53 protein-coding genes, 1 tRNA gene and 1 riboswitch (2 of these 55 only partly in view) are annotated in these 57,515 nt (G+C 70.1%); of the genes, 36 read left to right on the top strand and 18 right to left on the bottom strand.

Going from position 1 to position 57,515, the window contains the following annotated elements:
* Nucleotides 1–1,701 carry the 3' portion of a thiamine pyrophosphate-binding protein gene (locus tag RUR_RS12840; protein ID WP_283135231.1) on the top strand. The gene continues 18 nt to the left of window position 1, outside the view, so only the last 1,701 of its 1,719 coding nucleotides appear in the window; its start codon lies off the left edge, out of view; it ends in the stop codon at nt 1,699–1,701.
* Entirely contained in the window at nt 1,701–3,203 is a 1,503-nt protein-coding gene (locus RUR_RS12835) for a xylulokinase (RefSeq protein WP_283135230.1), read from the top strand. The genes RUR_RS12840 and RUR_RS12835 overlap by 1 nt, the downstream gene beginning before the upstream one ends.
* Nucleotides 3,204–3,435: 232 nt before the next feature.
* On the opposite strand, the gene RUR_RS12830 is transcribed toward RUR_RS12835, so the two are convergent.
* Nucleotides 3,436–4,713 carry a serine hydrolase domain-containing protein gene (locus RUR_RS12830; protein ID WP_283135229.1) on the bottom strand — a complete coding sequence of 426 codons (1,278 nt, stop codon included), beginning with the start codon at nt 4,711–4,713 and terminating at the stop codon, nt 3,436–3,438.
* Between the two features lie 306 nt (nt 4,714–5,019).
* On the opposite strand from RUR_RS12830, the gene RUR_RS12825 reads away from it, so the two are divergent.
* Nucleotides 5,020–5,094 (top strand) — tRNA-Asp (locus RUR_RS12825).
* Between the two features lie 129 nt (nt 5,095–5,223).
* Here the strand turns inward: RUR_RS12825 and RUR_RS12820 are convergent.
* Entirely contained in the window at nt 5,224–6,183 is a 960-nt protein-coding gene (locus tag RUR_RS12820) for an acyl-CoA desaturase (RefSeq protein ID WP_428846991.1), read from the bottom strand.
* Between the two features lie 170 nt (nt 6,184–6,353).
* Between RUR_RS12820 and RUR_RS12815 the strand changes: the two genes are divergently transcribed.
* Genes RUR_RS12815 through RUR_RS12800 form a run of 4 tightly spaced genes read left to right on the top strand, consistent with a single transcriptional unit; the run spans nt 6,354 to nt 11,655 of the window.
* Entirely contained in the window at nt 6,354–7,661 is a 1,308-nt protein-coding gene (locus RUR_RS12815) for a cytochrome P450 (RefSeq protein ID WP_283135227.1), read from the top strand.
* On the top strand, nt 7,658–9,241 hold the full coding sequence (locus tag RUR_RS12810) for a peroxidase family protein (protein WP_283135226.1): 1,584 nt from the start codon (nt 7,658–7,660) through the stop codon (nt 9,239–9,241). Before RUR_RS12815 ends, RUR_RS12810 begins: the two co-directional genes overlap by 4 nt.
* Nucleotides 9,238–11,382, top strand: a complete 2,145-nt coding sequence (locus RUR_RS12805; protein WP_283135225.1) for a hypothetical protein — start codon at nt 9,238–9,240, stop codon at nt 11,380–11,382. Before RUR_RS12810 ends, RUR_RS12805 begins: the two co-directional genes overlap by 4 nt.
* An 18-nt stretch (nt 11,383–11,400) precedes the next feature.
* Nucleotides 11,401–11,655, top strand: coding sequence for a hypothetical protein (locus RUR_RS12800; protein ID WP_283135224.1), 255 nt, complete (start codon nt 11,401–11,403; stop codon nt 11,653–11,655).
* Between the two features lie 9 nt (nt 11,656–11,664).
* Here RUR_RS12800 and RUR_RS12795 read toward each other — a convergent pair whose 3' ends face one another.
* From RUR_RS12795 to RUR_RS12775, 5 genes are all read right to left on the bottom strand, one after another.
* On the bottom strand, nt 11,665–13,173 hold the full coding sequence (locus tag RUR_RS12795) for a flavin monoamine oxidase family protein (protein WP_283135223.1): 1,509 nt from the start codon (nt 13,171–13,173) through the stop codon (nt 11,665–11,667).
* 386 nt (nt 13,174–13,559) lie between these two features.
* Nucleotides 13,560–14,510, bottom strand: coding sequence for a hypothetical protein (locus RUR_RS12790; protein ID WP_283135222.1), 951 nt, complete (start codon nt 14,508–14,510; stop codon nt 13,560–13,562).
* Nucleotides 14,507–14,959, bottom strand: coding sequence for an RNA polymerase sigma factor (locus tag RUR_RS12785; RefSeq protein WP_283135698.1), 453 nt, complete (start codon nt 14,957–14,959; stop codon nt 14,507–14,509). The genes RUR_RS12790 and RUR_RS12785 overlap by 4 nt, the downstream gene beginning before the upstream one ends.
* A 193-nt stretch (nt 14,960–15,152) precedes the next feature.
* Entirely contained in the window at nt 15,153–15,641 is a 489-nt protein-coding gene (locus tag RUR_RS12780; protein ID WP_283135221.1) for an NUDIX domain-containing protein, read from the bottom strand.
* A 328-nt stretch (nt 15,642–15,969) separates the two neighbouring features.
* On the bottom strand, nt 15,970–16,332 hold the full coding sequence (locus tag RUR_RS12775) for a gamma-glutamylcyclotransferase family protein (protein ID WP_283135220.1): 363 nt from the start codon (nt 16,330–16,332) through the stop codon (nt 15,970–15,972).
* A 114-nt stretch (nt 16,333–16,446) separates the two neighbouring features.
* Between RUR_RS12775 and RUR_RS12770 the strand changes: the two genes are divergently transcribed.
* The 6 genes from RUR_RS12770 (at nt 16,447) to RUR_RS12745 (ending at nt 22,174) form a co-directional block, all read left to right on the top strand.
* Entirely contained in the window at nt 16,447–16,656 is a 210-nt protein-coding gene (locus RUR_RS12770; RefSeq protein ID WP_283135219.1) for a TOBE domain-containing protein, read from the top strand.
* 267 nt (nt 16,657–16,923) lie between these two features.
* A riboswitch (cobalamin riboswitch) is annotated at nt 16,924–17,107 on the top strand.
* Nucleotides 17,108–17,265: 158 nt separating this feature from the next.
* On the top strand, nt 17,266–18,321 hold the full coding sequence (locus RUR_RS12765) for an ABC transporter substrate-binding protein (RefSeq protein ID WP_283135218.1): 1,056 nt from the start codon (nt 17,266–17,268) through the stop codon (nt 18,319–18,321).
* The gene (locus RUR_RS12760; RefSeq protein WP_283135217.1) at nt 18,318–19,388 is read left to right on the top strand and encodes a FecCD family ABC transporter permease; all 1,071 of its coding nucleotides are present in this window, start codon (nt 18,318–18,320) and stop codon (nt 19,386–19,388) included. The genes RUR_RS12765 and RUR_RS12760 overlap by 4 nt, the downstream gene beginning before the upstream one ends.
* Before the next feature lie 35 nt (nt 19,389–19,423).
* Nucleotides 19,424–20,191 carry an ABC transporter ATP-binding protein gene (locus tag RUR_RS12755; RefSeq protein ID WP_283135216.1) on the top strand — a complete coding sequence of 256 codons (768 nt, stop codon included), beginning with the start codon at nt 19,424–19,426 and terminating at the stop codon, nt 20,189–20,191.
* Nucleotides 20,185–20,904, top strand: coding sequence for a (2Fe-2S)-binding protein (locus RUR_RS12750; RefSeq protein WP_283135215.1), 720 nt, complete (start codon nt 20,185–20,187; stop codon nt 20,902–20,904). Before RUR_RS12755 ends, RUR_RS12750 begins: the two co-directional genes overlap by 7 nt.
* A gap of 118 nt (nt 20,905–21,022) precedes the next feature.
* The gene (locus RUR_RS12745; RefSeq protein ID WP_283135214.1) at nt 21,023–22,174 is read left to right on the top strand and encodes a helix-turn-helix domain-containing protein; all 1,152 of its coding nucleotides are present in this window, start codon (nt 21,023–21,025) and stop codon (nt 22,172–22,174) included.
* 205 nt (nt 22,175–22,379) lie between these two features.
* Here RUR_RS12745 and moaA read toward each other — a convergent pair whose 3' ends face one another.
* From moaA to RUR_RS12730, 3 genes are read right to left on the bottom strand one after another with little or no spacing between them, the layout of a single operon-like run.
* Nucleotides 22,380–23,375 (bottom strand): GTP 3',8-cyclase MoaA, encoded by a 996-nt coding sequence (gene moaA, locus RUR_RS12740; RefSeq protein ID WP_283135213.1) that lies wholly within the window; start codon nt 23,373–23,375, stop codon nt 22,380–22,382.
* Nucleotides 23,372–24,466, bottom strand: a complete 1,095-nt coding sequence (locus tag RUR_RS12735; RefSeq protein ID WP_283135212.1) for an XdhC family protein — start codon at nt 24,464–24,466, stop codon at nt 23,372–23,374. Before RUR_RS12735 ends, moaA begins: the two co-directional genes overlap by 4 nt.
* A gap of 9 nt (nt 24,467–24,475) precedes the next feature.
* A complete protein-coding gene (locus RUR_RS12730) occupies nt 24,476–25,132 on the bottom strand; it encodes an SRPBCC family protein (RefSeq protein WP_283135211.1) in 657 nt (218 codons plus the stop codon).
* A gap of 190 nt (nt 25,133–25,322) precedes the next feature.
* Here RUR_RS12730 and RUR_RS12725 point away from each other — a divergent pair, with 190 nt between their 5' ends.
* From RUR_RS12725 to RUR_RS12665, 13 genes are all read left to right on the top strand, one after another.
* Complete coding sequence (locus RUR_RS12725) at nt 25,323–27,380, top strand: hydantoinase/oxoprolinase family protein (RefSeq protein WP_283135210.1); 2,058 nt, start codon at nt 25,323–25,325, stop codon at nt 27,378–27,380.
* Nucleotides 27,377–29,239 (top strand): hydantoinase B/oxoprolinase family protein, encoded by a 1,863-nt coding sequence (locus RUR_RS12720; protein WP_283135209.1) that lies wholly within the window; start codon nt 27,377–27,379, stop codon nt 29,237–29,239. The genes RUR_RS12725 and RUR_RS12720 overlap by 4 nt, the downstream gene beginning before the upstream one ends.
* A gap of 122 nt (nt 29,240–29,361) precedes the next feature.
* The gene (locus RUR_RS12715) at nt 29,362–30,186 is read left to right on the top strand and encodes an IclR family transcriptional regulator (RefSeq protein ID WP_283135208.1); all 825 of its coding nucleotides are present in this window, start codon (nt 29,362–29,364) and stop codon (nt 30,184–30,186) included.
* A 237-nt stretch (nt 30,187–30,423) separates the two neighbouring features.
* A complete protein-coding gene (locus RUR_RS12710) occupies nt 30,424–31,914 on the top strand; it encodes a sugar ABC transporter ATP-binding protein (RefSeq protein ID WP_283135207.1) in 1,491 nt (496 codons plus the stop codon).
* 1 nt (nt 31,915) lies between these two features.
* Nucleotides 31,916–32,932 (top strand): ABC transporter permease, encoded by a 1,017-nt coding sequence (locus RUR_RS12705; RefSeq protein WP_283135206.1) that lies wholly within the window; start codon nt 31,916–31,918, stop codon nt 32,930–32,932.
* Nucleotides 32,933–32,973: 41 nt separating this feature from the next.
* Nucleotides 32,974–34,017 carry a sugar ABC transporter substrate-binding protein gene (locus tag RUR_RS12700; RefSeq protein ID WP_283135205.1) on the top strand — a complete coding sequence of 348 codons (1,044 nt, stop codon included), beginning with the start codon at nt 32,974–32,976 and terminating at the stop codon, nt 34,015–34,017.
* Nucleotides 34,018–34,054: 37 nt separating this feature from the next.
* Nucleotides 34,055–34,927: an FAD binding domain-containing protein gene (locus RUR_RS12695; protein WP_283135204.1), complete on the top strand. Its 873-nt coding sequence runs from the start codon at nt 34,055–34,057 to the stop codon at nt 34,925–34,927.
* Nucleotides 34,924–35,442: a (2Fe-2S)-binding protein gene (locus RUR_RS12690; RefSeq protein ID WP_283135203.1), complete on the top strand. Its 519-nt coding sequence runs from the start codon at nt 34,924–34,926 to the stop codon at nt 35,440–35,442. Before RUR_RS12695 ends, RUR_RS12690 begins: the two co-directional genes overlap by 4 nt.
* A 7-nt stretch (nt 35,443–35,449) precedes the next feature.
* Nucleotides 35,450–37,852, top strand: a complete 2,403-nt coding sequence (gene cutA / locus RUR_RS12685; RefSeq protein ID WP_283135202.1) for an aerobic carbon-monoxide dehydrogenase large subunit — start codon at nt 35,450–35,452, stop codon at nt 37,850–37,852.
* Nucleotides 37,849–39,294, top strand: coding sequence for an amidase (locus RUR_RS12680; RefSeq protein ID WP_283135201.1), 1,446 nt, complete (start codon nt 37,849–37,851; stop codon nt 39,292–39,294). Before cutA ends, RUR_RS12680 begins: the two co-directional genes overlap by 4 nt.
* The gene (locus tag RUR_RS12675) at nt 39,291–40,460 is read left to right on the top strand and encodes a CaiB/BaiF CoA transferase family protein (protein ID WP_283135200.1); all 1,170 of its coding nucleotides are present in this window, start codon (nt 39,291–39,293) and stop codon (nt 40,458–40,460) included. The genes RUR_RS12680 and RUR_RS12675 overlap by 4 nt, the downstream gene beginning before the upstream one ends.
* Nucleotides 40,457–41,962 carry a carboxyl transferase domain-containing protein gene (locus RUR_RS12670; protein WP_283135199.1) on the top strand — a complete coding sequence of 502 codons (1,506 nt, stop codon included), beginning with the start codon at nt 40,457–40,459 and terminating at the stop codon, nt 41,960–41,962. The genes RUR_RS12675 and RUR_RS12670 overlap by 4 nt, the downstream gene beginning before the upstream one ends.
* A gap of 178 nt (nt 41,963–42,140) precedes the next feature.
* Nucleotides 42,141–42,989, top strand: a complete 849-nt coding sequence (locus RUR_RS12665; RefSeq protein ID WP_283135198.1) for an SDR family oxidoreductase — start codon at nt 42,141–42,143, stop codon at nt 42,987–42,989.
* A 96-nt stretch (nt 42,990–43,085) separates the two neighbouring features.
* On the opposite strand, the gene RUR_RS12660 is transcribed toward RUR_RS12665, so the two are convergent.
* Nucleotides 43,086–43,925: a hypothetical protein gene (locus RUR_RS12660; protein ID WP_283135197.1), complete on the bottom strand. Its 840-nt coding sequence runs from the start codon at nt 43,923–43,925 to the stop codon at nt 43,086–43,088.
* Nucleotides 43,926–44,224: 299 nt separating this feature from the next.
* Here RUR_RS12660 and RUR_RS12655 point away from each other — a divergent pair, with 299 nt between their 5' ends.
* A complete protein-coding gene (locus tag RUR_RS12655) occupies nt 44,225–44,704 on the top strand; it encodes a hypothetical protein (protein WP_283135196.1) in 480 nt (159 codons plus the stop codon).
* A gap of 215 nt (nt 44,705–44,919) precedes the next feature.
* Here the strand turns inward: RUR_RS12655 and RUR_RS12650 are convergent, their stop codons facing one another.
* The 3 genes from RUR_RS12650 to RUR_RS12640 form a co-directional block, all read right to left on the bottom strand.
* The gene (locus RUR_RS12650) at nt 44,920–45,363 is read right to left on the bottom strand and encodes a nitroreductase family deazaflavin-dependent oxidoreductase (protein WP_283135195.1); all 444 of its coding nucleotides are present in this window, start codon (nt 45,361–45,363) and stop codon (nt 44,920–44,922) included.
* A 284-nt stretch (nt 45,364–45,647) separates the two neighbouring features.
* Nucleotides 45,648–46,775: a YeiH family protein gene (locus RUR_RS12645; protein WP_283135194.1), complete on the bottom strand. Its 1,128-nt coding sequence runs from the start codon at nt 46,773–46,775 to the stop codon at nt 45,648–45,650.
* On the bottom strand, nt 46,775–46,900 hold the full coding sequence (locus RUR_RS12640) for a hypothetical protein (RefSeq protein ID WP_283135193.1): 126 nt from the start codon (nt 46,898–46,900) through the stop codon (nt 46,775–46,777). Before RUR_RS12640 ends, RUR_RS12645 begins: the two co-directional genes overlap by 1 nt.
* A 185-nt stretch (nt 46,901–47,085) precedes the next feature.
* On the opposite strand from RUR_RS12640, the gene RUR_RS12635 reads away from it, so the two are divergent.
* Entirely contained in the window at nt 47,086–47,823 is a 738-nt protein-coding gene (locus RUR_RS12635) for a poly-gamma-glutamate hydrolase family protein (RefSeq protein ID WP_283135192.1), read from the top strand.
* A 214-nt stretch (nt 47,824–48,037) separates the two neighbouring features.
* Here RUR_RS12635 and RUR_RS12630 read toward each other — a convergent pair whose 3' ends face one another.
* Nucleotides 48,038–48,526, bottom strand: coding sequence for a DUF6326 family protein (locus tag RUR_RS12630; RefSeq protein WP_283135191.1), 489 nt, complete (start codon nt 48,524–48,526; stop codon nt 48,038–48,040).
* A gap of 97 nt (nt 48,527–48,623) precedes the next feature.
* A complete protein-coding gene (locus RUR_RS12625) occupies nt 48,624–48,770 on the bottom strand; it encodes a hypothetical protein (RefSeq protein ID WP_283135190.1) in 147 nt (48 codons plus the stop codon).
* Between the two features lie 305 nt (nt 48,771–49,075).
* Between RUR_RS12625 and RUR_RS12620 the strand changes: the two genes are divergently transcribed.
* Complete coding sequence (locus RUR_RS12620; RefSeq protein WP_283135189.1) at nt 49,076–49,690, top strand: TetR/AcrR family transcriptional regulator; 615 nt, start codon at nt 49,076–49,078, stop codon at nt 49,688–49,690.
* Between the two features lie 86 nt (nt 49,691–49,776).
* Complete coding sequence (locus RUR_RS12615) at nt 49,777–50,004, top strand: transposase (protein ID WP_283135188.1); 228 nt, start codon at nt 49,777–49,779, stop codon at nt 50,002–50,004.
* Nucleotides 50,005–50,138: 134 nt separating this feature from the next.
* Here the strand turns inward: RUR_RS12615 and RUR_RS12610 are convergent, their stop codons facing one another.
* Complete coding sequence (locus RUR_RS12610) at nt 50,139–50,657, bottom strand: DUF1707 SHOCT-like domain-containing protein (RefSeq protein ID WP_283135187.1); 519 nt, start codon at nt 50,655–50,657, stop codon at nt 50,139–50,141.
* Nucleotides 50,658–51,018: 361 nt separating this feature from the next.
* Entirely contained in the window at nt 51,019–52,023 is a 1,005-nt protein-coding gene (locus RUR_RS12605) for a LacI family DNA-binding transcriptional regulator (protein ID WP_283135186.1), read from the bottom strand.
* A gap of 105 nt (nt 52,024–52,128) precedes the next feature.
* Here RUR_RS12605 and RUR_RS12600 point away from each other — a divergent pair, with 105 nt between their 5' ends.
* The 6 genes from RUR_RS12600 to RUR_RS12575 form a co-directional block, all read left to right on the top strand.
* Nucleotides 52,129–53,010 carry an ABC transporter substrate-binding protein gene (locus RUR_RS12600; RefSeq protein WP_283135185.1) on the top strand — a complete coding sequence of 294 codons (882 nt, stop codon included), beginning with the start codon at nt 52,129–52,131 and terminating at the stop codon, nt 53,008–53,010.
* A complete protein-coding gene (locus tag RUR_RS12595; protein ID WP_283135184.1) occupies nt 53,007–54,086 on the top strand; it encodes an amino acid ABC transporter permease in 1,080 nt (359 codons plus the stop codon). Before RUR_RS12600 ends, RUR_RS12595 begins: the two co-directional genes overlap by 4 nt.
* The gene (locus tag RUR_RS12590) at nt 54,086–54,829 is read left to right on the top strand and encodes an amino acid ABC transporter ATP-binding protein (RefSeq protein WP_283135183.1); all 744 of its coding nucleotides are present in this window, start codon (nt 54,086–54,088) and stop codon (nt 54,827–54,829) included. Before RUR_RS12595 ends, RUR_RS12590 begins: the two co-directional genes overlap by 1 nt.
* The gene (locus tag RUR_RS12585) at nt 54,826–55,536 is read left to right on the top strand and encodes a type 1 glutamine amidotransferase (protein ID WP_283135182.1); all 711 of its coding nucleotides are present in this window, start codon (nt 54,826–54,828) and stop codon (nt 55,534–55,536) included. Before RUR_RS12590 ends, RUR_RS12585 begins: the two co-directional genes overlap by 4 nt.
* Nucleotides 55,537–55,889: 353 nt before the next feature.
* Entirely contained in the window at nt 55,890–56,594 is a 705-nt protein-coding gene (locus RUR_RS12580) for a VIT1/CCC1 transporter family protein (RefSeq protein WP_283135181.1), read from the top strand.
* Nucleotides 56,595–56,795: 201 nt separating this feature from the next.
* On the top strand, nt 56,796–57,515 hold the 5' portion of the coding sequence (locus RUR_RS12575; protein WP_283135180.1) for a M14 family zinc carboxypeptidase. It continues 615 nt past the right edge of the window; 720 of the gene's 1,335 nt are visible here — the first part of the coding sequence; it begins with the start codon at nt 56,796–56,798; the stop codon falls past the right edge of the window.

Here is a 57,515-nt window from a genome sequence, read left to right as displayed (position 1 = left end):
GCGACGACGACCGGGGGCGCCTTGGTCGTACGCCTGCTGAAGGCGATGGGCGCCCGCGTGGTGTTCGGCGTCCCCGGCGGGCAGACGCTCGCGATCACCGACGCGATCCTGGGCGACGACCGGATCCGTTTCGTCACCGCCCGCCATGAGGGCGCGGCGGCCTGCATGGCCGACGCCTACGGGCGGCTGACCGGCGAGCCCGGCGTCTGCCTGGCCACCACCGGGCCCGGCGCCACCAACATGCTCACCGGCGTCGGCGGCGCCTTCCGCGACTCGAGCCCGGTCATCGCGATCACCTGCAACAACCGGCTTCCCGACCTCGATCGCGACGACGCCCAGGGCGCCGACCACGTGTCGATCTTCCGGCCGCTGGTCAAGTGGTCCAAACTCGTCTCCACGGCCGGGTCGATCCGCCAGGCGGTGGAGGAGGCGTACCTGCGTGCCCGTACCGGCTCCCCGGGCCCGGTGCTGCTGGACTTCGCGCGCGACGTGATCGAGGGGCCGGTGCCCCAGGAGGTGCTCGACCGGATCCCCGAGCGGTACGGCCCTGCGCCTGCGGCGCCCTCCGCCGCCGCGGAGGGCGTGGCCGACCTCGCCGCCCGGCTGCTGACCGCCCGCAGGCCGACGCTGTGGATCGGCAACGGCGTCAAGGTGGGCCGCGCGGGCGAGGCGGCGCTGGCTCTCGCGGAGACCCTGGACATGCCGGTCGTGACGACGTTCAACGGCATTGGAGCGGTCCCGACCGGACACGAGCTGGTGTTCGGCTCGCTCAACCGCATGGGCACCGGGCTGTCCACCCGCGTGCTGGCCGACACCGATCTGCTGCTGGTGGCCGGCAACAGCCTCAACGCCGTCTCCACCGGCCGCTGGTCGCTGCCGCTGCCCGACCGCATCGTCCAGATCGACGTCGACCCGACGATGATCGGCCGCTACTACGCCGAGCGCACCACCGGCCTGCTCGGCGACGCGGGGGCCACGCTCACCGCGCTGGCCCGGGCGGTCGCCGCCGGTGAGCCGGACGCCGCCGCGGCCCGGGACCGGGCCGCGCGACTGCGCGACCTGTCGGCGGCCCGGGCGGCGTGGTGGGAGACGATCGACCGGCACGACGCCGAGGCCCGGGACTCCGTCTCGCCGGCCACGCTCATGCGCGTGGTGCGCGGGATCGCCCCGGACGACACCGTCGCGATCGTGGACGCGGGCAACCCCGGCGTCTGGTCGTACCTGTGGGAGGTGCGCTCCCCCGGCGCCTACATCAAGCCCGTCGGCTTCGGGAACATGGGCTTCGCGGTGCCCGCCGCGATCGGCGCCCAGTTCGCCGCGCCCGGCGCACCGATCATCGTGTTCGTCGGCGACGGGTCGCTCGGGATGAGCCTGGGCGAACTGGAGACGCTGGCGCGCGAGGACACCCCGGCGGTCGTCGTGGTCCTCAACGACTCCGGCTACGGCAACATCCGGCAGGAGCAGATCGTGCACTACGGCGCCGACCGGACGATCGGCGTCGACTTCGGCGACGTCGACTTCGCCACGGTCGCCCGCGGGTGCGGCGTGGACGGCGAGCGGGTGCGCGACGTCGAGGGGCTGGCGGCGGCGGTCCGCAAGGGGCTGGCGACCGGGGGGCCGTACCTGGTCGACGTCGTGATCGACCCGGCCGTGAACGCCTGGACGTTCCCCGCGTTCCGGCCCTACACCCCGGAGAACTGATGGAGCGGCGAGCGTCCGGAGGTGGCGCGCTCCTGGCGGTCGACGCGGGAAGTTCGCGCACACGGGTCACACTCCTGTCCGTGAACGGCCGGACGCTCGCCTCGCGCTCGGCGCCGACGCCTTCGAGCAGGGACCTGGACGGCACGGCCGTGCTGTCCGGTGAGAGCCTCTGGAACCAGGTCGCGGAGCTGGTGCGCGGGCTGCGGCCGCGGGAGTTCGACGTCGTCGGCATCGGGGTCGCGGCCCAGCTCGGGGTCGTGCTCGCCGACGAGTCGGGGAACGCGGTGGAGGACGTCCTGCTGTGGCCCGACGGGCGCGCCGCCGGACACGTCCGGGAGCTTGAGCGCAGGCTCGGGCCGTACGGCGCCCTGCTGGGCCGTCCCGTCTCCGCGGAACTGCCCGCGTGCAAGCTGATGTGGTGGGCCGGGGAGCGTCCGGACGCCCTCGGCGCGGCGCGCTGGGTCCTGTCGCTCAAGGACTTCCTGGTGCTGCGACTGACCGGTGCCGCCGTGACCGACGAGACGCACGCGTCCTACACCGGCTGGTTCGACGTGGCCGCGCGGGCGTACTCCGCCGAACTCGTCCGCCGCGCCGGGGTCGCGCCGGCGCTGCTGCCACCCGTCCGGAGCGCCCACGAACCGGCGGGGACCCTGTCGGCCGCGGCGGCGGAGCGTCTCGGCCTGGCGGAGGGCACGTGCGTGGCGGTCGGCGGTCCGGACGGCAGCGTCGGCGCGCTCGGTGCCGGGGCGGTCCGCCCGGGGGTCACCGTCGACGTCGCCGGCACGACCGACGTCCTGCTGAGCGTCGTCGGCGAACCGCGTTGGACCCCTCCGGCACGCACGGTGCTCAACGCCTTCGTGCTGCCGGGCCATTGGGTGCTCGGCGGCCCGACCGGCATGACGGGAGGCGCCGTCGACTGGGTGTCCCGCCTCCTGGGCTTCGGCTCGGCGGCCGACGCGTTCGATCGGCTGGGCGGCGAGGCGATGGCGCTGCCGGTGGGATGCGACGGCGTGGGCTTCAACCCCGCGCTGTCGGGAAGCCGGCTGCCGACCTGGGACAGCGCGGAACGGGGCATGCTGTCCGGGCTGGGGCAGCACCATTCGGCCGCCCACGTGTTCCGCGCGGCGCACGAGGGAGCCGCCTTCACCGTGCTGGAGGGCATCGACGCCCTGCGCGCGGCCGGCGCGACGGTCGACGAGATCGTGATCGTCGGCGGCATCGCGAAACAACCCGAGCTCGTACGGCTCCGCAGCGAGCTGTGGGGTGTCCCGGTACGGGTGCTCGCCGGCGAGGAGGCCACAACGGTGGGGGCGGCGATGCTGGCGGGGATCGCATCCGGTCTCTTCAGGGACGCCGCGCACGCGGCCGACGCGCTCGTGTCGCCGGCGGTGACCACCCCCCGGGGTGACGCCCACCCGGCCGACGTCGCCCGAGCGCGCCTGCGCTGGCAGGCGACCGCCGACTCCGCCCGCGTCCTCGGCTCCCCACCGCCCGCACGATGAACCGGCCGTACCGCTCCCCGGACCGGCCCGAAAGCCGGGTCGGCGAAGGCGAACGAGCCGGTGGGCCGGGGTACGGGCCGTGTCCCGGCACGGCGATGCCGATTTCCCGGGCGGTGCGCACCCGCGGGATCCGGTCGACGCCGTCGGCGTGCGGGGGTCGTGCTCGCTCAAGGAGACCGGGACTGAGCAGCGGGATGCGTGAGACCCGTGACACGCATCCCGCCGGGTCCGATCAGAAGTACTGACCGTAGTAATCGACGTTGGGCCAGGCTTTGGTGGCGTCGGCGGCCCGGTACAGCTCGGGGTCGATGTTGTGGGCCTGACCGGCGGCGTTGTCCCGCTGGTTGAACAGCGCGGCGTAGCAGACCCCGTCGAAACGCCGGACAAGAACGGTGTAGGTGCCGGGGAGGCTGCCGCTGTGCCAGATGTTGCGTCCCCCCGCCGCGACGTTCCGGACCTGCCAGCCGCAGCCGTACCACCAGCCGTCGCCGTTGGTCCCCGTCTCGGGCTGGGCGAACGCGCGGGAGAGCGACGCCGCGGAGAGGACCGGGCTCGGGCCGTCGAAGATCCCGGCGAACCGCACCAGGTCCACCGCGGTCGCGAGCCAGCCGCCGTGCGCGTCCATGTTCTCCACGTTGAACGAACCGTACGGTGCCGGGACCGTGGCGCCGGAGCCGTCCAGCACGGTTCGCCCGCTGCGCTGTGAGACGTAGGGGACCTCACGCGGGGCGGCGTCGGCCTTGAGCGTCTGCGCGAGCCGCATCCGCGTGATGCCCCGAGGCCCGAGGATCTTTTGCTGGACATACCGGTCGTACGGCATGCCGCTCACCTTCTCGATGATCCGGCCCAGCAGCATGTAGTCGTAGTTGCCGTAGGCGTACCTACTGCCCGGATCGTGGTCCAGCGGCAGGCCGCTGGTGTGCCGGATGACATCGTCCCGGCCGACCGGGAGCGGCACCCCAAGCGCTTTGGAGATCGCGAAATCGTTGAACATCGGATCGGTCGTGACGCCGGAGTCCCATCCGCCCAGATGCTGCAGGAGCCTCAGCACGGTCACCTGGTTCAGGCGGGGGTCGAGCTTCTTGCCGGACGGAGGCGTCAGGGTGAGCAGGTCGGTCAGCCGGTCGGTGAGCTTGAGCTTTCCGTCCTGGACCAGTTTGAGGACCGCGGCGCCCGTGATCGGCTTGCTCACACTGGCGATCCGGAACAGGGAGAGCGGGTGGACGAACAGCTTGCTGTCCGCGCTCCAGGTGTAGCCGCGGGCGAGCAGGAGTTTGCCTTTGCGCGCGACGGCCAGCGATCCGCAGGAGATGTTCCGCTGCTGCATGAACGTCTTCATGGTCAGGTCGAACTCGGCCATGCCGCGGCCCCTGGAGCCGAAGACCCGCCAGGCCGGTGCCCCGGCGTGCGCGGGAGCCGGGAGTCCGCCGAGCAGTCCGCCTCCGGCCAGGCCGAGCCCGGCCAGCCCTATCCGCCGTCCGAAATCACGCCGTGTCAGTCCACCGGCCATCTGGTCTTGCCCCCAAGATCAATCAATCAAGCCAAAGGGACAAGCTACCCCAGATCACCCTGATCTCTTGGCGGAAACGATGCCATTTGCCCAGTTTCATCCTGTGTATATATGTGGGAGGAGAGCGCATGCCGCAGGTGAGCCGCCGTCCACGGACTTCCGCGCGATCGCCCGCCTGGCCGGCCCACCGGCCGCCCACGACCGGGTGCGATCGGTCTTGACCGGGAGCCCGCTGAAATCCCGCGCCGCAAGCGGTTCGAGTGCTCTCCGCGCCACGGTAGGATCCGTTCAGAAGTCGAAAGACATGGTCCTGTAGAGCAGTTTGGAGTGCTCGCCACCCTGTCAAGGTGGAGGTCGCGGGTTCAAGTCCCGTCAGGACCGCCCAAATCACGGAAATCCCATCCCTGCCGTGGCCACCCTGCCGGTTTGTCGGGATCCCGGTCCGCCGGCGGAAGTCAAGCACCTGGGGCGACATGATCGTTCATCCGCCGCCAAGCCTCGACGACCCCTTCAGGAGCGCGGATCGACGCGACGGGCGGCGACCCGCTCGGGGTCCGGCCAGTGCACACCGTCCGCCCAGTTCAGACGCTCGAACCAGCGGATGAGCCGGGCGCTCGGATCGAGCTGACCCCGGAGCACCCCGTGCCGGGCGCAGGTCGGCTCCACATGGTGCCAGTTGTGCCAGCCCTCGCCCAAGGTCAGCAGGGCCACCCAGCGCACGTTCGACGAGCGGTCCCGGGTGCGGAACGGGCGGTCGCCGAAGGTGTGCGCGACGGAGTTGACCGACCAGGTGACGTGGTGCACCACGGCGTACCGGACCAGGCCACCCCAGAAGAGGGCGGTCCACGCCCCGGCCCACGACATCGACCAGATTCCGCCCACCGCGGCGGGCAGGGCGAAGGAAAGCGCGGCGACGGCCGGATAGGCGGCGTCGAAGCGCCGGACGTCCGGGTCGGCGAGCAGGTCGGGCACCCAGTGCCGGATGTTGGACCGGCGGCGCGCGGTGTAGAACCAGCCGACGTGCGCGTGCGCCATGCCGCGCACCAGCGCCCAGCCGCCGTCGCCGTACCGCCACGGCGAGTGCGGGTCCCCCTGGCGGTCGGCGTACTTGTGGTGGCGGCGGTGCTCGGCCGTCCACAGCGTCACCGGCCCTTCCACGGCCATGCCCCCGGCGAGCATGAGGGCGATCCGCAGCGGTCTGCGGCATCTGAAGGATCGGTGGGTGAAGAGCCGGTGGTAGCCGATGGCGATGCCGAAGATGCTGATCAGATACATCGTCGCCGCGATGACCACATCGCGCGGGCCGATCCCCCACCCCCAGACGGCCGGCACCGCCAGGGCGAGGAGCACCACGGGGAGCACCACGAGGACGACGAGGTAGGCGGTCCGGCGGCCGGTGCCGACCGCCACCGTCTCCGCTGCACCCGAGTCCGGCCGTCCGCCGGGGGAGGAAGTCACGGCCCCATTCATGACCGGCTTGCGGTACTTCCGACAATGACTTGAGAGTGAGGAGTCAGTCACTTACAGGAAGCAAAACACTGCACACGGTAGCCATCAAGGAAAGCCCGGCCCCGGCCTAGATTGTGGCTACACAACGTGATGATCAATGTTCGCTCCGTCTTCCGCGAAGGGGCCACGGCATGGGCACTGTCGATCAGGCGACCACGGGCAGCCACCTGGAGAGATACGACCAAGCCCTGGCCCGGGACCCGATGTCCGCGATCGGCCTGATCCGCGACTGGATGCGAACCGACTGGCGTGCCCTCTTCGCCGAACTGCGCGAGCGACGGCCGATCTTCGTCACCCCGGGCTTCACCGTCGTGACCCGCTACCCCGACGTGGCCGAGGTCCTCTCCCACGAGAAGGTCTTCACCGTGCGCGCCTTCGGACCCCGGCTGGAGGCCGCGCTCGGCGCCCCGTTCATGCTCTCCCGGGACGCCACCCCGATGAACTGGCGGGAGAAGGGGCTCATGCGGGTCATGCTCTCCCCCGCCGACGTGGCGGGCGTGCGCGAGCTGGCCGGTCGCCTCGCCGACGAGGCGCTGGACGCCGCGGCCCCGCAGGGACGCGTCGAAGCCGTCCACCGGCTCTTCCGCCGTGTCGCGCTGGGCGTGTGCGCCGAATACTTCGGCTTCCCCGGCCCCGACCCGCACACCCTCTCCCGGTGGACCAGGGCGATCATCGTCGACGGCTTCGCCAACTTCGGCGGCGACCCGCGGATCCAAGCCGCGTCCGAGCAGGCGGGAGCCGAGATGAAGGCCTACCTGACGGAGCGGCTCGCCCGGCTCCGGGCCGCCCGGTCGGCGGGCCGGGACCTGCCCGACGACGTCTTCACCAGGCTCGTCGCCACCGTGCTGCCCGCCGGGATCGGCGTCGACGACGAGCGGATCGTGGTCAACATGGCCGGGTTGCCGCTCGGATTCGTGGAGAGCGGTCCCGGGGCCATGGCCGAGGCGACCGAGCAGCTGCTGCTCCGCCCCCAGGTGCTGGCCCAGGCCGTCGAAGCCGCCGCCGACCCGGAGAGCTTCGACCGGTACGTCTGGGAGGCCCTGCGGTTCAACCCGTTCTTCAAGCTGCTTCCCCGGATCTGCGAGCGCGACCACGTCCTGGCCGCCGGGACCCCGCGCCGCACGCTCGTCCCCGCGGGCACCCTCGTCCTCGCCGCGCCCGCCTCGGCCGTGTTCGACGCGGACGTGGTCGACGAGCCCGAGGAGTTCCGTCCCGAACGGCCGGACCACCACCGGCTCTTCTTCGGCCTCGGCCACCACTCCTGTCTCGGGATCCACCCCGCCCGGGTGGTCATCTGCGAGACCGTACGACGTCTGCTGCTCCGTCCCGGGGTTCGACTGCTCCCCCAGCCGGAAGGGGAGATCATCCGAGCGGGCGGCGTCTTCCCCGACCGATTCGTCCTCGGGCTGGACCCCGCCGGACCGGACGTGCGACCGTGACAGGCCGGCGGAAGGCGCGGACCGCCCGCAACGACGGGGCCGTCAACCGGCTCAGATTCCTCGCCCTCACCCATGGGCGACCGCTCTGGGAGCTGGCGCAGGCCGTCCGTCCGGTACGGCGGCGCCTCAACGCCGCACTGATCGACTCGGCGATCCGGGAGATGCCGCCTCGGCCGGAACCGCTGAGCACCATGGCCGACTACACCTCCTGGACCTCGCTGACCGACCGGAGCTACAGCGGCCGCCACCTGCCTCCGGTCTCCCGGGCCGAGGACCACCGCCCCAGCCCCGAACAGGCCGGCGAGCTGTTCGTCCGCGGCGACACCATGATCCCCTGCCCGAGGTCCACCGTGCTCTTCGCCTACTTCGCGCAGTGGTTCACCGACGGGTTCCTCCGCGGCGACACCGGGATCCCTCGCGATCCCCGGAAGAACAGCTCCAACCACCACATCGACCTGAACCAGCTGTACGGCCTCGACGAGGTGGCCGCCACCGCGTTGCGCACCCTGGAGGGAGGGCTGCTCAAGAGCCAGGTCGTCGAAGGCGGGGAGTTCCCGCCGTACCTCTGCGCGAACGGCGAGGTCAAGCCGGAGTTCGCGCAGCTGAGCGTGATCCGCTTCGCCGAGCTCACCCACGCCCAGCGGGACACCCTGTTCGCGACCGGCAGCGACCGGGGAAACATTCAGATCGGCTTCACCATGCTCACCACGCTCTTCCTGCGTGAGCACAACCGGGTGGCCCGCCTGCTGGCCAAGCGGCATCCGCACTGGGACGACGAGCGGCTCTTCCAGACGACCCGCAACATCCTCATCGTGCTCCTCATCAAACTGGTGGTCGAGGAGTACATCAACCACATCACGCCGTACCACTTCCGGTTCACCCTCGACCCGCGACTGTCGGCGATGCTCGCCCGCGCGTCCTGGCACCGGCAGAACTGGGCCTCGGTGGAGTTCAACCTGGTCTACCGCTGGCACAGCCTCATCCCCTCCCACCTGTCGGTGGGCGGACGCGACCTGCCGATGGCGCAGACCCTGCTCGGCGGCCCGCTGCTCCCCGAGATCGGACTCGGACGCCTCTTCGAGGACGCCTCCCGGCAGCGGGCCGGCCGGATCGGCCTGTTCAACACCGACCCGATCCTGCGGGAGGTGGACGTGGCCAGCATCGCGGACTCCCGCACCCTGGACCTGGCCCCCTACAACAGCTACCGCGAACACTGCCGCTTCCCCCGGGTCCGCCGCTTCGAGCAGATCTCCGGCGACCGGCGGGTCGTCGACGCGCTGCGGGAGCGTTACCGGGACGTCGACGACCTCGACCTCTACGTCGGGCTCTTCGCCGAGGAGCCGGGATCGCCCGACGCCATCCTGCCGCCGCTCCTCACGAAGATCATCGCTATCGACGCCTTCTCCCAGGCGCTGACCAACCCGCTGCTCGCCACCCGGGTGTTCACACCCGCGACCTTCTCGCCGTACGGGGCGCGGATCATCGCCACGACCCGGACGCTCTCCGACGTACTCCACCGCAACACCCCGGAGGACACCCGGCCGCGGTTCGTCGGCATGACCCGGCGGGCCGAACCGTGAGCGAGGAGACCGACCCGGCCGCCGGGTTGCTGCGCGACGCCGCCCGCGAGGTCGCCGACATCGGAGTCGTGATCCAGGAGGCGGCCCGGCACGCCACCGCGGCGCTCACCGACCGGGCCGTGCTCGGCTCCGTGTCCCGCGCCCCCTCGGCGGGCTGCCGCGCCGGACGCACCCTGGTGCGCGCCCTCACCGGCGGCCAAGGCCTCGGACACGCGCTCGTCGGCGGCCGGCTCGGCACCCTGGCGGGCAAGCTCGGCGCCATGGCGGGCGCGGAGAGCCTGGCGGTGCGGGTCATGGCCGTCTCGCTCCGGCTGCGCATCGCCGCCGTCACCCGCACCCATCCCGAACTCGCCGACGACCCCCTGCTGGTACGGCTCATCGAGGCGGCCGCCGCCGACCGCGACCTCGAAGCCATCCGGGCCCTGCGCGCCCTCCTCAAGGACCGCGGGGCCGTACGCACCCTCAGCGGACTCGCCCCCGTCTTCGGCGAAGTGCTCGCCCTGCGCGCCCTGCTCGACGAGAACCCGCTCAACGACACCGCCGCCTGGCTGATCGCCACCGGCCAGGGCTACGCCAGCGCCGACCCGATCCTCGGCCTGAGCAACCGCGCCGTCGCGGTCCTGGACACCGGCGAGGGGGCCGCCCGCCGTATCGAACTCACCGCCGCCGAATCCGCCCGGCTGAGCGCGGAGGGCACCCTCCTCGGCTTCCTCCGCAACATCGACGCGATCGGCACGACCGGGCGGATGCTCATCCAGAGCGTCCAAGGCCCCGACGGGACGACACGGCACGTCGTCCACGCACCCGGGATGCGGACGGGGAGACCCGACAACGACTCTCCGCAGGACCTGCTCGGCGCGTTCAGCAGCGCCGTGCTGGACAGCAACCCCTACAGCCGCGCCCTGGCCAAAGCCGTCGCCGACTACGGCCTGCCGCACGGCGCCGAGCTCGCCCTCATCGGGCACAGCGCCGGCGGGGCGGCGATCATGAATCTGGCGCAGGACGCGGAGTTCTGCGCCCGCTACAGCGTCACCCATGTGGTCGCCGTCGGCTCACCCGTCGACTTCAAGAAACCCGCCGACCCGCACACCTGGATCGCGAGCGTCACCAACCAGCACGACATCATCCCCACCCTCGACGGGCAGGGGGCGGGCGGCTGCTTCGACCTGCACCCCGACTGGTACACGGTGGACTACCGGGACTCCACCCATCTCTTCCCGCTGTGCCACAGCATCGAGCGCTACCTGGCCAACCTCGCCGACGACCTGCCCGAGGAGCGTGCCGTGATCGACGGGCGGCTCGCCCCGTACCACGGCCCGGTCGTGCGCGCCCAGGCGTACCGGCTGTACGACCGCGTCCCCTACCCCGAGGGTTTTCCGTTCCTCACCGTGCCCACCCATCCGGTGGACACCCCGCGCGGGACCGTCGAGCTGCCGATCAGGTGCCAGGACGGCAGCGCCCTCACCGCGTACTTCGCCGTCGAGCCGGACGCGGCGAGACGGCTGCTCCGGGGGACCGGGCTCGGTCCCGCCGTACAGATGCGGGACCGGGCCGTCGTCGTCGTCCGGGCCTGCTGGAACCGGCGGACCAGCCTGGGCGGCTACCGCGAACTCCATCTCGGGGTCGTGGTCCCCGACCCCTGGCGCCCGGGATCCCTCCGGGTCTGGCCGGACCTGCTGCGCGACGCCGACCGGCGGTGCTCCGGGGACGTGCTGGCCGGCTCCGTGGTCGACAGCGCGGGAGTCCACGACCTGACGCGCACCCTGTGGGGCGGGGAATCCTACCTGGCGCCCATGGAGTTCGAACTGACCGCGGGGACCGCGCACATCGCGGTCGGCGGCCTCCGCGACCGGGTGCTCACCCTGGACGGACCCCTCGGCCTCGGGTTCCCCGCCCGCGACCGGGACCTGGTCACCTACACCAGCCGGAACGGCACCACCCTGCGATCCTGCGTGCGCACCGAGGGCCGGTGCCGGATCCATCCGATGCCCCGGGTACGGCTCGACGTCGGGCAGAACACCCATCCGTTCGCCCGCAGGCTCCGTGAGCTCGGGCTGGACGGCGAACGTCCGGCCCTGTGCGTGTCGGTCACCTCCCGCAGATCCCTCCGGGACGCGGCCGTGCCGGTACAGACCACCTGACCATCAAACGGAGGACCGATGTCCGAGGCGATCGCCGGCCACGCCGAGATCCTGCGGGCCGACGCCCGGGCGCTCGCCGAATGCGCCGAACGCCTGGACGCGATCGAAGCGCGCCTCCAGGAGAGCGGGGTCGCCCCGCCATGGCTCCGGGACGCGGTGCGATCCCACCGCGCCGCCTGTGTCAGGGCCGCCGACGACCTGACCGACGCCGCCGCGGACCTGGACCGCTACGCCCGCGGGGCCCGGCGCCGGCCCGCGCCGGAGCCCCGCTGACCCGCGGCGTCAGTCCGCCTCGTGGATGGCTTTGGCGGCGTTGAGCCCTGATTCGAGGGCGCCCTCGATCCAGGCGTGCCAGAGCGAGCAGTGTTCGCCGGCGAAGTGCACGCGGCCTTCCGGCGCGATGATCGCGTCGTGCAGGTTGGTCTGCTGGTGTGGCTCGAACAAGGCGAAGGCGCCGGCCGCGTAGGGGTCGTCGTACCAGGCGTGGGTGACGCCGAACTCGAAGTGGTCGTGGATCTGCGGATGGATCTTGGAGACGTCCTCCAGCGCCTGCTCGATCCGCTTGGCCGGGGACATCGCTCCCCACCGCAGCGCGTCCTGTCCCCAGGTGTAGCTGGCCAGCAGGACCGACCGCTCCTGCTCGGCGCCCGGGTGCGAGGGGTAGCAGATACGCCGGATCGGCAGATCGGTGACCGTGGTGCCGCCGACGATGCCGTCCGTCCGCTCCCAGAAGGGCTGCCGAACCTGGAACAAGATCTTGGTGGAGGCGTTGTAGTTGAGCTCCCGGATGGCGCGCTGCTTGCGCCGGGAGAAGGCGGGCCTGGTCTCCACATCGCGCAGCACCGAGAACGGGATCGCGCAGACCGCGTAGTCACCGGTGATCGTCGTCTTGCCCAGGCCGGTCTTGACGTGCACGGTCACCGAATGATCGTCCTGTTCGACGGCGGTCACCTCGTGGCCGAACCGGATGTGGTTCCTGAGCTCGTGATAGAAGGCGGTCGGCAGCCGATCCGACCCGCCCTCGATCTCCTGCATGTCCTCGAACGCCCGTCCGATGATCTCGCGGAACTGCTCGATGATCGCCGCGTTGAGGTTGGCCTCCCGGAAGCTCATCACGCCGTAGAGCTCGATCGCCCCCTCGGAGAAACCGCGTTCCCGCAGGAAGCTGCGGATGGAGTACCGGTCGTACTCCGCGCAGATCCGGTCGAGCGCGTCCTCGCCCTCCTCGGCGTACAGCTCGTGGATCTCCTGGGTGGCGCTCTGCCACAGGTCCTCGTAGGTGCGGCCCCGCTCGTGCTCGGCCAGCCCGAAGTCGACGATCCCCGGGTTGCCGTTCAGCTCCCCGATCGTGGTCCTGACCCCCTGGATGTAGGCGAGGGTCTTGGGGTTTCCCATGACGAAGGGGCGCAGCCGCAGCCCGAACCGTTCGCAGTAGGCGAGGGTGAGGTCGTGCACGCGGGGGATCCGCATCGCGCCCGCCTCGGCGTACAGCCCGGGCGCGAAGTCGCGCAGGGTGAGCACCCGCCCGCCGACCCGCTGCTGGGCCTCCAGCACGATCGGCTCGTGGCCCTGCCGCATCAGCTCGTAGCCGGCGACCAGGCCGGCCATCCCGGCCCCGATGATCAACACCCGCTTGCGCGGCCCGCCCCTGCTCTCCAATCCGTGCTCGGCCGCCTCGACGAGATCCCCGGGAACCCTCAGTTCGTGCGTCGGTCGGGGGACTCCCGCATCCGCCAGCTCCTCGGGCATGGCCGAACCGAGCTCCGCGGACGTCGACGGGGTCTTGCTCATGGCGCCTCACTCCCCTAGGTGACTACTCAAAGCAACCTCATGAATGCCATGGGTTACCTTTGTTGGCAAGGGGTGTATACAACCTCGGTCTGGGTACGGTTCCGCGCCGGTACGGGCCGCGGGGTCTTTCCGACACCGCCGGAACCCCTCCGCCAAGCCGCCGCCGCAGGCCGTACCGGCACATCAGGGTCGTCTGCCCCCGAACCCGGCGCCCGCCGGTATCCCATCCGCATCGGAACCCACCGATCGCCAAGCACGGTACGGGCCGCGCCGGGCCGATCGGCACCGCCGCCGCCAAGGCCGAACCGCCGCAGGCCGTACCGGCACTCGACGGTCACTGTGTACGGGCAGTGCCGACGCCGCCCAGCCGCTTCAAGTGCCCATGATCAGTTCAAACCGGTGAGATCGTACGCGACGTCGGCCACTCTGATCGTGCGAACCTGGGGGTCGTCGATCAGGGCGCGGAGGTCGCCGACGCGGGCGTGCTGGGTGACGTAGGCGTACGCCAGGCCGTCAGCGGCCGATTTGCGCAGCAGCTCCAGACCGAGTCCGAACTTGTCCAGGTTGACCGCGTCATGGTCGCGCAGGCCTCCGACCCAGCGGCGGAACCCGGCCAGCCCGTTCCGCGGCAGTTCGCCGGGGGCGAGCTCCGCGGCGTCGCCTTGCGGCGCGTCGGGCAGCACGGTGTCCAGGCGCCAGCCGACCGGGGTCCCGCCGATCCGCCCGTCGTAGATCGCCGTCTCCGGTGGAACGGCTGTGTGCCGCCGGACGAATGCCGAGAACTCGCTTTCCCCCAGCGGTTTGGCGAAATCGACCACCGCCAGGGCGTACATCGACTCGGGCAGCCGGTCCAGGATCCTCTTGGTGTCCGCCTTGCTCGGCGAGGCATCCGTGCCGACCGAGTCGAGCGCCGTGAACAGGGGCGTCTCCTTGATGAAACCCGGAGGCGGCCATTCGACTCGCCCGAACTGGTTCTGACTGACGGTGAAGACGGCGCCGCCGGAGACCTGGTCCGGCGATGAGAACCCCCCGGCCCGGAGCGGGGTGAGCCGCATGGAGAAGGAGAGCGAGAACGCTGTGGCGTCGCAGCATCTCCAGGCGTCGGTGCTGTAGCCGGGGTTGGCGACCTGCAGGGCTGTGCCGAGCACGTCCAGCATGCGGTCGTCCCGGTCGCCGCGCCGCTGGATCCACTGGGCTCCCAGGTTGAGCAGCAGCACCACGACGAGCGATATCACGGTGGCGGCGAGCGCGGTGCGCAGCACACCCCGCCGTACGGCTCGTCTCGTCCTGCCGGGATCGAAGTCCGGGATCAGGGGGATGTCTTCCTGCTCGGTCATGGGTGTCCTCCGTAGCTTTCGGCAAAGGCTGCGCGGGCGCGCCACAGGGCGGTTTTGACCGACGAGACGGAGCGGCCGGTCATCGCGGCCACCTCCACCAGGGAGAACCCGTCGAGGTAGACGAGGGTGAGCAGCTGCCGCTGCCGCTCCGGCATGCGGTCCAGCACGTCGCGGACCGCGATTGCGTCCTGGGCGAGCTCGGGAGCGCCCAGAGCGTCGGGAGAGGGCAGCGGAAGGGTGATCCGGCTGCGCCGTGCGTGGTCGAGGAGGACGTTGCGGGCGATGGCGAGCAGCCACGCGGCCGGGGATTCGCCGCGCCAGCCGAGCATCGCGCGGGCGGCCTTGACGAAGGTCTCCTGAGCAAGATCTTCGGCGAGGTGCGGGTCACGGGTCCGGCGCATGAGATATCCGCAGACCAGAGGCCAGTGCTCGCGATAGAGCCGCTCGATACCACTGCCGATGGCGTCCTCCGCGAACGGGATGTCGTTTTCACACCATCACAGACGAAGCCATCCGCCTGATGGTCACATCCGAATCCGCAACGCTGCACACGCTGGCACTCCTCCGGCCGTACCGGCAGCTGATGATCACGATGTACGGGCTGTCGCGGCAGGGTGGTCGCCGGACCGGGCCGTACGGTCGTCAGCGGTGGGTGAAGTAGTCCGCCACAACCTGGGTGTGCAGGGGGAAGGCCAGCTCCCGGGGTGCGTCGACGACCAGCCACTCGATCGTCTCGTCCGTGGCCGCCATAGGCGGGAGGGTGCAGGCGGCGAACCGCGGCCCCAGCCCGAAGACGAGGACGGTGCCGTCAGGCGCGCTGCGGGTGTCGAACAGCGTGACGTCCCCGGCGTCGACCACGACCCCGGTCTCCTCGCGGAGTTCCCGGGCCGCCGCCTGCTGCCAGGACTCGCCCACGTCGATGAAGCCGCCGGGCAGGGCGAGCTCGCCCTTGCGCGGCTCGACGCCCCGGCGGATCACCAGCAGGCCGTCGTCCACCGGCAGGACCATCACGGCGACCGGCAACGGGTTGAGGTAGCTGGTGTTCCCGCAGCCGGAGCAGGTACGCGGCCACGCCTGGCCGGGGGCGAAGGCGGCGCCGCAGAAGGAGCAGTGCGAGTTCCTGATCGTCACGACCGGGAGACTAGACCAGGCCGATCGCGCCTTCCATCCGCTTCGGAAACCCCCGGCACCTAAGGCCTGCCTCGAACTCAGGTTTGTGTACGGCCACAACCCCGACACCCTCCGCGTGATCGTTGTGGTGTCCGCACCCCGGGCCCGTACACCACATTGATCATGCAGGTGGCGTACGGGCCACGGGATCGGCCCGGCACGGCTCCCACACCGGACCCGGATGATCGTTGCGCTGTCCGCGCCCTGCAGAGCGCACACGCCACAATGATCACTCGAACGACGTACAAGCCGCGGCCCGGTCAAGTACCGGACTCAGCACAGGCTCAAGTCACCGGTCGGCTTTGACGTAGACCCAGGCGTCGAGGCCGGAGGCCAGGCGCACCTGGACTCGGGTGTAGTCGTCGACCTCGTACGCGTCGGCCGCGGCCAGCTCGGCGGCGGAGATGTCGAAGACCGTCCCGGTGACCGTGTCGGCGGGATCGCCGGTGGCGTGCACGATCGGATGGTGGGCCAATCCGCTGACCGCGAGCACCTCCGGGTCGACGATCTCCACCAGGGTGGACCGGTAGCCGGGCAAGGCGTCGGGACGGCCGTGCAGGAGGCGGCCGAAGTTGGCCTGCTGGACGGCCGGGTCCTGCAAGGTTCCGTAGGAGAAGAGCCGGACGCCGGGGTCCATGTCGGGGTACGCCATGCCGACATTCTCCCCGGCCGGACCGGGTGGTTCCTTGCTTTCCGCCCAAGGCCGTCTACGGTCGGAGCAGGCCGTGATCATCAGGCGGCCTCTGGCCGTACCAGGGGGAGAATCATGCGGCTGAGCGCACGGAACCGGATTCCCGCGCGGGTGATCGCGATCACGCATGGGGAGGCGACGGCCAACGTCGAGCTGGACGCGGTCGGCGTCCGGCTGGTGGCCTCCATCACGCTGGAGGCCGCCCGCGAGCTCGCCCTGGCCGAGGGCAGCCAGGTCACCGCGATCATCAAAGCCTCCGACGTCATCCTGGGGGTCGAACCCTGATCGAGGGCCGATCCGCAGCCGGTACGGCCTGCGGCGGCCACCCGGCACGAGCGCCTGCGGCAGCCCGTACCGGCCGTTAAGGCAGCCGACTGGAGATCGCGAGGCATGAGCGCCTCCGGCGGGAGTGTCTGCGGCAGCCCGTACCGGAACATGGATCGGATGTGGCGGTCGTCGCGATCGACGCGTGGACCGTCCACGAACTCGGGCCGGCCGGAGCAGCGGGATCACCGTGCCGGAGGCCGCCGGCAGGACTGGGGCCTTTGTGGGTTATGCGGCGTATGCGAGGATAGCCGGGTAGGCGACGGCGGAACGAGGAAGCCGGTGTGAATCCGGCGCGGTCCCGCCACTGTGATCGGCGAGCGAACCCCGAAGACGCCACTGCCCTGTACGGGCGGGAAGGCCGGGGCGAGCCTCGACCCGAGAGCCAGGAGACTCACGCGGTCGCCTCCTCCAGAAATTGGGGCGGATCTCCCCAAGAGAGGACGGTGGCTGTTATGCCCGATAAACCGGGTGATGCCTGTCCGACTGCCCACGGGACGATCCGGCTCCTCCCCCGTCGCAGGCGTCGTCGAGGAACGACGGCCGCGACCTGTTCCCAGGAGACCGTCCATGGGTCCATCCCACCCGCCCGACCTCACCCCCTCCATCGGTAAGACCCGCAGAATCAGGCGCCGCTTACCGCTGTTCTCCCTGGCCTTGGCGACCGCCTTGTTCGCATCCGGTTGCGGCGGCACCGAGCGGAGCGCCTCCCTATCCGCCGACCCCTCCGCTCCCGCGCCGTCGGCCGGCGGATACCCGCTCACGGTGACCAACTGCGGCGTGACCACCGTCTACGAACGCGCGCCCCGGCGGGCTGCGACCCTCAGCCAGCACTCCACCGAGGTCATGCTCGCCCTCGGGCTGGAGAAGTCGATGGTGGGCACGGCCTACCTGGACGACCGGATCCTGCCCGAGTACGAGGCCGCCTATCAGGGGATCAAGGTCCTGGCCAAGGAGTTCCCCTCCTACGAGACGCTGCTTTCGGTCGAACCCGATTTTGTGTACGGCGGATTCTCCAGCGCCTTCAGTGAGAAGGACGGACGCGGCCGGGACGTTCTCACCAAGGCGGGGATTCAATCCCACCTCAACATCGAGTCGTGCGCGGCCGGGAATCCGGTGACGATGGCGCGGGTCGATGAGGAGGTCCGGACGATCGGCAAGATCTTCGGGGTTTCCGACCGGGCGGAACAGCAGGTCACCACGATGCGCGGGGTGCTGGACGGGGTCAACCAGAAGGTCGGCGGGGTCGACCCGGTCAAGGTCTTCGTCTACGACAGCGGGGACAAGACGGCCTTCACCGCGGGTGGCGTCGGCATCGGCAACGAGATGATCAAGCTGGCGGGCGGGACGAACATCTTCGCCGACCTCGGCAAGGTCTTCGGCGACGTCTCGTTCGAGCAGGTGGCGGAGCGGGCGGCCGACGTGATCCTCATCTACGACTACGGCGACACGCCGCTGGAGACCAAGAAGAAGTTCCTGCTCGCCAACCCGGCGCTCAAGGACGTACCGGCGATCAAGAACAAGCGTTTCGCGGTGCTCCCGCTCTCCTCGACGGTGCTGGGCATCCGGGTGCCCGCGGCCGTGGAGTCCCTCGCCCGGCAGCTCCATCCGGACCGCTTCGCGTGACCCGGGTCGCCGAGGCCCCGGCCGCCCTGGCCGGGGCCCGCCGGATCCGCGTGCCGTACACCCTGGTCCTGACGCTGCTCGGCCTCGGGGTCGGGGCGGCGGCCACCGCCGCGATCGCGGTCGGCTCGGTCCCCCTGCCGCCCGGTGACGTCTGGGGCATCCTGCTGCACCGGCTCCATCCCGCACTGGCCGAGCCCACCTGGACCGCGGTCCGGGAGACCATCGTGCTGGACGTCCGGCTCCCCCGGGTTCTGCTCTGCGGGGTCGTCGGGGCCGGACTGTCGGTGTGCGGGATGGCCCTGCAGGCGCTGGTGCGCAACCCGCTGGCCGACCCGATGCTCCTCGGGGTGTCCTCGGGGGCGACCGTGGGCGCGGTCCTGGTCCTCGTGCTCGGCGTGACGCTCCTCGGGATGTTCACCCTCCCGGTCGCCGCGTTCTGCGGGGCGTTCCTGGCCCTGGTCCTCGTCTACTTCCTGGCGCGCAGCGGGGGCCGGATGACCACCGTCCGGCTGGTGCTGTCCGGGGTGGCCACCGCCGAGGTACTCAGCGCGATCGCCGGCTACCTGGTCATCACCTCCGGCGACCCGCACAAGACCGAGTCGGCGTTCCGCTGGATGCTCGGCGGGCTCGCCGGCACCACCTGGGACCTGGTCTGGATCCCCGCCTCCGCGGTGCTGCTCGGCACCGCCGTGCTGCTGGGGGTGAGCCGCCCGCTCAACCTGCTGCTGGCCGGGGAGGAGGCGGCCGCCTCACTCGGTTTGAACGTGCACCGCTTCCGGGCGACGCTCTTCGTGGTCGTCGCCCTGATGGTCGGCGCGGTCGTGGCGGTCAGCGGCGCGATCGGCTTCGTGGGTTTGATGATGCCGCACATGGTGCGGCTGCTGGTCGGGGCGGACCACCGGCGGGCGCTGCCCGCGGTCGCCCTGCTCGGGGCGGGGTTCCTGATCCTCACCGACCTCGCCGCCCGCAGCCTGATCGCCCCGGAGGAGATCCCGATCGGCATCTTGACCGCGCTCGCCGGAGGCCCGTTCTTCCTGTGGCTGATGCGGCGGAGGGCGGCCCGATGAAGCCGGCGGCGCTACGCGCGGAAAACATCTCTGTCATGGTGGGCGGCCGCCCGCTCGTGCAGGACGTCTCCCTGGAGGTCGCTCCCGGCGAGGTGGTTGCGCTGGTCGGGCCGAACGGGGCCGGAAAGTCCACCCTTCTACGGACGTTCTATCGAGCGGTACGGCCGACCTCGGGCCGGATCCTGCTGGACGGCGACGACATCTGGCTCATGCCGGGCAAACTGCTCGCCCGGCGGCTCGCCGCCGTACTCCAAGAGGCGTCCGGCGAGTTCGAGCTGACCGTGTACGACGTGGTGGCGATGGGGCGCAGCCCGTACAAGCGCGCCTTTCAAGGAGACGACGCCGACGACCGGGAGATCGTGCTGGGCTCGCTCGACGCCCTGGACGTCGTAAGACTGGCCGACGCGCCGTTCGACCGGCTCTCCGGCGGGGAGAAGCAGCGGGTCCTGATCGCGCGGGCGCTGGCCCAGCGGACCGGGACCATGGTGCTCGACGAGCCGACCAACCACCTCGACCTCCGCCATCAGCTGGACGCGCTCCGGCTGGTACGGCGGCTCGGGGTGACCGCCGTCGTCGCGTTGCACGACCTCAACCTGGCCGCCGCGTTCTGCGACCGGATCTGCGTCCTGAACGCCGGACGGCCGGTCGCCGACGGACCGCCCGCAGAGGTGATCACACCGGAGCTCCTCGCCGAGGTCTATCAGGTGACCGCGGAGGTCAGCGTCGACCCGGACACCAAGATTCCACAGGTCAGCGTGGTTCCTGAGCTGTTTCACCGACCGACGGGAGAGCGACCGTGTTGACCCTAGAGCCGTTGACTCCCGCACCGCCCGAGACGGTCGCCGCCGCGCTGGCCGACGTCGCCGCCCTGGGCTCCTTCTTCACACTTCCGATCGATGGGACCGGTGACGGATGGCGTCCGGTCCGGGACGCGTACGCGACGGGTCTGGAGCATCTGGTGGCCGAGCGGGCGGCCCGGTACGGCACGCCGGAGCTGCGGATCGCCGCCTCCGTCGTCCAGCTCGGGCACGCCTGCCGGCTATGGGCGCCCCTCCTCGGCTGCGTCGTCGTCCACGGCGTCGTCCCGGACCTCGGCGATCTCCGGCAGCGCACGGACGGACCCGGGCTGTCCCTGCCCGAGCCCCGCGGCTGGTGGGCGCCGTGCGGCGAGACGCTGGTGGCCGTCCTCTACGAGCAGGTCGTGACGGGCCACCTCGTCCCGCTCGCCGCCGGGCTCCGGGTCAAGGTCGCGACCGGACTCCTGTACGGCAACGCGGCCTCCGCCCTGGCCGAGGCGGCCCGCGACCTCCGCCGGGCCCGCCCCGACCTGAGGGATTCGATCGCCTGGCTCGCCGGCGAACTCCTCGGCACCGGGAAACTCCGCGGCAAGGGCGAGTTCACCCGCCCGGATCTCGCTTTCCGGCGCCGCACCTGCTGCCTGTACCATCGCGTCCCCGGCGGCTCCCGGTGCGGCGACTGCTCACTGGACCGAAAACGCCCGAGCTCCCGAGGTTGAGTTTGTTGCCAACCACTTGGCAAAGTTGCCAGATTTCGAAGTTTGCCAGCAAGTGGCAAAACGCGATTCCCGGCAACTTTTGCCAAGATCGGTTAAGTACCTGTGACATCCTGAGGGAATGACCGAAAGCCTGGGAGCCTGGTCGCCGGAGAGCGAGCACCACCTGCTGGAGCTTGGCCTCGAACGGCTGCGCAGTGCACTCGGCGCTGAGTGGAAGATCGAGATGAAGCAGGAGCCCGCAGGTTCATCGAAGCATTGGGCCCAAAACTACGAGATCATCACTGTCAAAGGTCCCGATCAGAGCCTCTACGGCGAGGTTCTGGTAGAAACCATGCTTGATCCGACTCCGGCTCGATTGCAGGGGGCGGTCTGGCCCCGTCTTGAACTACTGAAACGCCTGCACCCGAACGCGGCGGCGATAGTCATCGCGCCCTGGATCAGCCCGCGGACCCGCGACATGCTTGCGGATTGGGACTGTGGCTATCTCGATCTAACCGGGAACATCTCCTTCCGAATGGATCGCCCCGCTGTGGTGATCCGAACTCAGGGCTCCGAACGCGACCCCCGATCGCGGACCAGAGGTGGCACCCGGGGCTTGAGCGGCGCCAAGGCCGTACGCCTGATTCGAGTCCTGACAGATGTGCGTCCCCCGTACCGTGCGGTTGATCTGGCCACGGCCACGGGTTTGAGCAACGCCTACGTCTCCCGTCTGCTTGACGTCCTTGAAGAGGAAGGATTGATCAAGCGCCGCGACAGAGTGGTCACCCGGGTCGACTGGGTGGCCCTGTTACGCTCACGCGCCTCACAGACGGCCCTGCTCAAACCCGGCCGCTACACGGGGTATATAGCGCCCGGCGGGGTGGAAGTCGCCATCGCCGGACTGCGTGACCTCGAACGCCAGTTTCCTGGCGCATTCGCCGTGACCGGACCGGCGGCGGCTCTGGCGATCGCGCCGTTGGCCATCGGTGGCCAGACCATGCTCCATGCCACGCCGAAGATCACGAACATCCTCGCCAAAGATCCACGCCTGATCGCCACCGATCAAAGCCCGGATCTTTTGGTGCTCACTCCACCTGATCCCATTGTGTTTTTCGGACTCCGTCAGATCGACGGTCTGCCCCACGTGGCACTAAGTCAATTGGTCCTGGATTGTCTGTCAGGTCCGGGAAGGCTGCCCGCCGCTGGTGAGTCAGTCGTCGATTTCATGCGGGAACATGAGAAAACATGGCGCCGAGATGGTCTGGAAACCGTAAAGTTTCCGACGTCCTAGATCCCCAGCCCCTGCCGGGTTTCTCTGGGAGCTTTCGCCGCGCTCCCGGCGTGGAGATGGCCGTACGTGCACTTGCCGGGGATCTGCCGGAAACTCGCGTGCGGCTGGTGGCTCCGGCGTTTGTCGAGGCCAATCTGCCGGAAGGCTGACGTTTCCCGGTAGCCGAGGTTTCCTGCGTCTCGCCGTACCGTCTATCGCACCGGGGTTAGCCGCCGATGGCGCTCATGGGGCGGGGTGGCTGGATGAAGGTGGGGTCGTCGACGCCATGGCCTGCGGGTTTGGCGGTCATGGCGCCGCGCCAGGCTTGGGCGAGCTCGGAGTCGGGGGCGCCGGAGCGGAGCAGGGTGCGCAGGTCGTCCTCGGTGCGGGAGAAGAGGCAGGAGCGGATCTGGCCGTCGGCGGTGAGGCGGGTGCGGTCGCAGTCGCCGCAGAACGGGCGGGTGACCGAGGCGATGACACCGACCCGGGCCGGCCCGCCGCCGACGAGGAAGTGCTCCGCGGGGGACGCGCCCCGGCCGGGGAGCGGGGTGAGGGTGAACCGGGTACGGAGCGAGGCGAAGATCTCGTCGGCGGTCACCATGTCGGCCCGGGACCAGCGGCGGTCGGCGTCGAGGGGCATCTGCTCGATGAACCGGAGCTCGTAGCCCTGATCCAGGCAGAAGGAGAGCAGGTCGCAGGCCTCGTCGTCGTTGACCCCGCGCATCAGCACCGCGTTGACCTTGACCGGGGTGAGGCCGTGCGCAACGGCGGCCCGCAGGCCGACGAGCACGTCGTCGAGGCGGTCGCGGCGGGTGAGCTCGCGGAAGCGGTCCCGGCGCAGGGTGTCCAGGGAGACGTTTACCCGGTTCAGGCCTGCGGCGGTCAGGGCGCCGGCGTGCCGGGCGAGGGTGAGGCCGTTCGTGGTCACCGCGATGTCGGGGCGCGGGGTCAACGCGGCGACCTCGGCGATCACGGATGCCAGTCCGGGCCGGATCAGCGGCTCACCCCCGGTGAAGCGCACCTCGCGGATGCCCAGCAGCTCGACGCCCACACGGATCACCCGGACCAGCTCGGCGTCGGTGAGCACTTCGTTCCTCGGCAACCAGGCCAGGCCCTCGGCCGGCATGCAGTACACGCAGCGCAGGTTGCACCGGTCGGTGACCGAGACCCGCAGATCGGTGGCGACCCTGCCGTACCGGTCCACCAGCCCGCCGCCGGTCATCGGTGGATCGCCTCGGTGATGGTGGAGAGCCGTGCCCCGGTGCCGCCCCAGGTGAGCGCGATGATCTCGGCGGCGATGGCGACGGCGGTCTCCTCCGGTGTCCGGGCGCACAGGTCCAGGCCGATCGGGGAGGAGAGCCGGGCGAGCTCGGCCTCGGTGACGCCCTCGGCCCGCAGCCGGGCGTTGCGATCCTCGTGGGTGCGCCTGCTCCCCATCACCCCGATGTAGCGGGCGGGGGTGCGCACCGCGAGCGTGAGCAGGGGCACGTCGAACTTGGGGTCGTGGGTGAGCACGCAGATCGCGGTCCGTTCGTCGACGTGGGCGGTGGCGAGGTACCGATGCGGCCAGTCGACCACGACCTCGTCGGCGTCGGGGAACCGCTTGGCGGTGGCGAAGACGGGGCGGGCGTCGCAGACCGTGACGTGGTAGCCGAGGAACTTGCCGATCCGGGTGACCGCCGCGGCGAAGTCGATCGCCCCGAAGACCAGCATCCGGGGCGGTGGGGAGAAGGACTGGACGAACACGCTCAGGTCGTCCTCCCGCCGTCGTCCGTCCAGCCCGGTGCGGACGGTGCCGGTACGGCCTGAGGCGAGCATGCCCCGGGCGAGCTCGGCGATCGCCGCGTCCCGCCGTACCCGCCCCAGGGTTCCGGCGGTCCCGGCGTCGGTGACGACGAGACGCCCGCCGATCTCGGGGAGGCCGCCGGTCACGGTGGCGACCGCGATCGGTTTCCCGGCCACGACCGCCGCGGCCAGTTCGGCGAACTCGGGGTAGGAGTGGTCGTCGACCGGGACCACGAGCACGTCGAGCATGCCGCCGCAGGTCAGCCCGACGCCGAACGCCTCGTCGTCGCTGACGCCGTAGTGGGCCAGGCGCGGCTCCCCGCTCTCGATCACTTCGAGCGCGAGTTCGTACAGCGCGCCTTCGACGCATCCGCCGGACACGCTGCCCACGACCTCGCCGCTCTCGGCGACCGCCATCGCGGCCCCGGGCTGCCGGGGTGCGGACTTCCAGGTGGCGACCACCGTGGCGAGGGCGAAACGGATACCGTCGCGCCGCCAGGCCAGGAGCGTCTCCGCGATCTCCTTCATCGCCGGACCCTAGCGGTTCGCCCACCAGATGACGATGGCCGCGACCACGACGGCGCCGATCGCCACCGGGGCGACCCGCTTGAGGACGCTGCCCCGGGCGGCGCTGAGCAGGTCAAGCGCTTCGGCCTCCCGCGGGGGCGCACTGCTCGCGGCCGGAACGGCCGGACGGGTGGCACCGGCCGAGGCGGCTTGGGCGGCCACCGGCTCGGGCTGCCGGTCCGCTTCGGCGAGGCTCGCGGCGAGGTTGGCGGAGAACTGCCCGAGGATCTTGTTGCCGATCTCCAGCATCATGCCGCGCCCGAACTGCGCGGGACGGCCGGTGATGTTGAGGTCGGTGACGATGGAGCAGGTCGTGGTGGACGGGCCCGACTCACGCAGGACCGCGGTGACCTGGGCGCTCGCGCTTCCGTTGCCTTTGGTGTCGGTGCCTTTGGCGCTGATCCTGACCTGCCGGTTCTCGGCGTCGCGCTCCTCGAACCGCGCCGTGCCGTTGTAGGTGAGCAGCACCGGGCCCAGCTTCACCTTGACCGAGCCGGCGACGGTGTCGTCCTCGAAGGAGGTCAGCGAGGCGCCCGGGAAGCAGGGGGCGATCCGCTTGACGTCAAGCAGCACCTCCCAGGCCCGGTCCACCTCGACGGGGATGGTGAATTCCTGTTCGAGCTTCATGCCCACACTCCCGAGACAACTGTCACCGGCTTTGGCGACGTAGTCATTCAACGGATAGCAAATCCACTCCGCGAATACAACGGTCGATTACACCGGCCTGATCTGCCGTTGACACTGCACACGTCTTAAAGTTACCGTCCTCTGAGTGGATATCATGTCCGCCTAGCGGACACTAGTCAATAGGAGAGCCGTGGCCGGTAGCTTGCGTGTCTCGGTGGACACCGGAGGCACTTTCACCGACGTGATCGGCATCGACGGTGTGAGCGGCGCCGTCCACGTGGTCAAGACCCCGAGTGACCGAGAGGACCCCAGCCGGGCGCTGCTCACCGGCGTCGAGAAGGTCCTCGCCCTCGCGGGCGCCGACTTCGACAGCGTCGAGATGGTGGTGCACGGCACGACGACGGCGACCAACGCCGTGCTGGAGCACGAATTCGACGGCATCGGGCTACTCGTGACCGAGGGCTTCCGCCACCTGCTGGAGATCGCGCGGCAGTCGGTCCCCGACGGCTACGGGAACTCCTTCTTCTGGGTGAAGCCACCGCGGATCGTCCCGCTGCACCTCGTCCGTGAGGTGCCCGGACGGCTCACCTTCGACGGGGCGGTCCACCGCGAACTCGACGAGGCGGCCGTCCTCGCCGCCGCCAAGGAGCTGGTCGACGCGGGCGTCAACCGCCTCGGCGTCTGCCTGCTGCACTCCTACGCCAACCCCGAGCACGAGCGCCGGGTCGGCGAGCTGCTGGGCGAGGCCTTCCCCGACCTGTTCGTCTCCCTGTCCAGCACGGTGCTGCCGGAGTACCGCGAGTACGAGCGGGCCATGACCACGCTGCTCGACGTCATGGTCAAGCCCTACTGCCGCACCTACCTGGACCGCGCCCACCAGGAGTTGCGGGCCCGCTCCGGAGACCTGCCGTTCCTGATCATGCAGTCCAACGGCGGTGTGGTCAGCGCCCAGGCCGCCGGGGAGAAGCCGGTCACCATGCTGCTCTCCGGACCGGCCGGCGGGGTGCTCGGCGCGATCGAGTCGGCGCGTGGCGCGGGTATCTCCGACATCATCACGCTGGACGTGGGCGGCACCTCGACCGATGTCGCCCTGATCGAGGACCTCACGATCCGGCTCACCAACGAGACCGTGATCGAGAACTATCCGGTCAAGGTCCCGATGATCGACATCGCCACGGTGGGCACCGGCGGCGGCTCCCTCGCCTGGGTCGGGCCGAACGGCGCGCTCAAGGTCGGCCCGAAGAGCGCGGGTGCGGTCCCCGGCCCCATCTGCTACCGCAGGGGCGGCACCCGGCCCACGGTGACCGACGCCGCGGCCGTGCTCGGACGCTTCCCCGCGTCGCTGGTCGGCGGCGACCTGGTCCTGGACATCGAGTCGGCCAGGGCGGTGTTCGCCGAGTTCGGCGCCCACTGGGACCTGAGCGCCGAGGACGCCGCGGCGGGGGTGCTGGAGGTCGCCGTCGCCGGTCAGGTCGCCGGAATCCGCCAGGTCTCCACCCTCAAGGGCCGCGACCCGGGCGCCTACACGCTGGTCGCCTTCGGCGGGGCCGGCCCGCTGCTCGCCGCCGAGGTCGCCGACTTCCTCGGCATGACCTCGGTGCTGGTGCCGCCGAACCCCGGCAACCTGTCCGCGTTCGGCCTCCAGGTGACCGACGTCAAGCGCGACTATGTACGGACTTTCGTCCGGCAGGTCTCCCCGGAGGTGACCGCGGAGGTCACGGCGCTCTGGAACGAGCTGGAACGGCTCGGCCAGGACGAGCTCGCCGACGAGGGGGTCAACGCCGCACGGGTGGAGCTGGTGCGCAGCGCCGACATGCGGTACGTGGGCGAAGGGTACGAGGTCACGGTCTCGGTCCCCGTCGGCACCCCCGACGCCGAGTCGCTCGCCGCGGTCGCCGTGGCCTTCCACGACGAGCACGAGCGGGTGTACGGGTTCTCCTACGCCGGCAAGCAGGACGTCGAGATCGTCAACCTCCGGGTCCAGGCCGTCGGCCGGCTCCACCGCCCGGAACTCACCGGGGTGACCGAAAGCGCCGCAGCCGAGCCCGCTTCCCGCCGCCCGGTCTACTGGCGCGGGGCCGGCTGGCGGGACTGCGTGATCTACCGCCGGGCCGACCTGGGCGCCGGGTCGCGGATCGACGGCCCGTGCGTCGTCGAGGAGTACGGGGCCACCGTGGTCGTCCCCGCGGACTGGGCCGCCACCATCGATTCCTTCGGCAACCTGATCATGAAAAGGCGGTTGGCATGACAACCAGGCTCGGGCCCATCGAACTCGAGGTCATCACCGGCACGATCCGCTCGGCCGAGGTGGAGATCGAGGCCGCGGTGGAGCGGGCGGCACGCTCCCCGATGATCCGTGACCAGCACGACTACCGGGTCGGCCTGTACGACGCCAAGGGCCGCAAGCTCACCGGCCGGTCGTACGGCTCCCTGATCGAACCGATCTTCGAGTTCTTCGGGGACGACATCAACCCCGGTGACGTCTTCTTCTGGAACGATCCGTACAACAGCGCGGGCTCCTGCGGCCACGTCCCGGACCTGTGCACCACCGTGCCGATCTTTTACGGCGGCCGCCTGCTCGGCTTCGCCCAGGTCTTCGGCCACCACGACGACGTGGGCGGCTGCGTCCCCGGAAGCCTGCCGGTCCAGGTCCGGGACCAGTGGGGTGAGGGCCTGGTGGTCCCCCCGGCCAAGCTCTACGACAAGGGCGTGCTCAACGAGACCGCGTTCCGGATCATCGAGCGGAACTCCCGACTCCCCGAGCACCTGCGGGGCGACATCGACTCCGAGATCGGGGCGTGCCAGCTCGGCTCGCGCAGACTCACCGAGCTCGCCGAACGGTACGGCGTCGAGGCGCTGGAGGACGCGTTCGACGCGATCATCGAGAACTGCGCGGCGACGATCCGGGCGGAGCTGCTGCCCAAGATCGCGGACGGCGTCTACACGTTCGAGGACTACATCGAGTCCGACGGTTTCACCCGGAAGCTGTACGCCATGCGGCTCACCATGACCAAGACCGCGGAGAAGATCACGCTCGACTTCACCGGCACCGACCCGGAGGCCGAGGGCCCGATCAACTGGGCCATCGACTACTGCGAAGGCCGGTTCGTCCGCAAGTGGATGGGCCCGGTGCTGCGCTGCCTGGCCGACTCGCCGGAGCGCGCCGCCGAGATCGACATCAACGAGGGCGTGCTGGACGTCATCGACGTGGTCTTCCCGGAGAAGGGCACCCTGGTCACCCCGCACTTCGGCCGCCCCACCGGTCTGCGGTTCTTCATCCTCATCCGCTCCCTGGGCATCTTCGCCGGGGCGCTGGCCAAGGCCACCGGCGGGATCATGCCGGCCGACCACGAGACGATCCGGATCTGGGGCCTGCACAGCCGCGCCAGGGACGGCAAGTTGAGTCTCTTCCGCGAGGTGCTCGGCGGCGGCGGGCCGGGGCGCCCGTGGGCCGACGGCAGCGACGTCGTGCACATCGTGCCCAACTCCCGCAACCTGCCCGCCGAGTTCTCCGAGCAGCGCTACCCGGTGCTGGTGGAGAGCCTCGCGCTGCGCGCCGACTCCGCCGGGGCCGGCAAGCGCCGGGGCGGCTTCGGGTACGACAAGCGGGTACGGGCGCTGCGGGACTGCCTGCTCCTGTCCAACGCGGACCGATCCGAGCTGGCTCCGTACGGCGTCAACGGCGGCCTCGCCGGGCACCCGTACGGCGTCTCGGTGGAGTCCGGCGAGGACGGCGTGGTCCGCTCGCTCCCCGGCATGGTGGACGACGTCCAGGTGCGCGCGGGCGACCTGGTCCGGCTGTGGACGTCGGGCGGCGGCGGCTGGGGCGACCCCTTGGAGCGGGAGACCGAGCTGGTCCGGTACGACGTCCGGTGCGGGCTGGTCACCCGGGAGGCGGCCGAGTCGGAGTACGGCGTGGTCTTCGCCGACGGGCTCACCGTGGACGAGGAGGCCACCGACCGGCTCCGGGCCGAGCGTCGCGGCGCGCGGGACGGCCTGCCCATGTTCGACCGGGGTGAGCACTTCCGGAAGGTGCAGAGCGCGGGTGGTCTGGTCTGGCCGGAAGGCTGGTCCGATCCCGACGACTGGCAGGCGGTACCGGTCTGATCAGGGGCGGAGAAGATCGTTTCTACTCCGCCCGCGGCCGCTCGCCGGTGCGTACAATCACAAGCACTCCCGAACCGCGACCTCCCGCGTTCCGGGCCCGGATCGGCGGAAGTGGGTGACCTGTGGCGCGACGCACGACGAAGTCGGACGGTCCTCCGGAGCGCGCCAAACCAACCCTTCAGGGGGTCTCCCGCGCGCTCCGGGTGATGGAGTTGCTCGCCCGGCAGCCGATGCGGGCCTCCGAGGCCGCCGAGGCCCTCGGCATGTCCTGGGCGACGCTGCACCGGACCCTGTCCCAGCTGGAGGAGGACCAGTTCCTGGAGCGGGACGCGGGCGGGGTCTTCCGGATCGGCCGGCGGACCTGGCTGCTGGGCTCGACCTACCTGGTCGGGCATCGGCTGCTGGATCTGGCGATCCCGCTGCTCACCCGGGCCTCGCAGGACACCCCGTTCGCGGTGTTCCAGCTGGTCGAGCGGAGTGAGGGCATGGCGGTGGTGCTGTACTCGCACGAGGCGCAGTCCGGTGAGATCATCACCAGGACGACCTACGGCCATCACTTCCCGCTGCACACCGGGTCCAAGGGGCATGTGCTGCTGGCGTACGCCCCGCAGGAGTTCGTGGACCGGTATCTGGGCGGGCAGCTGGTCGGGCTGACCCCCGGAACGATCACCGAGCCGGAGCGGCTGCGCGAGGTGCTGGCAGCCGTGCGGAAGCAGGGCTTCGCCCGTACGGTCGGCGATGTGCAGACCTTCACGGGCTCGGTCTCGGCGCCGGTCTTCGACAGCTCCGGCGAGGTCGTGGCCGCGATCTGCGCGGTGGTGTCCCGGTCGCATCTGGACGGCGGCCAGCACGAATCGCTCGTGATCGAGGCGGTTCAGCGGCTCGCTCAGGCGCTCTCGCTCGGTATCGGCTGGCAGCCGATGCGCAATTTCCGGCCGCAGGGTTAGGCGTTGATTCAGGTCCCGATCAACCGGGGCCTGGCATCCGATATCCCGTGTGCAACAGGCGGCATCCGGCTGCCGGACTGATTCTCCGCCGGCTTCGGCATGTCCACGTTTCTCACGTGCACTGATCGCCTAATAGGGCACTTCAGAACTTAACTCTTGACATACACGACTTCCGGCCCAAGACTTCACATCACCGTCAGACGAACACCGTATCCGCTAGGCGAATATCGAGGGACTATGCACGCCACGCTCGCCACGCTGGAATTGCGAAAAGTTCAGAAGTCCTTCCCCAGCGTGCGCGCGCTCAAGGATGTCTCACTCGCCGCCTATCCCGGCCGGGTCCACGCGCTGCTGGGCGAGAACGGCGCCGGAAAGTCCACGCTCATCAAAGTCGCCTCCGGTGCGCTGCAGCCCGACGGCGGGGAGATCCTGCTGAACGGTGCGCCGGTCCGGCTGACCCCGCGTACGGCCAAGTCCGCGGGAATCCGGGTGCTGCACCAGGAACGTCAGATCGCGCTGACCCGTTCCGTGGCCGAGAACGTCCTCCTGGACCGCCCCACCCGGGGCAGGTTCGGCCTGGTCACCGCAGGCGGACTGGCCCGTGCGGCGGGTGAGCGGCTCGCCCGGGTGGGCGCCGACCTGGACCCGCACGCCCCCGCCTGGACCCTGACGGTGGCCCAGATGCAGCTGCTCGAACTGGCCCGCGCGGTCTCCGACGACGCCACCTGCATCATCATGGACGAGCCCACCGCGAGCCTGCACCGGGCCGAGATCGAGCGGCTCTTCACCGTGGTACGCCAGGTCCGGGACAGCGGCATCGCGGTCGTGTACATCAGCCACCACCTGGACGAGGTGATGGAGCTCGCCGACGACTACACCGTGCTGCGCGACGGCTCCGAGGTGGCCTCCGGCCTGGTGTCCGAGGTGACCACGGCCCGGCTGGTCAGCCATATGTTCGGCGACGAGGTCTCCCTCCGCCGCGAGGACGTGCACGAGGGCGGCACCCGCCCCGGCGACGTGGTGATCGAGCTGGACCGGGCGAGCTTCGGCGGGGCCGTGCGCTCGGTGAGCCTGGCCGCCCGGCGCGGGGAGGTCCTCGCCGTAACCGGCGCGGTCGGCTGCGGGAGCCGGGAGGTCGCCCACCTCATGTCGGGGGCGATCAAACCGACCTCCGGCACGGTACGGATCCTCGGCTCCGGGCGGGGCAGCCGCCGGGCCGCGGCGCGGGCCGGGGTGGGCTTCCTGCCCGCCGACCGCAAGCGGGAGGGGCTCCTGCTCGACCGCTCGATCGTGGACAACGCCCTGCTCGCCGAGAACGGCATCACCCGCAGGCCCCTGTTCCACCCGCTGTCGGCGACCCGCCGGGCCGCCGACGCCTGTCGGCGGCTGGCGGTCAAGCTCTCCGACGTCCGCTCCCCGATCCGGGGGCTGAGCGGCGGAAACCAGCAGAAGGTGATCCTGGCCCGCTGGCTGCGGGTCGGCAGCGAGGTGCTCATCCTCGACGAGCCGACGGCAGGCGTGGACATCCCGTCCAAGTCCGAGATCTACCGGCTCATCCGGCAGCACGCGGTCGAAGGCCGCGCGGTCGTCCTCTTCTCCACCGAGTACCAGGAGATCAGGTGTGTGGCCGACCGGGTCCTGGTGATGCGGGACGGGCGGATCGCCGGTGAGATCGAGGGCGAAAACGCCACCGAGCATCGAATCTTCGAGATGGAGTTGGGGGCCTGACATGCAGACGACCGAGATGGCGACGGCCCGGCCCCGGGTGGCCGCCCCCCGGCTGCTCACCCCGGCCATCCGTGAACACCTCTACGTCTACCTGCCGCTGGTGGTCATCCTGATCGGCCTGTCGGTGATCGCGGCCTCCAGCAACGCCGCGTTCCTGTCCGGCAGCAACATCGAGCGGATGCTGGTGGCCAGCTCGGTACTGGGCATCCTCGCGGTCGGCCAGACCTTCCTGCTGGTCGGCGGGCAGCTCGACCTCTCGGTGGGCAGTCTGGTCTCGCTGGGCAGTGTGATCACCGCGAAGCTGCTCGTCGGGAACGTTCCAGACATCGTCGCGGTCCTCGTCTCGGTCGCGGTCGGGGCGGGCGCCGGGATCGTCTGGGGGCTGCTCGTCTCCCTGCTCCGGGTACCGCCGTTCATCCTCACCCTCGGCGGGCTGGCGGTCTTCGCCTCGATCGCGCTGACCCTGGCCAAGAGCACCCCGATCGCGCTGCCCACCGGGCTGGAGTGGCTGCAGAGCGGGAGCCTGCTCGGGCTGCGCACGCCCACGCTGATCTGGCTGCTCTGCCTGGTCGCCGGTGGGGTGCTGCTGCACTTCACCCGGTTCGGCCGCAACGTCTACGCGCTCGGCGCCAACGAGGAGGCCGCCTTCCTCTCCGGGGTCGCCACCACCCGCACCAAGGTTCTGATCTTCCTGCTCAACGGGGCCCTCGCCGGACTCGCCGCCGTGATCATCACCGGCCGGGTCAGCGCGGGCGACCCGCGGGCCGGGGTGGGCCTGGAGCTGATGGTGATCGCCGCGATCGTGCTCGGCGGCGCCTCCCTGGCCGGCGGGCGCGGCTCGATGATCGGCAGCACGCTGGGCGTCCTCGTCCTCGGCGTCGTGGCCAGCGCGCTGACCTTCCTGAACGTACCGGACTCCTACGACCAGTTCGTCTTCGGCGGAATTCTGATCGTCGCGGTCTCGGTAACGGCGGCGGCCGAGTTCCGCCGCCGCCGCAAGGTCCGGCTCCGGGCCTGAGCCGTCCCCGGCAGAAACCCGTGCAGAAACATGGAGTCATCATGATTCGGAAAGACCCCCTCCCCGACTTCAACCGCCGCTCACTCCTGCGAGGCGCCGCCGCACTCGGCGGCCTCGGCCTACTCGCTCCCGTCCTCAGCGCCTGCGGCGCCGCCGCGGAACCCGCGGCGGGAGCGGGATCGGGCGCCGTCGGCGCCGGCAAGACCATCGGCGTCTCCCTCAACGGCCTGGTCGAGTACACCAAGTACGTCGCCCAGGGCATCGCCAAGGCGATGGAGGGCACCGGCTACCAGCTCAAGGTCGTCCAGGCCAACTTCGACGTGCAGACCGAGCTGAAGAACCTGGAGAGCCTGATCTCCCAGGGGGTCGCCGGGATGGTCGTACTGCCCAACACCGTGGACACCGTACTGGCCGGGGTGAAGCAGGCCAAGGCGGCGAACATCCCGACCGGGATCGCGCTCTGGGCCTCGCCGGGTCCGCTGGACGAGTACGTCCAAGGGGTCTCCTTCGTGGACTCCGTCGGCGGCGGCACCATGATCGGCGACTGGCTGAAGAAGAACGGCAAGCCGGGCAAGGTCATCGTCGTGCAGGGCGTGGTCGGTCAGGGGTTCTCCGAGCGGATCGACCAGGGGCTGGACGCCTCCCTGAAGGGCAGCGGCTTCGAGATCGTCGTACGGGAGCAGGGCTTCTTCGACCGGAGCAAGGCCGTCGGAGTGGTGGAGAACGCCCTCCAGGCCCACCCGGACGCCACCACCGTCGTCTCCTACGCCGCCGCGATGGGCAACGGTATCTCCGCGTACCTGAAGCAGAACAACATCACCGGCGTCACCCATGTGACCAGCGACGCCGACACCGAGATGCTGACCTGGCTCGGCACGCCGTACCTGGCCGCGACCCGCTACTACTCCGCCGCCGAGACCGGCACCCTCGCCGCCCAGGCGGTGCGCGCGGCGATCGAAGGGGGGACCCCGACGTTCAAGAACGCGGTGTTCCAAGACATGATGACCAGCAAGAACAAGGATGAGCTGATCGCCAAAGCACCGCTCAACCACCCTCAGTTCGAGAGTGTGCTGAACGGCCTGTGACGACTGCGACGACCATCCGACCCTGCGAGGTGTGACCGTGAAACCATCCAGTTTTCGATACGCGGTGCCGACCACGCTGCGTGCGGCGATCGACATCCGCGCCGCTTCCGAGGACTCGGTCGTCCTCGCCGGGGGTCAGAGCCTCATCCCGACCATGAACTTCCGGCTGGCCAACCCCGAGGTCGTCATCGACCTGCGCAAGCTCGACGAGCTGAACTACATCCGGGTGGGCGGCGGCATGGTGCGGATGGGGGCGATGACCCGGCAGCGGGTGGTTGAGGAGGACGCGGAGGCACTCGCCGCCAACCCGCTGATCCGGGAGACCCTCACCAATGTGGCGCACCCGGCGATCCGCAACCGCGGCACGATCGGCGGGAGCCTCGCCCACGCCGACCCGTCGGCGGAGCTACCCACGCTGCTCACCACGCTCCGCGGGACGCTCACCGCGCAGGGTCCGTCGGGCCGCCGCTCGATCCCGGCGACGGAGTTCTTCGAGTTCATCTTCACCACCGCGCTCGAACCCGACGAGCTGCTGGTCGAAGCGGCGGTGCCCGTCCTGGAACCGGGTGAGGGCTGGGCGTTCACCGAGTTCGCCCGGCGGCACGGCGACTACGCGGTGGCCGGGGTGGCCGCCACCCTGCTGGTCGGGCCGGACGGCCGGATCTCCCGAGCCCGGCTCGGCGCGTGCGGCATCGCCACGGTGCCGGCGCTGCTCACCGAATGCGAGGAGCTGTTGACCGGCAACGCGCCGGGCGACGAGCTGTTCGCCGCCGCCGGTCAGGTCGCGCGGGACGCGGTGACGGTCTCCGACGACAGCGCGACGACCAAGGCGTACCGGCGGCACGTGCTCGCCGGGCTGGTGGAGAGAACCCTGAAGACGGCGATGACGAGAGTGGGTGTTCCGCGATGAGCGAGGTGACCGTATTCGAGCCGGACGAGCCGGTCGTCGTCGAGGTCGAGGTGAACGGGGAGCCGGTCACGGCCGAGGTCCCGTCCCGGATGCTGCTGAGCGACTTCCTCCGCCAGCGGCTCGGGCTCACCGGCACCCACGTCGGCTGTGAGCACGGGGTCTGCGGCGCCTGTACGGTGCACATCGACGGACGTCCCGCCCGGTCCTGCCTGACCCTGGTGGCCCAGACGGACGGCCGGTCGGTCCGTACGGTCGAGGGGCTGGCCTGTGCCGACGGCACCCTGCACCCGGTCCAGCGGGCGTTCAAGGAGTGCCACGCCCTGCAGTGCGGGTTCTGCACGCCCGGGTTCATGATGGCGGTCGCCGGCCTGCTCGACGAGCGCGACGATCTCGCCACCGCCGACGACGAGACGATCCGTGAGGAAATTTCCGGAAATGTCTGTCGATGCACCGGCTATATGAACATCGTTTCCGCGGTCAAGCGCGCCGCGGAGCTCAGCAACGAGAGAGGGTGACGAGGCGATGTCCACCCGTCAGTTCGGCGCCCGCGTACAGCGCAACGAGGACCAGCGGCTCGTCACCGGCAAGGGCCGCTACGTCGACGACATCCCGCTGACCGGCGCCCTGCACGGCGCGTTCGTGCGGAGCAGCGTGGCGCACGCCCGGATCACCGGGGTCGACGTCTCCCGGGCGCTGGCGCTGCCCGGCGTCGTGAAGGTCTACACACACGCCGACCTCGGCGCGCTGGACGTGCAGATGCCGCTGCTCATCCCGCACCCGTGCATCACCCACGGCCGCACGCAGTATCCACTCGCCCGCGACGAGGTGTTCCACGTCGGCCAGGCGATCGCGTTCATCGTGGCCGAGGACCGGTACATCGCCGAGGACGCCGTCAGCCTGGTCGAGGTCGGCTACGAGATGCTCCCGGTGGAGGTCGACTTTGAGAAGGCGGCCGAGCCGGGCGCCCCGCTGGTGCACCATGACGTCCCCGGCAACATCGCCGCCCACCTCGTGCAGGAGAGCGGCGACGCGGACGCGGCCTTCGCGGCGGCCGACCACATCACCTCGATCAAGGTCCGGGTGGACCGGAGCACGGCCGCGCCGATGGAGTGCCTGGCCACGGCGGCGCGCTGGGACGAGGTCACCGGCGAACTGACCGTATGGGACGGCACCCAGGCGCCGATCGGCCTGCGCGGGGCGCTGGCCAGCCTGTTCGAGCTGGACGAGCACCGGGTCCGAGTGATCGCCCCCGATGTCGGCGGCGGTTTCGGGCCGAAGATCCATTTCCCGTACGCCAACGAGGTCCTGGTCCCGCTGGCGTCCATGGAGCTCAGGCGCCCGGTCAAGTGGATCGAGGACCGGTCGGAGAACTTCGTGCACATGACGCACGAGCGCGGCCAGATCCACGAGATCGAGCTCGCGGCCACCTCCGACGGCACGGTTCTCGGGCTGCGGAACAGGTTCCTGCACGACACCGGGGCCTTCATCCCGTACGGCATCGCGGTGGCGCAGGTCGCGGCCTGCCAGATCGCCGGGCCGTACCGCATCCCGAACGTCCGGGTGGAGTTCTCCTGCGTCTACACCCCCACGGTCCCGGTCACCCCGTACCGGGGCTGCGGCCGTCCCCAGGCCAACTTCGCCATCGAGCGGGCGATGGACCAGCTCGCCGAGGAGCTGGGGATCGACCGGTTCGAGCTGCGCCGCCGCAACTTCATCCAGCCGGAGGAGTTCCCGTACACCCGGCCGAACCTGATCTTCGCCGACGGCCTGGCGGTCACCCACGACTCCGGCGAGTACGAGAAGGCGCTAACCGCGCTGACGGACGCACTCGACCTGGCGGCGTTCGCCAAGGAGCAGCGGGAGGCCTGGGCGCAGGGCCGCTACCTGGGCCTGGGTGTCTCCTTCTATGTGGAGGGAACCGGCCTCGGCCCGTACGAAGGCGGGCATGTCCGGATCCACCCGATCACCGGGAAGATCTTCGTCAACACCGGCCTGACCACCCAGGGGCAGGGCCACGAGACGGTGTTCGCGCAGATCGTCGCCGACCAGCTCGGCGCCCGCGTCGAGGACATCATCGTCGTCGAGGGCGACACCGGGGTCTACGACTGGGGCGTGGCCACGTTCGCCAGCCGGGCGGCCGTGGTCAGCGGCAGCGCGATCCACAAGGCCGCGGTGCTCGCCCGCAAGCAGGTGATCAACGCCGCGGCGAACATGCTGGAGGCCGACCCGGACGACATCGAGCTGGCCGACGGCCGGGCCTTCGTGGTGGGTTCGGGGACCGCGGGGGTGACCCTCGCCGAGGTCGCCACGGCGAGCAACCCGCTCCGGTACGCCTTCAACAAGGCCGCGCAGAGCGCCACCCAGTTCGCCCCCGCGGCTCGCAGCGACGGCCCGTCGCTGGGCGAGGGCGCGCACCCGGGGATCGAGGCCACCGACTACTACTCTCCACCGCACGCCACCTGGGCGTACGGTGTGCACGGCGCGATCGTGGAGGTGGACCCCGCCACGTACGGCATCAAGATCCACCGATACGTCTGCGTGCACGACTGCGGCAATATGATCAATCCGATGATCGTGGAAGGGCAGATCGCCGGGGGCGTCGCGCAGGGCATGGGCGGGGCGTTCTACGAGAAGCTCGACTACGACGAGGACGGCACGCTGCGCAACGCCAGCTTCATGGACTTCCTCATCCCGTACGCGACCGAGATCCCGCACGTGGAGATGATCCACCAGGAGACCCCGTCGCCGCTCAACCCGCTCGGGATCAAGGGCGTCGGCGAGGCCGGAACCATCCCGGTGGCGCAGGTGATCGTGTCGGCGATCGAGGACGCGCTCAAGCCGCTGGACCTGCCCCCGTTCCGGATGACCCCGCTCAGCCCGTCGCTGATCCACAGCCATATCGCCGAGTCAGGGAACCGCGGATGACCCGCCGGAACGGCCGAGACCTGCCGGGGAAGTCCGCCGTCGAACTGGCGGCGCTGCTCCGGCACGGCGAGGTCTCGGCCGTCGAGGTGCTCGACGCCCACCTGACCCGGATCGCGGAACAGAACCCGGTCGTCAACGCGGTGTGCACGCTCAGCGAGGAGCGCGCCCGCGCCGAAGCCCGCCGGGCCGACGACCGGCGGGCCCGCGGCGAGTACCTCGGCGCGCTGCACGGCCTGCCCATCCTGCACAAAGACCTCACCGAGACCGCGGGGGTACGGACCACGTACGGCTCCGCCGCCTTCGCCGACAACATCCCCGCCGAGGACTCGGTGATCGTGGCGCGGGCCGCGAAGGCCGGGGCGGTGATGCTCGGCAAGACCAACACGCCCCAGTTCGGCACCGGCGGGCACACCCGGAACGCGCTGTTCGGCACCACGGTCAACCCGTACGACCCCGCCCGTTCCGCCGGCGGCTCCAGCGGCGGCTCCGCCGCGGCCCTCGCCACCGGAATGGCCCCCCTGGCCACCGGGAGCGACATGGGCGGATCCCTCCGCATCCCGGCGGCGTTCTGCAACGTCGTCGGGTTCCGGCCCTCGCCCGGGCTGGTGCCGCTGCTGCCGACCTCGATGGACTGGTTCCCCTACGTCGTCGTCGGGCCGATGGCCCGGAGCGTCAACGACCTGGCGCTGCTGCTCTCGGCGATCGCCGGGCCGGACGAGTCGGCCGCCATCTCCATCGAATCCGGCGGCGACCGGTTCGCCCCGCCGATCAACGGTGCGGTCTCCAAGCTCCGGGTGGCCTGGGCGCCGCGGATCGCCGGACTTCCGGTGGACGGCGACGTCCGGGCGGTCCTGGATCGGCTGGGCAAGGTCGTCGCCGGCCTGGGCTGCGAGACCGTGGCGGACGAGCCGGACCTCAGCGGCGCCGAGGAGGCGTTCCGTACCTGGCGGGCCTGGTACTACGCCACCAACTTCGCCACACTGCTCCGCGAGCGGCCCGAGGTCCTCGACGACGCCACCGCCGCCAACACCCGGGCCGGGCTCGCGCTGAGCGGTGCCGACCTCGGCCGGGCCGAGCTGCTCCGCACCACCCTGCGGCAGCGGATGACCGAGTTCTTCCGCCGGTACGACATCCTGGTGATGCCCTGCGTACCGGTCGCGCCCTTCCCCGCGGACTCCTGGTATCCGGCGACGGTGGACGGCGCACCGATGGACACCTACCTGGACTGGATGCGTCACCTCTACTACATCACCGCCACCGGCCTGCCCGCGTTGAGCCTGCCCGCCGGGTTCACCGAGGGCGGGCTGCCGGTGGGGGTGCAGATCGTCTCCGGGCCACGGCGTGACCTCGACGTGCTGCGGTTCGCCCGTGCCCTGGAGGAGGCGACCCGGTTCGCCGACCGGCGACCGGGCGGGACCACCGCGGGAGGAACCTCACCATGACCGGGCCGCTGCAGGACATCGTCGTCCTCGACCTCTCCCGGGCACTCGCCGGGCCGCACGCGGGCATGATGCTCGGCGACCTCGGCGCACGGGTGATCAAGGTGGAGCAGCCGGGCTCAGGGGACGACACCCGGAGCTGGGGCCCGCCCTTCGTCGGTCCCGACGACGCTCGCGAGTCGACGTACTTTCTCAGCTGCAACCGGAACAAGGAATCCATCACCCTGGACCTGAAGTCGGAGGACGGTCGCGAGACGCTCACCCGGCTGATCCGGCGCTCCGACGTCCTGGTGGAGAACTTCCGGACGGGGGTGCTGGACCGTCTCGGCTTCTCCATGGAGCGGCTGCAGGAGCTCAACCCCCGCCTGGTGATCCTCTCCATCACCGGGTTCGGCCACGACGGCCCCGAGGGCGGCCGTGCCGGGTACGACCAGATCGCCCAGGGCGAGGCGGGGCTGATGTCGCTCACCGGGTCGGGCGAACCCACCCGGGTCGGAGTCCCCATCGGCGACCTGCTCGCCGGGATGTACGGAGCGTACGGCGTCCTCGCGGCCCTGCACGAACGCGGCCGGACCGGCAAAGGCCGGGTGGTCCGGACCAGCCTGCTCGCGGCGATCGTCGGAGTGCACGCCTTCCAGGGCACCCGGCGGACCGTGGCCGGGGAAACCCCGGTCGGCACCGGCAACCACCACCCTTCCATCTGCCCGTACGGGCTGTTCCACTGCGCCGACGGCATGCTTCAGGTGGCCGTGGGCTCCGAGTCGCTCTGGCAGCGGTTCGCCAAGGAGTTCGGACTGCCCGTGGACGAGCCCGGCTACGCCACCAACGACGAGCGGGTACGCAACCACGAAGCGGTCAAAGCGGCGGTCGACGCCGCGTTCGCCGACCTCAAGCTCGAAGACCTGCTGGCCCGGCTCGCCGCGTGCGGCGTCCCCGCGGGCGAGGTACGCGACCTCGACCGGGTCTACTCCTGGGACCAGACCAAGTCCCAAGGTCTCCTCCTCCAGGTCGACCACCCGACCCTGGGCGACATCACCCTGCCCGGACCGCCGCTCCGCTTCGACGGCGGAGCCCGTACCGAACACCTCCCCCCACCCACGCTCGGCCAGCACAACACGTCGGTCCGCGCCTGGCTGGACGAGATCGAGGCGTCCGGGGAGCATCCATGACGACACGGCCGAACTCCGCCGAACTCATCGAACAGGTCCTGGACCCCGGCAGCTGGATGTCCTGGGACCGCCCGATCACCGACCGGGCCTCGGACGAGCGGTACCGCGCCGCCCTCGCCCGCGCCCGGGAGGTCAGCGGGCTGGACGAGGCCGTGATCACCGGAGAGGGGACCGTCCGGGGCCGCCGGGTGGCCGCCGTCATCGGGGACTTCCGGTTCATGGCCGGTTCCATCGGCGTCGCCACCGCCGAGCGGATCGTCGAGGCGGTGCACCGCGCCACCCGGGAAGGCCTGCCGTTGCTCGCCGCCCCCGTCTCCGGCGGCACCCGCATGCAGGAGGGCACCGTCGCCTTCGTGCAGATGATCACGATCACCGACGCCATCGCGGCGCATCGGGCCGCGCGGCTGCCGTACCTCGTCTATCTCCGCCACCCCACCACCGGCGGCGTCTTCGCCTCCTGGGGATCGCTCGGGCACATCACGGTCGCCGAACCCGGGGCGCTCATCGGCTTCCTCGGCCCCCGGGTGTACCAGGCGATCTACGGCAAGGAGTTCCCGCCCGGGGTACAGACCGCCGAAAACCTCTACGAACACGGCCTCATCGACGCCGTCCTGCCCGTCTCCCAGCTCGCCGAGATCGCCGACCGGGCGCTCAACGTGCTGTGCGCGCCCACCCACACGATTCCACCGTCGCCGCACCTCGCCGACGCGGAACCGCCGGACATCCCGGCCTGGGATTCGGTACGGCTGTCGCGGCAGGCCGAACGGCCCGGAGTCCGGGCGCTCCTGCGCCACGGCGCCACCGACGTGGTCCGGCTCAGCGGCACCCAGGAAGGCGAGACCGATGGAACGCTCCTGCTCGCGCTGGCCCGGTTCGGGGACGCGCCATGCGTCGTCCTCGGGCAGGACCGCTCCCGGGGACGCAAGGACGACCCGCTCGGACCCGGCGGCCTGCGCGCCGCCCGCCGGGGCATGCGGCTCGCCCAGGAACTCGGGCTGCCCCTGGTCACCATCATCGACACCGTCGGCGCCGCCCTCACCAAGGACGCCGAGGAAGGCGGGCTCGCCGGAGAGATCGCCCGGAGCCTGTACGACCTGGTCACCCTGGAGTCGCCCACCCTCTGCGTCCTCCTCGGCGAAGGCACCGGCGGCGGTGCCCTGGCGCTGCTCCCCGCCGACCGGATCGTCGCGGCCCAGCACGCCTGGCTGTCCCCGCTGCCGCCGGAAGGCGCGAGCGCCATCCTCCACCGGACCACGGACCACGCCCCCGAGCTCGCGGCGGCCCAGGGCATCCGCTCGCTCGACCTGTATCGCAACGGCATCGTCGACCGGATCGTGGCCGAGTCCCCGGAGCACCCCGAGGAGTTCCTGCGCCGCCTCGGCAAAGTGATCACCGCGGAGCTGCTCGGGCTCATCCCGATCCCCGCGCCGGTCCGGCTGGCCGAACGCCGCCGCAGGTTCCGCGGCCTCGGCCGTACCCACCCTGCGGGGAGCCGGCGATGACGTCGCCGCTCGTGGTCACCGTCCGAACGCCCTCCCATGTCACAGGGTTCCTGCTCACCTGAGGACGCGAACGATCTCGACGCCGGGACCGGCGGCCCGTCGGTGTCCCGCGGGCCTGGCCTCGTGCGGGTACCAGCAGGGAGACCGCACACACCGATCACCGTGGAGGTGGTAACCGATGAATCCGATCGTCGTCACCGGAGCGGCCGGGATGACCGGGCGTGCCGTCCTGGCGGCCCTGGCCGAACGCGGAGTCGCTGCCGCCGGGCTGGTCCGCCGGGCCGAGCAGATCCCGCTTGCCGTCGCCGCCGGTGCCGGACGGGCCGTGGCCGTGGACCTGACCGACCGTGCCGCACTGGCGGACGCGATCGACGGCGCCGCGGCGATCTACCACATACCGCCGAACATGCACCCGGCCGAGCACGAGCTCACCCGCGCCGTGATCGAGACCGCGGAGCGCCGTGGCGTCACCCGGTTCGTCCTGCACTCGGTGCTCGCTCCCTACCTGCCGGAGCTCCCCCATCACCTGCGCAAGGCCGAGTCCGAACGGGCCCTGCGACGATCAAGCCTTGTCTGGACGAGCCTGCAGCCCGGCTGGTACGCGCAGAACCTGCTCGCCCAGCTCCTCCGCGCCCGCGGCGAAGGCGTCGTCGCCATGCCGTACTCGGTCTCCACGCCCTTCACCCCGGTCGACCTCGCCGACGTGGCCCAGGCCGCGGCGATCGTGCTCACCGAGGACGGCCACGGATACGCGAGCTACGAGCTGTGCGGCCCGGACACACTGAGCACCGCCGAGATGGCCGGGATCGTCGGAGACCTGCTGGGCGCCCCGGTCCGGGCCGAGCGGGAGACCGTCGAGCGATGGCGGCGGAGCGCCCAGGCCCGGTACCCCGAGGGCTTCGAGCCGATGTTCGCCTTCTACGACCGGCACGGTCTGGCCGGCAACCCGCGAGCCCTCGCCATGCTCCTCGGCCGTACCCCGACGGACCTCCGTACCGTCCTCGCCCGCCACCTCGGGGAAGGCTGATCTCGGGGTGGTTTTTCCGACTTAAGGTATTTCCGCAGGCAAACCCAAGGCGCCTTCGAGGGGCGGCCGATCGGTCTCACCGCAGCGAAGGTGTGCTCACCAGCGCGTGCCCGGGCTGATCACCGGGTTGCCGAAGCGGATCTCGCCCTCCTTCTTCCACAGGGCTCTGGCAGCGTACTCAGAGCCATAAGGCGGACGCACTTCGTGGTAGCCACAGGTCTGGATCTCGCCCTCCACGAGGATGTACATCCGATGGCACCCCAGCTCCCTGCCCGCGCCCCGCTCCAGGAACGTGTCGTAGACCTGGACCGCGATATCGGCCCGGGTGCCCACGGGGCCACGCATCCGCACCCTGATCAGCATGCGGCTCTGCCGGACCCGAATGCACCCCTCAAGCTGCACGCCCTGCACCGTTTCGGTCCATGGACTGCATTTCTCTCCTTCCACCGGGGGCGTGGTCCCGCCGCTCAGACCCGGAGGCTTCGACTCCGGCGACGGGGACGCCACCAGGGTTCCGAAGACGAACGCCGCGACCGTCATCCCCACGGTGATCAGTGCGGCGGGTAAGAGCGGAACCGTCCGGCTTCGTAGGGCGACCTTTTCGGGTATCCGTCCGAGAGCTGGACCGGGCTTGTCCTCTCCGACGCCATCGGCTGCCTGATGCAGGGCTTCATGCCGCTCCATCCCCTCATCGCTGTCGGCTGCTCCCTCCGCCGCCCTTACCGAGGTGAGGTACTCTCCGGCCCTACTCCGCCAGCCCCGCTCCGCCTGTTCCAGCTCGCCGCGCAGGCGGTCGACGTCCTCCCCGAGCCGCACGAGGTGGCCGGCCCGCTCCGTGGGGAGTTCGAGCACGGCCGCGATCTCGGCCATCGTCACGGCGCCGGGCAGCCGGTTGCGCTCGACGAGCTGTCTGGATCCCGAAAGCCAGCGAGACACCAGTGAAGCATCACCACCGGTTATGCGGTTGGCGAGCAGTTTCTGCGGGCGCCGACCCAGCGCTTCACGCAACGCCTGAGCCGCCTCATCCAATACCCGGGCAAGATCGTCTACGAGCTCTTCAAAGCCGTGCATGGCGGTGCAACCCCTGCCCACAACTGCCTGACAACTCGGGACTGCGCACGTCAAAGGCCGTCCGCAATGTGCCACAAGATCCTACCGGCCTCGGGCCCTGGACTCCCCCGGCACGCGAACTTCAGCCTTGAACCATCTTTCACCCCCACAGACCGGAGTGATCCATGCGTTCATTCATCCTCGCTCTCGCGACCGTCGCCGTGCTTGCCGGACTGCCCACGGGTACGGCCTCCGCCCAAACCCGGTCCGCACTGCCCACCTGCGACGGCACGCGAGTCGCCCGTCAGCCGGTGTACGCGCAGGGGTACCGGAACCCCTCCGCGTACATTCACCTCTTCTACGACGCCAGGACCGACACGGCCTGCGCGTTCCTCAACTCCTCGAACCGCACCTGGGGAACGTCGAAGCACATGACGATCCAGCTCAAGCACTGCGCCGGAGGCCGTGCGGCGTACGGCAGCTGCGATCGCCAGCTCCAGTCGACCGCCGTCCGCGGCTGGTACAGCGGACGTACGAACACAGCCACGTTGAAGATCAGCCGAGGCTGCATGGTGGCTTGGGGGCGCCTGTCGTGGGGGAGCCACTACGCACTCACCGCCACCAAGCCCTACTGCGTCACGGATGCCGGCTCCGCGACCCGTTAGTTCAGCGCACTCCGCATCCCCGATCTCCGGGCCGATTGAAGGTCCCGGTCGTCGCCCGCGGTGACCTGTACCGCCTCATCGACGCAGGAGACGCCTCTGACCGGTGCAGCCGGTATCGGCGAGCGCCGGTCAGAGGCGTCTCCAAGCGGAGGGTCCCCCGGCTCAGGCCTCCGAAGCGGTGGGCCCAAAGCGGCCGACCTTGATGCTCTTCCGGGTCAGGGATCGACGCGTTCGAGGATGACCACGGGGATCTCGCGGTCGGTCTGGGCCTGGTACTTGTCGTACTGGGGGAAGGCCGAAGCGGCGATCTTCCAGAGGGCGGGCCTCTCCTCCGGGGTGGCGGCACGGGCGCGGGCGCGGAACTTGTCCGCCGCCACCTGGACGTCGACCTCCGGGTAGTCCAGCATGTTGAGATACCAGGCGGGATGGGTCGGCGACCCACCGTTCGATCCCACGATCAGGTATCGGTCACCGTCCTTGGCGTAGATCAGCGCGGTCCGTCGAGGCTGACCCGACTTCCGGCCTCGGGTGGTGAGGAGCAGCGAGGTCCAGCCCTGGTAGACGTGGCCCACGCGTCCATCGGTCTCGATGTATTTGCGGACGTGCTCGGCAACCCACCCCGTCGGGCTGTCGAGCACTTCGTCCTTGTCAGTACTCATTTCTTCCCCCATTCCGTGGATCAGCCATCGTAGGCGGCGGGGTCGGATCACCCGCGGGCCGCCCCCGGCTCGGGCCGGACGAGGGAGCCGCTTCCTAGGAGACAGGTGGCGGAGCTCCCGGGAAAGGATCGGGAGCTCCGCCGTCCGGTCGACGCCGTCACCGGGTCACGCGCCGCGGGCACCGCCCGCCGACCGCTGCCCACCCAAGCCACGGTCGGGGCTTGCGCCGGTGCCCGTCCGCCGTACCGGGACGGCGTCGCCGATTGTGCGGAGTCGCATGCGGGCTACGCGGTGAAGCCGCTGAAGAGCAGCGCCGCCAGCCCGAGCGCGACCACCAGGTTGACCACGGTCGCGGCGCCGAACACGCCCACCGGCCGCCAGCCCGCCTCCTTGAGTGAGGAGACGCGGAACTCCAGGCCGATGCTGACGAAGGCGAGGATGAGGAACCACACCCGCAGGTCGTTCGCGACTCCGATCACCGCCTTGCCCTCGGCCTTGCTCACCAGGCCGAGGTACCAGGTGGCGATCACCGAGGCGGCGATGAAGCCGAGGACGAACTTGGGGAAGCGCCGCCACAGGTCGCCCGGGCTCGGGCGCGGTGCGTCGGGGCGCCGCTCGATCTTGAAGGCGAAGTAGGCGGTCAGCGCCACGGCCACCACACCCATCAGGGCGTTCTGGGTGACCTTGACGATGCTCGCGATCTGGAGGGCCTCCTCCCCCACGATCGCCCCGGCGGCGGTCACCGCGGCCGTGGTGTCGATGTTGCCGCCGATCCAGGCACCCGCCACCTCGGGGCTCAGCCCGAACACCCCGGCCAGCCAGGGCAGCAGGAAGATCGAGGGCAACGCGAAGGCGATCACCAGACTGGCGCTGTAGGCGAGTTGTTCGCGTTTCGCCTGGACCGCGCCCGCGGCGGCGATGGCCGCACTCACCCCGCAGATGGAGACGGCCGAGGAAAGCAGCGCCCTCAGCTTGTCGTCGAGGCCGAGTCGGCCGCCGAGCCACCAGGTGAACAGAAAGACCAAGCTGATCAGCACGATCGCCTGGAGAATGGCGGGTCCCGCCGCCGTGGCGATCACGCTGAGGTTGATGGACGCGCCCAGCAGGACCAGACCGGTCTTGATGAAGAACTCGGTCCGGAACCCGCCCGCGAGCCGGTCCCTGACCCCGGCCGCGGTGAGGATCGCGTTGCCGATCAGGCCGAGCACGATCGCGTAGATCGGATACTCGACGGCCGCGCCGAGCTCGGCGAGCGGGCCGCCTTCGGTGATCTCGGGGACGGCCTGTTCCAGGTAGCGGGTGGCCGCCGCGAGCGTCAGGACGACCAGGACGCCCCCTATCGCCCAGGCCAGGCTCGGACGGGCGGCCGGGTCACGGATGATCGCGTTCTCGGATCGGGCCTCGGCGCTCATCACGGCACCAACCCGACGGGGATGACCCCGGTGAGCACGAGCACCAGCAATGCCAGCCCGACGATCGTCGCCGCCCAGTCCTCGTCGATCGTCCGGCGCCTGCGTTCCTGTGGAGTCTCCGCCATGACCTACCTCTTCGTCGTTCCCACCCCCCGATCAGATTTCATAGTAAACAAGTGGGAAATATAGGTAAATATGTGGGGTGCAACTTTTCACAGACGCCGTCAAGCCTGCAACCTAGGCTGTCCGAGGATCATCGTGATCGGCTGCTCATGGCTTCGGGCAGCCGACAAATGTGAGAAGGCCTACGGTGAAGAAGTTTGCCCCTCTTGTTGTCGTCGCCAACCTGCTCGTGGCGACCTTGGTCACCACCGCGCCGGCGAGTGCCGTCGTCGTCAACTGCAACGTGACCGAGTACCCGAACTACGCAACGCTCGCCCAGTGTGAGACCGAAGGAGTCGACTACCGCCGAGTCCAGGTGGTACCGGCCGGAATACAGCCGAGGGTCGCGCACATCGCCATCCACGGCGGAGCGATCGAGGCGCCGACCACACAGCTGGCCCGGCACGCCGCCGTGGACAGAGTCGTCCCTCCGGCGGATCGCCGGTCCTTCTACTCCTTGGAGGGGATCAAGCCCTCCGGCAACGCCAAACTGCACATCACCTCCACCCAGTTCGACGAGCCGAACGGGCTCGCCGTCGTGCAGGCGTCCCGGTTCACGGTCTCCTGGCACGGTGCCTCGGGTACCACGGCGACGACCTACGTCGGCGGGCGGGACGCGGTCACGGCGGCCCGGGTCCGGTCCGAGCTGACCGCGGCGGGGTTCCACGTCACCCACCCGGTGCCGCCGAACCTGGACGGCAGCAGCCCGAACAACATCGTCAACCGGAACCTCCGGGGCATGGGCGTCCAGTTGGAGATCACCCGCGCCCAGCGTGAGCAGTTCTTCGCGGGTGGCACACTGACCCGATCCTGGGTCGAGAACCCGGCCAACCGCACCCAGGCTTTCTACGACTACGTCGCGGCCGTCAACCGGGCGCTGTCCTAAGAGTGCGTTAAGCGAGCTAAGGCCCCTTTCGTCGTTGCGGTTGGTTGGATGAGGTCTGCTGGTCGGTCAGCCGCCGTTCGGCCTACGGGCGCGGCCGGCGCGGACACCGGACCGCTCGTGAGCAGGTTCTCCGCGCTTACCGCGACTGAGCTTGTCACGGTCGGCCCGGTGTCCGCGGCGGCGGGCTTCACGCCGTAGGGCTTTACACGGACACCTACTGTCGAAGGTCCTGTCGAAGGTCGGTCGTCTCGGGACCGGCTGGGACGGCGGGGGTTCGAGGCCATGTCCAGGCGGAGCGCAGGATGAAGGCCAGGAGCAGCACCTCGATTCCGATGGAGAGGCCGTAGAAGGGGGCCCAGTCCCAGGACTCCCCTACCGCGTTGAACACCGAGTAGGGGATGTAGAGCGATGCAACGACGAGGTTCGTGGCGCGGTTCACCCGGGCGGGCAGCGTCATGGAGAGCATCACCATCAGGGCAGGGATCGCCACGGACGCGAACATAACGGTCAACAACGTCGGGCTGATGTCGAACTCAAAGACGACGCCAGCCAGGATCTTGTCGACGGTGCCAGGCTTGTAAAGGTGGAAGTAGTCGACGTAGATGTAGAGGAACATGAAGCTGGTCCATGCGGCGGCGAGCTTGACCTGCACGGGGACCGGCGGGTTGTCGAGCAGGTTCGGGGTTTTCGTCCGGATGGTCATCGATTCTTCTTTCGAGAGGAGCGGTCCGTCCGCCGGAGTGGCGGCAGGTTGGGGCGTACACACGCACGGGGTTGGGTCGTTCTCGTCGGTCCGGTCGTCAGACGGTGACGACGACCTTCCCTCGGGTGTGGCCGGCCACGACGTAGCGGAGGGCGTCGGCTGCTTCGTCGACGTTGCGGGTGCTGCACACACCCGTCTCCTCGGCGCCAAACGCCTTGGCGATCTGTACGGCGAAGGAGCCCACGCCGCCCCGACGTGCCCGTGACCAGCACCGTCTGGCCCGGTCGAACGTTCGCGATCTTCGCCCCCGGCACCAGGCGTGCTCCGGCATTCGATCGCTGTTCGATTCCCACAGCAGCCTCCTCACGTCCGAGCTGCGACTCTCGCTGGTTCGTACACCGTACTTCGTACGCCGTACTACGATAGTACGCTGTACGATGTCCGTACGCTGCACGATTGTCAAGCCGTTCGAGGGAGCGAGGAGACCCGTTGTCTGCAAGGGAACGACACCAGGTCGCGTCAGACGCGGGGCTGAGCAGGAAGCGGGTCGTGGTCGAGGCGGTCCGGCTCGCCGACCGCGAGGGGGTCGGCGAGCTGAGCATGCGCCAGCTGGCTCGCGCGCTCGGCGCGGGCGCGATGTCGCTCTACCACTACGTAGCGAGCAAGGAGGACTTGCTGGACGCCATGATCGACGTCGTGTTCGAGGAGATCGAGCTCCCGCCTGAAGAGACCGACTGGCAGTCAGCGATGCGACGTCGGGCGGTATCCGCCCGACAGGTTCTCGCACGCCACCCGTGGGCGATCGGCCTGATGGAGTCGCGGACATCGCCGGGGCCCGCGAACCTCCGCCACCGCGAAGCGGTCACCGCCTGCCTGCGGAGGGCTGGCTTCCCGGTCTTGATGGCGACGCACGCCAACTGGTTGCTCGACAGTTATGTATACGGTTTCGCCCTGCAGGAAGCCAGCCTGCCGTTCGACACCGCCGATGAGTTCACGGACATGGCCGAGGACGTCTTCCTGCCCCAGCTTCCTCCTGACGAGTTCCCCTACCTCAACGAGTCCGCCGCGGTGCTCGCCGCTGCCGGCTACGACCCGGCGGAGGAGTTCACCTTCGGCCTCGACCTCGTCCTAGCCGCCCTCGAGCCCCTGAGAGTGCCTACGTGAGCCTCCATCCGTGATGTCGTCATGTGATCGTGTGGATTTGTAGTGTTACCGCCAGTCTGCGGGTTCAGTTGCGCTGGGATGGCGCGGTGACTGAGCGCAAGCCGTCCCCGAGCGACTTAACCGACGCTCAGTGGGCGTTGATCGAACCGGTCCTCACGGCATGGAAGGCCGCGCACCCCTCGGTCAGCGGCCACGAAGGCAACCATGCGCTGCGGGAGATCGTCAACGCGATCCGCTACCAGGGACGAACCGGCGCCCAATGGGACTATCGCCAGCCTGGGGATCGCCGTGGACATCGTCGTAACGCACTCTAAGAGCCGCCGACCGGTAAGCCCGGGGCGCGGGTCCCGCCCCGGGACGATCCGGCACTTGGCGTGAACCTCCGACCTTGTCTCCCCTACGAGAGTCGGCCATCTGCACGCCGCCCACTGACCGGCGCGACAGCCACTCAGGGCCTTTTCGGGGTCCGGTGGTAATGGATCTTGCCGTACGCGTCCACCGAGATCACCTCCCGGGTCCATCCGCCCTTCCGGGCGCGAACGACCCAGACGATCGCCCACAGCGAGGTGGTGAGAATGGTCATCAAGGCGTGGGCGACGTGCTCCGCCGGGCTTATCCCGTCATGCTTGACCATGACGGCTTGAGATCCGTAGCGATGCTTCAGGCGCCAGCCCAGGTAAACGCGATTGCTGATGGCCCGGTCCAGAATCTCGTGGGGCGGGATCGCGGGCAAAGCCGACGGGAAATACCAGACCTGTTCCCTATGGCCAAGCGCGGGAAGATCCTTAACTATCTCCCGGAGTTCACTGCAATATGTCGCTTGATGGACGTGCGTCAGCCTCGCGTCAAGCTCCTCCTTGGACAGTCGGCCGGCCGCGAACCCCGCGCTGAGTACGGCGGAAACATGCTCACGGTCGACGTCGCCTGCACGAAGATCGGGCGGGTCCCACACGGCGATCTCCTTCACCTACCCAGTGGTGACACTCGGTCATCAACAGCTGAAACTGCATAAAGCCAATGCAGGATCATGAGTGGCAGGATTCGGAGATTCCGCTGCTAGAGATTTTAGTCGCTCACCCCACGAATCGGGATTGCCCTATTTGGAGTCATCGCGGCTTCGCACGACACAGCTATTAGCGGACATGAATCACTGAAAGTGGACACGGAGGACGGTTCGCCGAACCGTAAGGTCCCGACCGCGCATTCGCCGTACCCGATCCGGCCGGTCGGGACGGGGACCAGGGCTCGGTCTCCCTCGGCGAGCTCAAGCATCAGAGGTGCTGAAGGAACCCGGCCGACCACAACGAGGTCGTTGGGCCACGGACTGCTCAGCCCCGCCCGGCCGCGAGTCCCCCGGCGGTCGACTCCCTGATGATCAGCCGGGTCGGAACCGAGAGCGCTCCCGGCTCCGCGCCGTGCAGGACGTCGATGAGGGCGGCGGCGGCCGCCGCCCCGCGCCGCTCCGCCTCCAGGCTGAGCACGGTCAGCGGCACGTCCCAATGCTTGTCCTCGGCGGTCTCGCACATGATCGTCACCAGTAGGTCGCCGGGGATGGCGAGCCCCAGCCTGCGCGCCGCGCCGAGCAGCGCGTCGCCGTACGTCTCGTTGAGCCCGTGCACCGCATCGGGGCGATCGGGGCCGGACAGCAGGCGTTCGGCCGCCGTGGCGGGGCTCTCCCCGGGCCGGGGCGCCTCGATGATCACGGGGTTGCCGGTCGCGTCGGACCAGGCACGATAGGCCTTCTCGGTTTCGAGGGTGTAGGAGTCGGGTTCGGTGCCGGTGAGGAGCGCGATGCGGTCGGCCCCGGAGTCACGCAGGTGGCCGAGGAGGGTGTGCAGGGTCTCGGCGGAGTCGCCGTCGACGGCGAACACGTGGGGGAAGTCAGGGTCGAGGGGTTTGCCGTCGGTGACCACGGGCTTGCCCCGTCTGCCGAACTCTTCCATGATCGGGTCACCGTGGGCCGGGTCGACGACGATCACTCCGTCCAGGGGGACCTTGCCCCACAGGGAGGTGGGCAGAACCACCACCGCGTGGTCACGCTCGACGGCGAGCATGGTCGCCCCGGCGGCGAAGGCGGCGTAGTAGGGCCGGTAGGTGTGCTCCCAGTTCCGTGATCCGACATGCTCGACCAGGATGCCGAGGACGCCGACCCGGCCCGAGGCGAGTCCGGCCGCGACCGGGTCCGGCTGGTACCCGAGTTTGGCGGCGGCAGCCCGTACCGCGTCCCGCGTGCGCTCGGAGACCCGGCCTTTGCCGTTGAGCGCATGGGAGACCGTCGTGATCGACAACCCGGTGGCGCGGGCTACGTCACGGATGCCGATGCGGGAGGCCATGCGGACATCCTGCCATGGAGAGAAAACGTTTTGGCAAAACTCTTGACGTGGCCAAAACGTTTTTGCAAAAGTGCATCAACGCCCCAACCAGGAGAGATGCCGTCAATGGTCATTAAACGCTCCAGCATCGCCGTCGCCGGCCTGCTGGCACTGCTGCTCACCGCCGGGTGCGGCGGATCGTCCACCTCGGCCGGCACGGTCGAGGCGAGCGGCGGCTCGTACGGCGGCTGCGAGGTCACCGGGAAGCGGGGCGAGTTCACCCTCAAGCCCGTCGTCGCGGACACGCTCAGCGTCCAAGGCGACCTGCCCTCCCCCGGGTGGTGGAACGGCGACACCGTCGCGGCCATCAAGGACGGTTTCGAGTACTGCATGGCCGCCACCATCGCCCACCGCGCGGGGCTGTCCAAGCTCGCGATCGAGAACACGCCCTTCGACGCCCTCGTCTCCGGCCGGACCCAGAACTTCGACCTCGCCCTCGCCGAGATCTCCATCACGGACGAGCGCAAGCAGGTCGTCAACTTCTCCACGCCGTACTTCGCCTCCAACATCGGGGTGATGGCGAAGAAGGGCGCGGACGTCACCGCCCAGAACATCCGGACGCTCCGGCTCGGCGTCAAGCAGGGCACCGCGGGGGCGCTCTGGGTGATGAACACCCTCAAGCCGGAGCAGCAGCCCAAGGTCTTCACCGGCGACCCCGAGATGAGCGCGGCCCTGCAGGCCGGGCAGATCGACGCCGCCTTCCAGGACGTGGCGATCATGCTGGGCTCCGCCGTCAAGTCGAACGGCCTGTTGGAGGTGGTGGGCCAGTACGACACCGGTGAGTCCTACGGCGCCCTCTACCCCAAGGACTCCCCGAACGCCGAGACCTTGAACAAGATCATCGATCAGATGAAGGCCGACGGGACCTTCGACCGGCTTTCCGCGACCTACCTGTCCAAGGCGTTCGGCGGTGACCCGGCCCGGATCCCGCTCTGGACCACGCGGTGACGGAGACCGCGCAGGCCGCCCCGAGGGCGACGGCGCAGCCCGTACCCACCCCAGGCCGGGGCCCCGCCCTCATCGGTCTCGCCGCGGCGACGATCGCCACGGCCGACACCTGGGCGGTCACCGCCACCGTCTTCGAGGCGGCGGCGGGTGGCTGGAGATGGGTGCTGGGCGGTGCGGCCCTCGCGGGGGCGGCGGCCGTACTCCTGGTCTACCGTCCCGCCCTGGACGCCTGGCGGAGTTCCGGCCGCTGCGCCGCCTCCGCCGACCCGGTGGAACGACGGGCTTTGGCGGCCCGGGCCCGCGAATCCGCGTGGACCGCCTCCGGCCTGGCCTTCGCCGTCCTGTGCGCGCTCGCCCTGCTCGTCTTCGTGCTCGCCAACGACGCCGCGGTGCAGCGGACGTTCCTGCAGAGCGAGCTGATCGCGACAAGCGCCCTCGACATCGTCCGGGCGTTCGGCACGAACCTGTTCATCGCCGTCGTCGCCCAAGCGCTTGTGCTGGTCTGGGGGCTGGTCCTGGCCTTGGCCCGGCTCGCCCCCGGCCGGGTGGGGCGGCCCATCCGGGCGCTGGCGATCGTCTACATCGACGTCATCCGGGCCGTACCGGCGATCATCGTGATCTACCTGATCGGGTTCGGACTGCCGATCGCCGAGGTGCCGATCCTGTCCGGCCTCAGCCAGACCTGGTACGCCATCCTCGCCCTGACCATCGTCTACGGCGCCTACGTGGCCGAGGTGTTCCGCTCCGGCATCGAGAGTGTGCATCCCAGCCAGGTCTCGGCCTCGCGCTCGCTGGGCTTCTCCCACCTGGCGACGATGCGGCACGTGGTCGTGCCCCAGGCGACCAAGCGGGTCATCCCCCCGCTGCTCAACGACTTCATCAGCCTGCAGAAGGACACCGCCCTGGTCAACGTGATCGGCACGATCGACGCCTTCAACCAGGCGAAGATCTTTTCCTCCAACCACTTCAACCTGTCCTCGGTCACCGTCGTCGCGGCCCTGTTCATCCTGATCACGATTCCGCAGGCCCGGCTCGTCGACCGCCTGATCGCACGCGACAAGGCCCGGGGGGCGTGATGGCATTCCTGGAGATCAGCGGCCTGCGGAAGAGCTACGGCGACCACGAGGTGCTGCGCGGCATCGACCTGGCCGTCGAGCGGCACCAGGTGATCTGTCTTATCGGCGCCTCGGGGAGCGGCAAGTCGACCCTGCTGCGCTGCATCAACGCGCTGGAGACGATCGACGCCGGGCAGATCGGGCTCGACGGCGAAGTCGTGTCCGGGGCCGGGGTGGACGTCAACCTGCTCCGGCGCGATGTCGGAATGGTCTTCCAAAGCTACAATCTGTTCCCGCATATGAACGTGATCGACAATGTCACGCTCGCTCCCATCCGCCTCGGCGGCCTCTCCCGGGAACAGGCCACGGCGAAGGCGACGGCGCTGCTCGAACGGGTCGGCCTGGCGGACAAGGCCAAGGCCTTCCCCGACCGGCTCTCCGGCGGCCAGCAGCAGCGGGTCGCGATCGTACGAACCCTCGCCATGGAGCCCCGGGTCCTGCTGCTCGACGAGATCACCGCGGCGCTCGACCCCGAGCTCGTCGCCGAGGTGCTCGGCATCGTCCGGCAGCTCGCCGCCGAGGGCATGACCATGCTGCTCGCCACGCACGAGATGGGCTTCGCCCGCGAGGTGGCCGACACGGTCTGCTTCCTCCACCAGGGCAGCCTGCTGGAGATGGGCCCGCCGGAGCAGATCTTCACCGAACCCGCCGAGGAGCGCACCCGGATGTTCCTGAAATCGATCATCGCGGCAGGCCGGCTGTGATCCTGGCGATCCAGCACGAGCACGGCACCGACCCCGGACTGGTCGGCGAACGCGTCCAAGCGGCCGGGATCACCCTGGACCTGCGCCACCCCTACCGCGGCGACGAGCTGCCCGCGTCCCTGGCCGGACACCGCGGGCTGCTGGTGCTGGGCGGCACCCCCGGCGCCGACGACCACGACACGGCACCCTGGCTGCCCCGCGTCAAGGAGCTTCTCCGCGAAGCCGTACGGGATCGGATCCCCACCCTCGGCGTCTGCTTGGGCGGGCAGCTCCTCGCCGCGGCCTGCGGCGGTGCGGTCGCGGTCGCCGCGCGTCCCCAGGTCGGCCTGTACGGCGTGCGCGCATACCCCGCCGCCGCCGACGACCCGCTCTTCCGCGGATTCCCCGAGGACGGACAGGCGGTCCAGTGGCACTGGGATGAGATCGTCACGCTGCCTCCGGGGGCGGTTCCCCTCCTGTGGGACGCGGACTTCCCGCACCAGGCGTTCCGGCTTGGCCCGGTGGCGTGGGGCCTCCAGTTCCACCCCGAGGTCCTGTCCGGCGCGGCCCGGGTGTGGGCACGGGACGAGTCCGGCGAACTCGCCCGGCTGGGGGTCGACGTGCCGGCCATGCTCGACCGCATCGGGGCGGCCGAGCCCGCGCTCCGAGTCCTCTGGGGCGAGGTGACGGACCGCTGGATCGGCATCGTCCGCGGGGCCGGGATCTAGCCTCCGTGCCCACCCGTGACCTCGGGGGTGAGTCGTCACGGCTGTCCGGGGGCGCCCGGTCTGCCCCTCGCGCGGCCGTTTCCGAAACTCCTGGACCTGTGCGTAGGTGTGGTTCCGGCGGAAGTGCGTGAAGGATCAAGAAGTGGTCAGTGTCATGACCAGATGAGGCTTTTGAAGTGTTTTATTAAGTTCTGGTATGACTTCATCGTCGGTGACGGTGGGAAAGCCGCCGTCACCGTCCTGGTGGCGCCCGGCCCCTCCATGCCCGGGGCCCGCCTCCGCCTCCGTCGTGACGGTGCCGGACTGCGGGACGCCGCCCGATCAGCGTCATCGTGGACGTCAGGAGAGAGCGGATGACAGCGGCAGCCGAGCTGCACAACCACCACCGTGACGTGACCGGCGGCTGGCTGCGCCCCGCCGTGTTCGGAGTGATGGACGGCCTGGTCTCCAACGCCGCGCTGCTCGCCGGCGTCGTGGGCGCGGGAGCGTCCACGACGGTCGCCGCGGTGACCGGCCTGGCCGGGCTCGCGGCCGGGGCGTTCTCGATGGCGACCGGCGAATACACCTCGGTCGCCTCCCAGCGGGAACTCACCCAGGCGGAGATCGAAATCGAGCGAAGGGAGATCCGCCGCAACCCGCAGGCCGAGAAGCGCGAGCTCGCCCTCGTCTACGAAGCACGTGGCCTCACCCCCGAACTGGCCAAACAGGTCGCCGACCAGCTGCACCACGACGAGGAGGTGGCGTGGCGGGTGCACGCCCGCGAGGAGCTGGGCGTCGACCCCGACGATCTGCCCTCGCCCTGGACGGCCGCGGGATCGTCGTTCGCGGCGTTCGCGGTGGGGGCGCTCATTCCGGTGCTGCCGTTCCTCTTCGGCTTCTCCTCGCTGCTGATCGCAGTGGTGCTGACCGGGGTCGCACTGTTCGTCACGGGGGCGATGGTGGCGAAGCTCACCACCAGGTCGCCGCTGTTCGGCGGGGCCCGCCAGCTCATCCTGGGTGCCGCGGCGGCGGTGGTCACGTATGGGATCGGAGCGCTGGTGGGCGCCGCGCTCACCTGAGCCCGGCAGCCGGAGAGGAAACCTCGACGGCTGGTGTGGCGCCGGTCGACCCATCGGGCATCAAATCGATAACGGCTGTGAGCCCCTTCGTCGGCATGGAGCGCGAAGGAGTGCCACAAGCTGGGAATCCAACCAAGGGTCGACCGGACAATTGGGATCGGCGACGATGCGATCACGTTCCGTTCTCACGCAGACTGAAGTGTGATCGACGAACTGGATTCCGTACCCGAGTACACCCGCTTCGCCACAGTCGACGAAGTTCACGAACGGTTGACCGCGCTCTCGGCGTCCCACCCCGGGACGGCGACGCTGCGCCGGATCGGCACCTCCCGCCTGGGCGACCCGATGCTCTGCCTGACCGTCGGGGACGGCCCGCGGCATGCGATCGTCGCAGCCGGACCGCACCCCAACGAGCCCATCGGCGGCCTCACCGTGACGCACCTGGCCGGTCGGCTCTGCGAAGACCGCGCGTTCCGCGAGTCCACCGGCTACACCTGGCATATCGTGGGCTGTCTCGACCCGGACGGAACCCGGCTCAACGAGGGCTGGTTCGCGGGTCCGTTCACCAAATCCCACTACGGTCGGCATTTCTATCGGCCCGCCGGTACGGAGCAAGTCGAGTGGACCTTCCCGTTCAGCTATAAGAAGGCGTACTTCGACCGGGTCATCCCCGAGACGCTCGCCCTGATGCGCCTGATCGACGAGACCAAGCCCGCCTTCTTCACCACCCTGCACAACGGGGAGGCCGGCGGTGTCTTCTACTACCTCAACCGGGCCGAGCCCGCACTCCAGGCCGAGCTCAAGGCGCTGCCCGCCCGATACGGCATCCCCCTGCACACGGGTGAGGCCGAGCACCCCTCGGTCAAGCTCCTGGAGGAGGCGATCTACCTCATGCCCGACATGCAGGACGCCTACGACTAC

Source organism: Rhizohabitans arisaemae (genome assembly GCF_025996515.1).
GTDB classification, from domain to species: domain Bacteria; phylum Actinomycetota; class Actinomycetes; order Streptosporangiales; family Streptosporangiaceae; genus Rhizohabitans; species Rhizohabitans arisaemae.
This window is presented reverse-complemented; position numbering and strand designations above follow the sequence as displayed.

Bases quoted from the DNA above. Each gene is read 5' to 3' on its own strand.
- RUR_RS12835 (WP_283135230.1), top strand. From the start codon at position 1,701: ATGGAGCGGCGAGCGTCCGGAGGTGGCGCGCTCCTGGCGGTCGACGCG.
- RUR_RS12830 (WP_283135229.1), bottom strand. From the start codon at position 4,713: ATGGCCGGTGGACTGACACGGCGTGATTTCGGACGGCGGATAGGGCTG.
- RUR_RS12820 (WP_428846991.1), bottom strand. From the start codon at position 6,183: ATGAATGGGGCCGTGACTTCCTCCCCCGGCGGACGGCCGGACTCGGGT.
- RUR_RS12815 (WP_283135227.1), top strand. From the start codon at position 6,354: ATGGGCACTGTCGATCAGGCGACCACGGGCAGCCACCTGGAGAGATAC.
- RUR_RS12800 (WP_283135224.1), top strand. From the start codon at position 11,401: ATGTCCGAGGCGATCGCCGGCCACGCCGAGATCCTGCGGGCCGACGCC.
- RUR_RS12795 (WP_283135223.1), bottom strand. From the start codon at position 13,173: ATGAGCAAGACCCCGTCGACGTCCGCGGAGCTCGGTTCGGCCATGCCC.
- RUR_RS12790 (WP_283135222.1), bottom strand. From the start codon at position 14,510: ATGACCGAGCAGGAAGACATCCCCCTGATCCCGGACTTCGATCCCGGC.
- RUR_RS12775 (WP_283135220.1), bottom strand. From the start codon at position 16,332: ATGGCGTACCCCGACATGGACCCCGGCGTCCGGCTCTTCTCCTACGGA.
- RUR_RS12770 (WP_283135219.1), top strand. From the start codon at position 16,447: ATGCGGCTGAGCGCACGGAACCGGATTCCCGCGCGGGTGATCGCGATC.
- RUR_RS12765 (WP_283135218.1), top strand. From the start codon at position 17,266: ATGGGTCCATCCCACCCGCCCGACCTCACCCCCTCCATCGGTAAGACC.
- RUR_RS12755 (WP_283135216.1), top strand. From the start codon at position 19,424: ATGGTGGGCGGCCGCCCGCTCGTGCAGGACGTCTCCCTGGAGGTCGCT.
- RUR_RS12745 (WP_283135214.1), top strand. From the start codon at position 21,023: ATGACCGAAAGCCTGGGAGCCTGGTCGCCGGAGAGCGAGCACCACCTG.
- moaA (WP_283135213.1), bottom strand. From the start codon at position 23,375: ATGACCGGCGGCGGGCTGGTGGACCGGTACGGCAGGGTCGCCACCGAT.
- RUR_RS12735 (WP_283135212.1), bottom strand. From the start codon at position 24,466: ATGAAGGAGATCGCGGAGACGCTCCTGGCCTGGCGGCGCGACGGTATC.
- RUR_RS12730 (WP_283135211.1), bottom strand. From the start codon at position 25,132: ATGAAGCTCGAACAGGAATTCACCATCCCCGTCGAGGTGGACCGGGCC.
- RUR_RS12720 (WP_283135209.1), top strand. From the start codon at position 27,377: ATGACAACCAGGCTCGGGCCCATCGAACTCGAGGTCATCACCGGCACG.
- RUR_RS12710 (WP_283135207.1), top strand. From the start codon at position 30,424: ATGCACGCCACGCTCGCCACGCTGGAATTGCGAAAAGTTCAGAAGTCC.
- RUR_RS12705 (WP_283135206.1), top strand. From the start codon at position 31,916: ATGCAGACGACCGAGATGGCGACGGCCCGGCCCCGGGTGGCCGCCCCC.
- RUR_RS12700 (WP_283135205.1), top strand. From the start codon at position 32,974: ATGATTCGGAAAGACCCCCTCCCCGACTTCAACCGCCGCTCACTCCTG.
- RUR_RS12690 (WP_283135203.1), top strand. From the start codon at position 34,924: ATGAGCGAGGTGACCGTATTCGAGCCGGACGAGCCGGTCGTCGTCGAG.
- cutA (WP_283135202.1), top strand. From the start codon at position 35,450: ATGTCCACCCGTCAGTTCGGCGCCCGCGTACAGCGCAACGAGGACCAG.
- RUR_RS12680 (WP_283135201.1), top strand. From the start codon at position 37,849: ATGACCCGCCGGAACGGCCGAGACCTGCCGGGGAAGTCCGCCGTCGAA.
- RUR_RS12675 (WP_283135200.1), top strand. From the start codon at position 39,291: ATGACCGGGCCGCTGCAGGACATCGTCGTCCTCGACCTCTCCCGGGCA.
- RUR_RS12670 (WP_283135199.1), top strand. From the start codon at position 40,457: ATGACGACACGGCCGAACTCCGCCGAACTCATCGAACAGGTCCTGGAC.
- RUR_RS12665 (WP_283135198.1), top strand. From the start codon at position 42,141: ATGAATCCGATCGTCGTCACCGGAGCGGCCGGGATGACCGGGCGTGCC.
- RUR_RS12655 (WP_283135196.1), top strand. From the start codon at position 44,225: ATGCGTTCATTCATCCTCGCTCTCGCGACCGTCGCCGTGCTTGCCGGA.
- RUR_RS12650 (WP_283135195.1), bottom strand. From the start codon at position 45,363: ATGAGTACTGACAAGGACGAAGTGCTCGACAGCCCGACGGGGTGGGTT.
- RUR_RS12645 (WP_283135194.1), bottom strand. From the start codon at position 46,775: ATGAGCGCCGAGGCCCGATCCGAGAACGCGATCATCCGTGACCCGGCC.
- RUR_RS12640 (WP_283135193.1), bottom strand. From the start codon at position 46,900: ATGGCGGAGACTCCACAGGAACGCAGGCGCCGGACGATCGACGAGGAC.
- RUR_RS12630 (WP_283135191.1), bottom strand. From the start codon at position 48,526: ATGACCATCCGGACGAAAACCCCGAACCTGCTCGACAACCCGCCGGTC.
- RUR_RS12605 (WP_283135186.1), bottom strand. From the start codon at position 52,023: ATGGCCTCCCGCATCGGCATCCGTGACGTAGCCCGCGCCACCGGGTTG.
- RUR_RS12600 (WP_283135185.1), top strand. From the start codon at position 52,129: ATGGTCATTAAACGCTCCAGCATCGCCGTCGCCGGCCTGCTGGCACTG.
- RUR_RS12590 (WP_283135183.1), top strand. From the start codon at position 54,086: ATGGCATTCCTGGAGATCAGCGGCCTGCGGAAGAGCTACGGCGACCAC.
- RUR_RS12580 (WP_283135181.1), top strand. From the start codon at position 55,890: ATGACAGCGGCAGCCGAGCTGCACAACCACCACCGTGACGTGACCGGC.